Below are 53,178 nucleotides of genomic sequence, written 5' to 3'. Positions count from 1 at the left end.
TAGCCCGCCAAAACCAAAAATGCCAAAAGGATGATGCCCAGCCCGGCATTAAAAAAGCCGCCATAAAAGCAAATTGCAGTGAGCAACACTGCCGTGCCGATGGCTCCCGCGCGGGCTGCACGCTTGCTGCCACTGCTACGGGACACCAAATAGCTGTTCAACTGGCCACCAAAGCTAAAGGCAAGCACGGCGAACAACATCAACCACGGCACAATGGTGCTAAATTGCGCGTCGGACACGAGCAACAAAGCCTCGGCCCCGAGATAACCCGCCACCAGCGCGATGATGGAATAAAGCACAAGCCTTTGCCGATTGGCCATGATCGCATCATAAAAGCCGATGGCACCGCTGGCATAACCGGGTAAGCAGGCAAATGTGTTCGTAGCGTTGGCGGCCACGGGCGGCACGCCCACCAGCATTAGCGCCGGAAAAATCACGAATGAACCGCCGCCAGCCAAAGCATTTAGCGCGCCGGCGCCAAGCCCGGCAAAAAACAGAATGATCCAGTCCAAAATATTGTCCTTTTGATCCGACAATGCGCGCAATAATTATCCAAGGATTGGACAATATGAAACAAATTCGTGCTGTACACGTTTTTGTGTTTGATGTGGGCTTGATAGTCCATCGTAAAATTACGATAAACTACCCTTAACTTATTCAAACCAGTGGGGCGCTTTATGTCAACGGTACAAAATAAACCAATCGAACTTTACTATTGGACCACGCCGAACGGATGGAAAATTTCCGTTCTGCTGGAAGAACTTGGCGTGCCCTACAATGTGCACATGATCAATATTGGCGCTGGCGACCAATTTAAAGACGAGTTTTTGGAAATCTCACCAAACAACAAAATCCCAGCCATTGTGGACCCGGAAGGGCCGGGCGGAGAGCCAATCTCCGTTTTCGAATCTGCAGCCATCATGAAATATTTGGCCAAAAAGTTCGATAAATTCTACCCAAGCGACGAGCGCGCACAAGTGAAGGTGGATGAATGGCTGTTTTGGCAAATGGGCGGCTTTGGCCCAATGCTGGGGCAAAACCACCACTTCAATAAATATGCGCCGGAAAAACTGCCATACGCCATGAAGCGCTATACCGATGAAACCCATCGTCTATACGGCGTGCTGAACAAGCGCTTGGCTGACCAGGACTATGTGGCAGGGGAATATTCCATCGCCGACATAGCCATTTACGGCTGGGCTACCCTTTGGGAAGGCCAAGGTATGGACATTGCAGAATTCCCCCATGTGAAAGCATGGCTGGACCGTTTGGGCGCCCGCGAAGCGGTGCAAAAAGGCATGGAAGTGGGCAAAGAAGAGCGCGAAAAGCTCAATCTGGCGACCGATAAGGACGCACAAAAAGTGCTGTTCAATCAGCGCTCAAAATAAGATTAGGATTGGGTCGAAATCAGGGTGCGATTTTGACCCAATTTTCTTTCAGACAAAGAATGCTGTAAAACAGGCAACCTTTAAGCTGGATCGTGTTTGAATTCGGCATCCGCGCGGTGCCTTCATACATTTTGCCATCCAGCGGATTATAAAGTTCCCCTTCAAAAACGCTCGGATCATTACTTTTTGAAAAAGTAATCAGCAATATGCCCTCAATCGGGCGATTGCGCATGGTTGGATCAGGGTTGCGCTTATCTGTAAGCCCTGGCTTTGCCGCCTTCGACACGCGGCCACAATATTTTTGCGCCCCACAGCGCTCAATACGAATCTCAGCTTCAAGTTTAGTGCGCCAGGTGCCCACCGGGTTAAAAGCAGAAGCGAAAGATTGTGTGCTCGGCAACATAAGCGCCAAGACGATAAGGAAACGGACGATTGTTTTTGTCGCTGTTACAAGCATTTTGGGTCCAAAATAATCTAAAATTGCTACTCGGCTCATCCTGCATCCTGATTTAAACACAGGCACTTTTTAAAAATCAGTTTTGCAAACGGGTGTTGATCAACACTTAATCCAACACGGAATCATCACCAAGATTCGCACCGTTCTTCATTATAGTCATTAAATTATGAACCGGTGAGACAAGTTTCAAGTTGAGGACAACACAAGACATTGTCAAAATTTTGAAAAAATGGCTTGCATCCATCACATCGTTAAGGTTATTCACTGCCTCGGAGAGGTGGCCGAGTGGTCGAAGGCGCTCCCCTGCTAAAGATGTAGCTTGCTTCTCTATCTCTTTGTTTTTGATTTGTTATTTTGCACCGCTATGTGCGGTTGTGTCAATTTTGTGCCAAACGTGTTTTGAACAGCCTCTTTTGTGTCGCTTGGTTGCGCGTACACTTCAAGCACCATCCGCTTGCTTTTCCACCCACCAGCTTTAGCGACCGTCACAGGGTCAATCCCGTTTTGCATTAGCGCTGTTGCAAAGTACCTTCTGCCCATGTCGTGCGGTGGAATATGCTCAATTTCGGCGTTCTTTTCAGCAGTTGCCCATGCCGTTTGAATAGAGTTTCGAGACTTGTACCGGAACACACGATCTTGGGTGCGCTCCAAATTTGCCAGCTTGATGATCAAAGGCTGGGGCATGGTGCAAACGAGCGGGTCTGTTTTGGTCTTTCTTAGCACCGCGACTTGGTTGTCAAAATCAACATCTTTCCATTCAAGCCGAACCGCTTCGCTTATTCGTGCGCCTGTGTACGCCATAAACATGGCAAGAGCGCCCAGATGGGGGCTGGCATGGGCAATGAAAGATTCAAGCCATTGCTGGTTGCCTACGCGGGGTATTTTCTTCTCGACCTTAAAGCGCTCAACTTTTATGGGGTTGCATAGCCCGCGCTTTGCAGCGTGATTTATAATCGCCTGAACGGGCGTTATCACTTGTCTGTTGTGTGTGGCGGGGCCGCTATTCGGGTACAGCTTAAGGCAAAGGTCATGCACATTGCCCGGCTTTATTTCGCTGACTTTCTTGTGACCCCATTCTGCAAAGATTGGTGCTAGAAAGCGTTCCGATTTGTCAGCGTTTAGATATATCTCCATTGCGGCGGCAAAGGTGACTACGCTTTCTTGGCCGTGGATTTCGGCCTTGTGGACTTCGAGTGTCCTCTTAGCTTTGTACTGCTCCGCAATTGACTTTTCAGCCGTTCCTGTACTCTCCCGTATGCGGAATCCATTGATGGTGCCACGGACCCACCAGATTTCGCCACGTTTGAAGAGTTTGAGACTTCCCATTTTTCGATCAACTGCTCTATGTGTGAGTTTGTGAATAATACTGTACGGCCAACTTTGAAGCAAAGGCCATGTTTTTTTGCGCTTTCAACCAAGGTCCGTTGCGAAACATGCAACTGCTTGGCTACATCGGCGGCGGTATATGCCTCTATCATTCATCACCTCCATGCCTTGCCAGCGGAATAGGCGCGTCTATGTCAATGGTGTTCATTGGTTGGCCTCTCTTGATGCATGTTCCAATTTAGCGACCGTTAGAATTGTCGGCTTCAACTCTGCCGGGGCTTGATCGTAATTGATGCCCTTCTTTGCACCGCTCAAACGTGGTAGCAGGGCGCGGGGTATTGCCTCCCAATTGCTTGGGTCACAATTCGTTTTATCCCCATCCAAACATTTTAGCGCATGTCCTTCTGGCACTGGGCCGTTTGCCTTTTCCCACATCCATCTATGTTTCAGCACATAGCGGCGTTCATATCCGGTATGCGGGTTCACTTCGTCCACACTGATTTCGATATAGCCGTTCTTTGTTTGCCGCTCATGGCCAAGGTAATTTGTGTTGTGTGGAGTGTTGCCCTTCTTGAATTGCGTTTCTTTGGCACGTCCTTTGGGCGGGTGCGGCTTGCCTTTGTTGTGCGGTGTAATGCCCTTCTTGAATTGGCCTGTCCGGCCTGTTTTCCAACCCATGCGAGTGCATTTCGCTTTGAAATTAGCGAGCGTAATATCATCGCGACCGAACGTCTGGACAAATTCAGTATGCAGCTGGCGGCGAGGCTTTGTCTTACGCGCCTCAAGCCATACCAATTCTTCTTTGCTGTATGGAATTGATCTGCCCTTCATTCTTTTTCATGCTCCACTGTTACAGGTTTGCCGATCAGACCAGATAAGGCGGGGCGGTATCGGTCGCCATGTGTGGCAACAAAGGTTGCGGCTTTAAATGTCAGGTCGGCGTTGCGAATAATTTGATCAGCAACCGAAACCATTGAATCTGCGCGTTTGGATTCTTGTTCAATTTGCTCCGCGCTCATGCCTTCTTCTGAAAGGCGTTCCATTTGGGCGAATAGGTGATCATTCAAGTCCTGGAGTTTGTTCTTCATCACACTTGCCTTTCGTAAAATCTTTCGTAGCTGTTTCGTAGCCTTTCGTACGGCTATCCATCTCACTGATCCTTGGTGGGGAGGTTTCCAGCCAGCCCAACAGTCGCGTAAACCACGGCTGGCGCGTCTTCATAGCTGATATAGAAGCCATGCTCACGAATTGCTCTGCTTAAGACCATGTAACACCCCGGAGGGCCGCCCCTAGCTGGATGGTTCCATGCGTTGGGATATTTATCTTTTGGGAAAACCAACTTCGCCAGTTCATGATAAACCAGAAAGCCGCCATTCCCATGCTGGGTTAACGCATCAACAATGCGGTCTTTGATCTTCCTAGGCATTGTCCTGCTCCTTGGTGGGGAGGGTTGTAACAAATGGCAGATCGTCAATTGTTGCGTGGCGAAATTCGCGGGGCCGCCAAAGGGTGCTTTCCACCTTGTCACCAACCATCAGGTTAGTGTTGTTGGCGACCCAACAGACTTGACCATCTGACTTGCGCACCACAATAGCCCCCGGTTTTGCTTCTGACATTCTCATTCGCTCTCACCTTCTGGCGCATTGGTGGGGAGATTGCGGATTTCTGGCTGGGGTGAGATTGGCCCTACTGCGCCAATGATTTCCACGACCGCTTGTTTATTCCATCCTTTGCCATCGCAAGATTTGCAAACCCACGAGTTGAAAGAAATGTCACCAGCTTCGGCGTCATTCCGTTCACCTTGCCCACTGCAATCATCACACTTGGCGCGGCTCAAAACATCAAGCAACGCACAGGCATCAGCACCTAAAACAAAATCATAGGCGCTGATTTTCTCCCTCCGCCCTTCCTCTCGCGCTGCCTTTATACGTGCAAGAATTTCAGTGGCGTGTTCCCAAGCCGCAGCGCCTGTTTCCACATCGGCGGCACATTCTTTCTCCGTCACGCCCATGATTTTCTCAACAAGCCGCATAAGGACATCGCTGGGGTATTCTTGGCCGTCGATTTCATTAGTTTCCGAGAGCTTTTCTTTTGGTGTGGTCATGATTGGTCCTTTGGAGTTAGCCCGCTGCCGCGGCGATATGAAAGACAAGCGATACGTGTATGGCCCGCCGCGTCATCCGCTTCTTTTCTGGATGCAAAGCCAGCCGTTGAATTTCGTGGGTATATGTTCACCCAACATTTTTTGGGCTGCTTGTCCTTGGCGGCTATGCGATATTCATCAGCAAAAAAACGAATTTTATCGATATTGCTGGCATCTACAGCAACGAATATTCCTTGGCCTTTTGCCTCAACGACCATTCCTATTTTTACGTTCTTTGCCTTCATCACATTTCATCCAGTTGCTTTACGTTGGGTTATGGGCGTTTGAAGTTTATCTGATACCAAGTGTCTCCAGGTTCGGAGCAACCGTACAAGTCCTCGTGCTTCTTAGGGTCATAGCCGCCGTCAACCTCATAGATCAGTCCGTGCTTTATGGCCTTTTCTTGCAACTCAAAACCTTCAAGATCACCTTCCGGCCAAGCCTCCATCACGTCTTTTGCAAATGCTTCAAAGTCTGGTTTCTTGATCATGATTTCCTCAATCGTTTACGTCTCTAGAGTTGTCGAAAAACGGATCGTTCATCTTGCGTTTCGCCTTGGGAAAGCCCCGCGATTGTATCGGCTTGCCTGATCTGACCTTCTTGCCGCTCTTGCGCTTCTTTGGGTCGGCAGGCACAAACAAAATGCCTTGCGCGAAACGGTTCTCTAAGGTGCGCTGAATGCCGCGCAGCGCATAGAATAGCCATTCATCACGGCTTAGCGGTTCGCCTAACTGCCCATCAAATTTTGCATGGCATGAGTGGCAGGCGTCGAGAATTGAAATGTCGCTGGCCTTGTTGCCGGTCCCCTTAAATTCATCGCGAATGTGGGCCGCAACGGTTGTTGACCAATCGCCGTTACATATTCCGGGGATCTGCAAAGTGCAGGGCTGGCCTCTAGCCGCGTCTGTGTATTTCTTGGAGTGGATCATGCGACATTCCACTTCTTGAACCATTCTCTGTGCTTAGGGTTCATTACGAGCTTGCCGCGCCTGCTTGGCTGTATATGCTTACCATCAACCCACGAACCGTTATAATAGTGCGACACATAATCGAGCGGTGTTTCGTTCGGTTTTTTGTTTATCGCCGCTTCAAAATATGGTGCACCATCAAATCCCGCGCTAAACACGTCACCACAGGTTCCGCACTTAAATTCAGGTTTCAAATAACCGACTTGAACGCTGATCCGTCCGCGCTTGCACGATTTGCAAAGGCTGTCTTTGTGGTAACCCATATTGCTCTCCTATGCTGCTTGGCCCATCACAAGGGCTTCTAAGAAGTCCAGAACGGCTTGCTTGCTGGCCTGAAATTCACGCTTCCCCATTGCTTTCAAAGATTGAGATTTGGCGGTGAATACCTGCACGACACACTCATTCACCGTGACAATTGCAAAATCGTCCGAGGGCTTTACAAATGACGCAATTCGCAACGCTTCAGCCTTGCTGGATGCAACCATTGACCGCTCGTCATAATATCCGCACTTGATCAAAGCCCATTTCCGCAAATGCTCGTCGGTTGGGAAGTTATCTTCGATCAATTCCGGCAGGTTTACCCAATATTCACGGACTGCTGCGAAATACTGCTTGTGGCTGTTTGCAGATCGATCTTCTTTGATTTCGAGATTGTAAAGCTCACCGACAACAAACTGATCATCGCACTTTTGTTGAAACCGTGGCATTGGCACCATAGCCAAGCCATCCCATTGATAGATCATTGGTATGCCTCCGGGTTGCCGCGATCTGCCATGTCAATTTTTTCGGCCATCGCCTCAAGTTCTTCACGGCGCGTTTCAATGCGTTCCATAAACTGCCCAATCCAGTTTTCTGGCATGAATGCGAGGCGGCCTTGAAGCTCGGCCTCCAGGTTCTTGAGCTTCTTGAATTGACCTTCATCAATCTCTTTCAAGATCGCATGGAAGTTGATGATCTCTTTTGCGCGATGCGGTGTGAGGCGCTCGAACTTAGGCGGGTTCTCACTTGCCCGTTGCGCATCATCATCTTCACCAGTGATAGACAAGTTGAAGATTGCAGTTGTCAGGTATCGACGTGCATAGGTGACAGACGAGCCAAAAGCCTGTGTTGCGTTCTTGTTTTTCCCGCCCTGTGCGCCAGCACCATCGGATGGCACATCCATAAATTCTGTTTCAGAATGGCCGGAAACATGCCGGATCGTCGCTTGCACTCGATAGTGATTATTCTTTTGAGTCTCGCCTTCCCCGAAAGTGATCGAAAACCCATGCGCATAGATGATAGGCTGAATTTCCCGGTTGATTGCCTCAAGCGTGGCATACTTGGACCCTGTGAAATTGTTCTCTGCATTCTTCACAATGGGCTTCATTGCGTTCTGCGCCTCTGACATGGCGGCATAGAACTCTTTCTTTGCCTGATCTTTTTCCATGTCGCGCTGCAAAGCTATGAGGCGCTCAAACTTATCAATGTCCATATCGGCATTGCTGGCAGCCTGCATAATCCGGTCCAGCATCGCGCTGCCTTGGCTTTGCGTTTGCACTTCGTGGTGTTCGTCTTGTTTTGCTAGTGCGCTCATATCGAAGCCACTCCATCTGTTTTCTGGTTGTATTCGGTTTGAGGGTAGGGAACGGCCCCGGGGATTTGCGCCAGCACGTTCTTTAACTGGTGTTCATTGACCAGCCGCGCCCGGCGCTTGTCTGTTGTTGGGCTTGCCCCCGCCATCATGTGTAGATAGCCGTTGCCGATTTTGACGTACCAGTGAGGGCGGGTTTCAACGCGGGTGATGTTCATGATCTTCCCTCCGCTTTGGCGATTATCGTCTTGGCATGTGGGATATTGCCGCCTGATACGCCGAAATTATCGCAAGCATCTGTTAGGTCTTTCAGCGCCTCTACTAGCTCTTGCTCAAGAGGGCGGGTGTTCCAGCGGTTTACGTTCGCGCCGCCTCCACAATCTCGACATGCCACAACACGACCATTACCGATTTTGTATGTGTCAAGAATTGAAGACCCACAAAACGGACAGGGCTTTAGCTTCTCACTCATATTCACACTCCTTGCAGACAGGCGATTGCAGTGCCGATGAACCAAGCCGCAATCCAAATGGCGCAAGCTATCGGCGTGTCGTATTTCGAGATGAATTTGATCGTGCGGGTCATGATTGCGCTTCCCAACCAAAAACTAGGGCGCGCATTGTGACCACTTCCCACTGTCCATCATCAGCGCCACATCCACCGCATGGCTTCGTGTTGTGCTTATACTCTGTGTGGTACCCGCATGTATGACGATATCTCTTGTGCCAATGTCCGTTGGTGGTAAGACGACCGGCGGTCACTCCTATCCATCCGGCTATGGCGAACAGAATGATGATAAATACTAAAAGAAATAGATCACCCATTGTCTTTCTCCTTGGCCTTATCGGCGGTTAGATTGGCTATGGATGATTTCCCATCCTTGTTGCGCTTTGCATCAGCAGCGATTGCCCATTGGCTCACATCGTTTGAAGTGGTTTGGCTGTCACCCATCGCTCTCGCTCCGGGCTTGGAGCATGGCATCGGCGTATTGATATGCAGCCTTTGAAACGTTCTTGGGATCAAAGGCATCACCAGCGTGAAAACTTGCCATGTTGGCCAGCGCTTGCCCTGCGAAATCGTTCCGCAAAGACTGCTCGATCATTTCATCCAGCCATTCAGTGCCGCTATTAGGCACCTTTAGCTGAATGGCGGCGTATTCTTGGGCGGTGAGGCCTGATTGGTGCCCATTGTCGCTTGCAGCCGCAAAGGCAGCTTCGTCTTGTTCGGCCATCATTCATCTCCCTGTGTGGGGTGGGCTTTGGAAAGGGCGCTCGCTAATTGCTCTGCTTTTTTTTCCAGATTTTCTGTAACTTCCACAGCCCGTCGTGTACGGTTGAATTTTGAGCATTGGCTTGCACGGCGATCACCAGAAGATGGGCCTTTAGACATGCCGTTAATATTGTGTTCTAATGGGCAATCATTGGATTTCATCCACCAATGACACCTCCCGCAGGTGCGCTGTTTGCTATCCCAAACCGCCCACTCGAATAACCTTGCTTCCCGAACTAATTGGTTGCGAGCGTCCCAATCCATGATGGCGTCAAAAACCTCTATAGCCATTCCAGCCTCCTATAGTGCGTGTGGGGTGAGGGCGGAGACCGTGCAACACTCGCTGATCAACCACGCGGCTGCATCCATCTTGTGCTCGTGCTTTGGCTCAAATGAAGCGAGATATGCTTTCAAAGCGCCGTGAAACAGACCGCTGTCCACGCCCGGATTGAGAATGGCGCCAAAATCGCTTAGTGTGCCGCCCTCATAAAACAAGCCGTTCGCAACATCGTGATATTCACGGCCAACTTTTGGGATTGAGTTATGCGGCGGGTATTGGTTTAGCTTTGCGCCAGCGAAAACACTAAACTCCGTTGGCACTTCAAAATTACCAAGTTTGATTGGGTCTTTTGCCATCTCTCCGCTCCTTAAATAGCGTGTTGTTGGTAGTAGGCGCGGTCTGGTGCCTACAGAAATTCTGGTTGTGGTTGTTCGTCGTGATCAAATTGGTAGCGATAACGCTCAATGCATGTTCCGATGATGTAATCGTCCATCTCGCGGATATCGTCGCAGTGGCGCATGACGGGTTCGATTTGCTCTGAGAACTGCAATGATGAACCGTCATGCCAGCAAGGCGCATTCAATAGCCAGCAATCATCATGAGATGCTTGGCAATCTCCATAAAGCGGCTTAGGCGAGTGAATTTCGATACCACCTAGGAAGCGTTCGCCCCACCTGTCACGCCAATCCTTGTCTTGCTCTATCGCCCAAATGTGGACGCCGCCTAACTCACTCTTGGCAAACCAAATGTGGCGGTTGCCTTCCTTTTGGTATCCGGTTTCGACCTTCGACATTACGCTGCTCCTTTGTATGCTGCTGGCCAGCTACGCGGGAAGGTTGGCTGACCGCCGCGATGCTCAATCCGCGCTTCTTCAATTGCTGTATCGAGATAGTCTTGAGCGTGGGCGCTGATGAACTCACAGGCGCTTTCTGACCAATCATCAGACTGCAAGTCGTGGTATTGATCTTCCACGTATGCATCGGCCATTGCCTCAGCGATTTGCACGGTGATGGTGTCGCCTTGCGTTGCACCTTCATTCACGCCCAAGATCACCCATTCCAAGCCATATTCTGACGCTTGATCAATCACATCGGCCAGCTTGTCGAAGGTGTGCGTTTCCAGCACTTCACCGCCTTCAATCATCACCGCTACAAATGTTTTGTATTGCTCTAGCTTGGTCATTTCCATCTCCGCTGTTGAGATAAATATAGGATAATCCTATAATGCATGTCAACATAAAAAATAGGAAAACCTTATAATTTAGTTGTAACGGAAAATGCGCCCTGCTATAAAGAGGGTGTACAGACTTGATGTGAGAGGAAAATCACTCGCAACCCGGGAGGCTACCATGTAACCGCAATCGAGTTTTCAGCGTTTAGATCAGGACATATATATCGTGAGCGAGGGTTGGTGTTTCGGCACCGGCCCTTTTTGTTACAACGCATTATAAAGAAAAACCCCGCCGAAAGGGGCGGGGCTGATTCTTGATTTATTTGTATCGTGAGCGCTTATAATTAATTAGCTGCGGCTTCTAGACGATATGAGGTATCTTGCTTGTACCCTTTTTTATCGTTTCGCCGAAGGGCGCTTTTTACGGTGTCCCTGAAACCTTCATCCGCAAAGCGTTTCTTGACCAATTCGTCATAACGCTTTTTCGGGTTCTCCATCATTTTCAGCTGCAACTCACGACTAATTGGTGGTTTTTGCATAGCTGTTCTCCTGTTAGCAAGACTACCAGATCACACATTCGCCGGTTGATCAATTCTTTTCGCAATCCAGATATGTGTGCCTAATTGCTGGTTCCCGCGCCGCGCGTCATATCCCAGATGCGGCAATACGTCAAACACATAGTCGTACTTCATTAACGCTTTGCGGGGCAAATTGGTTTCGCATGTCATCATATTTATGACCGAAGGTTGTAAATTTTCGGCTAAAATCTGCAGCGAAAACCGAACCGCGTCCAAAACTTCTGTTCTTTGTTCCGGTTCTGTTAGTAGACCCTTTGTTTCTAGGCCGCTCATCATGTGACTTACATAGGTACCATCTGGCTTCGTTTCAATAATCATGAATACGAACTCAAGGGTCGATTGGTTTTCGCCGATTGCGATACTCAATGAGCAATTCAAAGAATATTCTACATTTCTGGCGATATCGTGACCAATTTTTAGGATGATCACATTGTCTTCATTCGAAGATGCGCTTTCGGCAAAGTCACCTTTCTCCAGGGTAAATTCAAAAGCCATATATCTCTCAACAATCAATAACAGAGCGCCGGACGCGGCCTATGACCTTCGCAGCGCCTTTTATGCATGGTGGCCCAACCTCATGATAAGATGCGGGCTGAAATGGCGGGGATTCGCTTGGCCTATACCGCTTATAGGTGGCGTGACCTTCTTCATCTGAAATGACGTAAAGCGCGTTCGGCACCAAATTACGATCATCCAGATCAACAAAGATAATGCTGTCCGGTGGGCTTATCTTATTCATGCTGTCGCCAGTCACCCTTAAGGCGATCCAGTTGCCTTTATGTAAGCCAGCAGTTTCTATCGGTGGGTATTCATCAAAATTAACAACGGGGCTTTGCTCGGACATTTGCCCGGCGCTGACCCATGAAACGAGCGGCACAAACTGACTGGAGTTTGAGTCGCTGTTTGGATGATATTCGGCATTAAACAATTGCTCTAAAATAGGAATTTCATCCGCTTTTAATTTGCGGTCGCCAAGCACAAGTGCGCGTGCCTGTGGCTGGCTAATGCCAAGCGCCACTCCTAGCTTGGATTGGGTTAGGCCACGCTCACGCTTCGCACGAGCAAAATTTTCGGCCACCCACTTCTGTTGATAAGTATCGGGTTCTTTAAACATGCCCACTTATCTCACTTTGTCAAAAATTTGGGCACTTATAAAAATCCTATATTTTCTGATTGACATAATATAGGAAAAACCTATAAATATAGGATATGAGCAAGCCAAAGATTATACGAAAGCACCTATTTGCCATGACGCAGCAAGAGTTTGCAGACGCTTTGCAGCGCACGCAGCCTTCTGTTTGCGAATGGGAGCAACGGGGTGAGTTCCCTCGGGGAGTTCTCCCCAGCCTTCGGGAGCTTGGAAAAGAGAAATTCGGCCGGAAGTGGCAGGACGCATGGTTGTTCGAGCCGCCCAAGGGCGCAGCATAGGAGGGGGTGACGTGTACTACTTCAAAGAACATCGCTTCAATCTTTGGCTTTTGATGAAGTCAAACGGCATCCCAATGTATCTGAACGGTAAACGCATCAGCGACGAGAAAATAGTGATGTGGTTTCCGCTCAATTGGCTGGTGCTGCTGGTGATGGTCATGATCCTGCCATTTTGCATGATTTGGGACGATGTGATTGACCCTTTGATCAAGCGAGGTTTGGGCAAATGACCTTCCTCCTTACCCATAAAGGCCCGATAGCATTTTTGCTTTTATGCATTGCACTTCGCATTGCCTTTAACGATGCAAGCGCGGGGTGGGTCTAATGGATGATTGGCAACCAATTGAAATCGCGCCGAAAGACGAGTCACAAATTCTCTGCTTCGGTTCCATCGCTGCGGGCGGGCGGACACATTCATACATCGCCATCTGCCACTATGAACATGGTGCCAGTACATTTGTTGTGTCTCATGACTTCGAATATTGGGAGTCTGTCGGATATACGCCTACCCACTGGATGCCTTTGCCAGAAGCGCCAAAGGTGGCCAAATGATCCCCAAGCAAACCATATCGCATAGAGAAGGGGCATTGTCTCTTAGGGGGCATGCGATACGGCTTGCTTGGAAAGAGCAAGACGCGAAACCTCGCGTTCCTGTTAAACTCGCGCGGCGGGCTGCACATAACGGATATTCACAGCCTAGCCGTGCGCTTTTTCTTCCACTGAGCAAAATCAATAACGTTGGCCGTGGTTTCCCCTCCACATACGCGGCTGCAAACTGGGCGGTGGCCGTAGGCTTCCTCCTCCCGGCCTACCTCCAAGGTCGCCGCCCTTTTTTCTTGTTCCTCTCGGATCGTTGTGAACAGGCGTTGCAGCGCCACATCCATCGGTTTGAAATTATTCGTCACTGTGCGTTCTCCAATGCACTTTCGTGTTCCCACGTCCTGCAATCAATAAACACGATGCAGGAGCCAAAAAGTTGTCTCAGAGAGCCAAATTTAAGAGGGGGCCGAAAGTGACATACATTTCAGCCGCCGACAGTAAGCCAGACATCATCAAGTACGTGAAGCGCACTTGGCCAGCGGACAACCTCAAGTCTGTTCGCCCAAAGCTGCGCCGCCGACTGAATACTATCGTGAGCAAGTTCCAGCGAAATGAATCTGAGTGTCTTCATTTCTCGGATCGCCGCGTCAGATCAATTTTAAAAGGTGAACCCTCAGCCAAGTTTGATGGCTACGAGGTTGCCGCAATTCGGGAACTTTTGGAAGGGGCTACCGATGAAGAAAAAGAGATTTTTGGCCAGATCGAAAAGCTATCTGCTGAGATTGAGCGCCAAGGTCAAATTATTGAGAGCCTCAAAAAACAAATGGCTGGCCAAGGTTCTTAACAGCTGGGCAACGGCGCTGATGCTTCGCGCCATTGAATTACGCAAGCAAGCGGAAAGGATTATGAACGATGAAAATACCAAATAGTGTTTTGATAATCGCATCAATCCTATCGGCCGCGGTGTTGGTCCTAGTCGCCCTTTCTGACTTTGGGGTGCTGTCATGATCCACTTGACCTGCAAACACATGCCGCCAAGCGTCAATGATTGCTTTGCTAATAACCGCAAGACAGGTGGCCGGCACCGGACAAAACGCTATGCCACATGGGCCAATGCTGCTGGTTATGATCTCAAAGCCCAAAAGCGCAATGCCTTCATTGCTGGCGCGTTCACAATCGCCATTGTTTTGGACCGTAAGAGCATGCGTTCAAACAGCGACATTGATAACCGCGTAAAGCCGATTTTGGATTTGCTGCAAACGCTGGACTTCATCAAAGACGACAAATTTTGCGAACGCTTAACCGTTGAAAAAGGAACGGTTGAGGGTGGCGGCTTTGAGATTTTCCTAGACGAAATCACCGTGAAGGAGGCCGCATAATGAACGCCATAGGACCGATTGAGCGCGACTATAGAGCAAAGCGGGTTGAAGTGCGTGAGCGCCTTTATCCAACTCCAAAAGCAGTTGCCCGCATCAAACCAATGAAGGCCATGCTTCGAGTTACTGACCCAGAAATCAAAGAGTTGGTTTCTCAGTACAAGGCGATTGACATTGTGCCTTGGGAAAATGCAACCCGCGCCGAACGCATCAAAGCGATCAAGAAGCAGGTTTCTAGCAAGCATCATGTTTCCATTGCACTTCTTGAGGGTACGTGCCGCAACCGCAAATATGTTCAAGCTCGTGATGAGTGCGCCTACCGGATCCACAATGAGGTCGAAAATCTATCATTGGCGCAGATCGGCAGGGCAATGGGTGGGCGTGATCACTCGACCATTTGGCACAGCATTGATCGGCATATGAACCGCATCAAGCGAGGTGATGTTCAATGAGCAATCATCTTGAATTAGTGGTCGACAATAGCGGCAATGAGGCTTTGGCCGAACAAGCTTACGCTGAATATACCGCATTGCGCGAAAAGGCAGAACAGACCGGTTCAAAGAAAGATCACTTTGAGGCTGGCAGGGCGCTAGGGCGTTTCTACAAACTGTTTTTGCGGGGTGCATAATGCTGCCCGAACCAAGGCACACAAACACAGATCTGGAAATCAATATTTTGGGTACGTTTTTGGAATTTCCAAAGCTGTTGCCCGTGTTTTCTTCAAGGATCAAATCCGATTGGTTTAGCGACGATCTGTGCGCCCGCATCTTTGATATTATGGTCGCGACAACACAAGAGGGGCGTGAGCTTACATTCTTCGGGCTTCTCAACCAGTTGCCGGAAGATTTAGGCGGTATCAGCCGCAATGAGTTTATGGCTAGCTTGGCGGCGCAATCTATGCCTTCCACAACGCTATCTGATCTTATCCATACTTTGCGCGACCTTTGGGCCAGACGCAAAATGAGAGATGACGCGCTTCAGGTGATCGAAATTGCAGATGACCCAAACGTTGATCCTTTCGGCGTTGCAACAACAGCGGTTGCTGAATTTGGTTCGATCGCAGCGTCACAAGGCACACAAGAAAGCGGCACATTAGAGCAGGGCTTTGATGCGCTTCTATATTCGATCGACCATCAAGACGAAATGCGTGGTGCTACTACAGGCATTCGCGCCCTAGACGAAAAGCTAAACGGCTATAAACGCGGTAGCTTCTATGTGATCGCTGGTCGCCCCGGCATGGGCAAGAGTGCCTTTGTGCTTTCATCATTGCGTAGAACCGCTTTAGCAGGGCATGGCGTGGCGTTCTTTTCTTTGGAGATGTCAAGGCAAGAGATTGCAGCCCGCATCGCCTCAGACGCGCTTTATGACCGTTTTAGCAATCCGATCGCACCAAACTACAGCCGGATTTTAAACGGCAAACTAAGCAACGGGCAAGCCAATGAGATATTGGCGGCGCGTGATAGCGTGATGGGTATGCCGTTCTTTTGGGATTCTAGCCCAAGCCTATCAATGGCAGAAATTGGCGGTCATGCGCGGGAAATTAAGGCGCAGTTTGAAGCTGCTGGCCGTGATTTGGAAGTGCTTTGCATTGACCATTTGGGGCTTGTAAAGCCAACAGGCCATTACCGCGGCAATAAGGTGGCAGAAGCAAGCGAAATTTCTGGTGCGGCTAGGGCATTAGCCAAAGAGCTAGATTGTTGCGTGGTGATGCTCTCACAGCTTTCCAGACAGGTTGAAAGCCGTGACGATAAACGGCCCACAATGAGCGATCTACGCTGGTCAGGTGAGATTGAGCAAGATGCTCACGTGGTCGCGTTCCTATACCGCGAATATTACTACCTTCAGCAAAAGCAAGACGTAGCGCCAGAAGACCTAAATGACGCGCTCAATTCACTTGAATTTCTAATTCGCAAAAACCGGAACGGTGAGAACGGTGACGTTCAACTGTTCTGTTCAATTCAACACAACGCCGTGAGGGATGCATCATGAATTTACTTGAGACGATCAGCGCAATGAGAGCGGCGGGCGTGAGCGCTGAAACAATTCTGGAAGTTGTCGAGCGCGTGGAGAATGAACGCCTTGCAAAACAACGCGCCAGAAAAGCTAAGTGCTTGAATAATAAGAAAAGTGGTAACGTTCCAGACGTTACGGAACGTGCAGAACGTGAAAAACATTCTGCTGACGAATGCGAAAATGCTAAGCCATTGAAAAATATGGATAGTGGTAACGTTCCGAACGTTCCAGTTGTGACGGTTGAGCAAAAAGAAAAAGAAAACTCCCCCCACACCCCCCAAAAGAAAAATAAAAATATATTATATAACCCCCCTAAATCCCCCCGAAAGTCGATAGCCGATCGATATGGGGATGAAGGAGATCCAATTTTCTCAAACTTCCTCAATACCGTCTGGTCACACCGTTGGCGCGATGGGGATAATCGGAAAAATGCATTCAAGGCTTTTGCCAAACTGAAAGACGCGGACAAGCAAGCCTGCCGTGATGCATTGCCGAAAGCCAAGGCCAAGGCGGTGCAAACCGACAACCAGTTCCGGCCCATGATGGCAAGCTGGATTAACCGCAACGGCTGGGAGGAAATCTCCTCACAAGCAACAACCCAAGCCACCGAAACCGATTGGCAAGGTCGGATTGAGTATTTCAACAAAACCGGAGTTTGGGCGCAATCATGGGGCCCTAAGCCCGGCGAACACGGCTGCAAAGCCCCCTCCCACCTCACAGCACCAAAAGGGGAGGCAGCATAGATGACCGACCAAAGCAAATACCAAATAGCCATAGAGGCGATACGGACGAAAGCCAAGTTGATGGCAGAAGCCGCGATGCCAGTGTGCGTTCACTGCAATGGAAAATCCGAAGGTTGCATGATGTGCGATGAGTTTGGCCGCATTCCACTCACTGTTTTTGACCTAGAAGATGTTTTATTCGCGGCCTTAGAGGAAATGGATAAGCGGGGTGAAGCGTGATGGCTTTCATTATCGGTTGCATTAGCGTTTAGGCGTGTTGGTTTCTAATGATTGCTGGAATAGCAACTGAAAGCTTTTTGTTTGTTGGCGCTGGTGTCGGATGCGCCCTCTTAGCCACGTATATTTTTACACCAAAGGATCGATCATGACCCCACGAGACCGCGCAGAAAAGATAGTAGAGCGCTTTCTAAGCACACCCGAGGGCTTTGCACCAGACGACAAGCAAGCGCTTATTGCGGCCATAGAGCAGGGCATGAATGAGGTGCTGGAAGATGCGGCACATGTTTGTGAGAGAAAGGCGAGATTTTTATCTCAGGATGCAGCAAACACCAAAAGTCCAGTGAACAGGCGTGAAAAATCGATGGTGTCTGATTGGATACAAGAAACAGGCTACCAAATCCGCGCCCTGAAATCCCCTGACACTCCCCGAAATACGATTACAGACAACCAAAAGGACTGAAAAACGATGACAGAACGATTAGATGCGCTGATGGTGCGAGGCTATACCGACCGCGAGGGCAATCAAAAAAACAATTATACCAAGATCGGCGTTGCATTTCCAATGCCAAACGGCGGCTATCGGCTTAAGCTGGAAGCCATACCAGTACCAACGATTTATGATGGCAAAGTTGAGTGTTCAATGATCCTGGTGCCGCCACGCCAACAGGATGGCCAGCAAAGCAACCAACGCGCAGACGGTCGGCCCGGTGATAGCCGCTTTGACCCGAAAGTGCCGGACTTTGGCGATCAGTCTGATGACGACGATTTGCCATTCTAACCCCACCCACACAGAAAGGATAGAGGATGAATAACGGCATGGATTGGTTAGCAACCATTGGCTATCTCGAAGAGATGCACACATGGGAGAGAGTTGATAAAGCCTCATTGGCCGATGCGATAAAGTTTTGCAAAATACTGCAAGAGTTTGGCGTTGAGAGCGCACCATTCACGCGCCCTGAATATGATGATGGAACCATCCTATTTTATTGGACCGACAAGTTACGCAGTGTTCAATTGGGCTTGGACGGTGGCGGTAAATACAGCTTTTACGGTGAACTGGGGCAAGTCAAAAGAGAAGGCGATGGATTGAGCATTGACGATCCAATACCTGAATCCTTGCAGATCGTCTTGCCAGTCATGCGGCCAAGCCAAATGCACTATAAAAAAGATTGGACAAGTGGCATAGGCAGTGACACCACCACCCAAATCACCTAACATGCCAATTGGCACATTAAAGGACAGAACATGCCAAAAGAAATGAAACCACTTGAAACGTTCGATGGGCGACTGGCCTTGTATATTGCGCATTATCAGGCTGATGGAAACGTTTACCCTCATTTTTTTGAAGAGATCACAATCGCCTCAATCAAAGACCTGCGGCTAAAGGAAGTCGCGCCCCGCCAAGAGGCCCCGTCTGTGTCATTTTCAGATGTAAGCGCAGATTGCGCAGAGGAGATGGGCGTAACCTTCAAAACATTGGAGCGAAAGCCCATCACGAGAGGCGGCCGTTTAGAAAGACAAGAAAGAGCAAGAGACTGGTTTCACGACTATATAGACGGCGTTAGCCGATAAAATCCCGGCACATAAAAGGGGTATATGTGCCATAACTTTCAACCCATAGGGAGGGTCGGAAGTATGATAAATGAAAAGACACAACGTCGAGATTACACGTGCGAAGCGAGTAGCTAACGGGCTGCGGCCTCGTTCCATTGGTGCAAAGAAGCGGTTTATATCGCGCCACCTGAATGATGACGAGATCAAGAGCCTTCATTGGTTTGCGGTGTGTACGCCAGCACAAAAAGAGTTTGCAGCTTGGCTCATACTGAATCAGCGCGGCTATAACGTCTATCTGCCCACACTGCGCAAGTTCCGGCGCGTCAATCGGTACACCAAAGAGAAGCGCAAAATCTCTTATCCAGTGGTTCCACGCTATCTGTATTTGGGCTTTGATACGCCCACGCCAGATTGGTTCGCTCTATACCGCTTTGTATTGGTTCAAAGCATTGTTGGTATCAATGGGGTGCCAGCACAGATCGACCCGCGATGGATTGTTGAAAATATGCAGACCTATCACGATTATCAGCCGGACGGATCAGAACGTTATATGCGGACAGGGCGCGAGTTTAAGGTAGGCGACAAGGTGGAAGTGCTGGACGGGCCATTTGATGGTCATAAGATCGTTGTTGAAGAAATTTCCGGTAAATTGGCAAAATCACGCATAAAATTCCTGAATATCGATCTAGATGTTGAATTTCCTATTGAAAATTTGGCTAAAATAGCGTAAGTATTTGTTAAGTGATTTGCGCCGATCCGTAGTCAGCCAATCGAGCCGAGACACGGGCGTAACTCCAAAGGTCTAAATGGCTGATGGGGTTATTGTGTGCAAAGTGACCCCTAAAAGGGTCAAAAGTGATTTGGGGTGAGTTTCCTAGTCTGCGCCTATATGGTCAGATTGAGCCTTAAGTGATTTTGGCTTCTCGCCCCAAATGTTTATTCGAAGGTACTGACCATAAATTGCCCGGTCAGCTAAGAGAATGGATGTTCGACTGCCTTCACATAGTTACTGGCGTACTGTCTAAATGCGGCAAATAAATTAAGCCTTGTTGGTGGCTGTGACGGTCGAGGCCGTTATGCCAGCAAGGAAGTAGAAACAGGACTGTTTAGCGCAATTCAGGACTGGTTTCTGCCGCCAGTAAATACATAGCCCTCGCTTCGGCGGGGGTTTTTTATTGCGAACACCCGCAAGGACGGTGCGGTGGGGTGGTAAACATTCTAAATGGCCGTCCACCAATTCCCCGCCTCAATAAAGGAGGCCAGCATGACAGACAGCCTCCAAGCAGAACAAGACGCATATGAGCGAGACGCAATCATATTTTGCGAACGCGCTGTCATAAGCGATTTCATATCTGACCGGATTGCAATTGTAGGCCGCACCAAGGCACTTGAGTTAATTAAGGACGAGCTTGAGCGGTTTGAATTGGGGATGGAGTAATTGGCTTGGCCTTACACCTACCAATGGCAGAAGGAAAGCAAGGCCTTTCTATCTGACAATCCTCTATGCGTTATGTGTTTGGCAGAAGGCCGAACCACAGCAGCCCAAGTCGTTGACCACATCAAAGAACACAAGGGCGATATGGAATTATTCTGGGATCGCGATAACTGGCAACCTCTATGCTTTACGCACCACAACAGCACCAAGCAGCAGATAGAGCGCAACGGTTATCACAATGAGATCGGGGCAGATGGCTGGCCGATAGACCCAATGCATCCAGCGAATAGGTGAGATGATGAATTGGATTGACATCACGATGGTTGGCAGTCTTTACGAAGAACAGGTTCGCAAGGATGAACATATCTTTCGCCATCGATTGATTAATGATGGACATAGCGGTCAATGGCATGATGGCAGAGCGCCTTACAATCCACAGCATCACTATCATCAGCACTTGCCAGAAATCACCACACAGAGCAACAAACACTCATAGGCTGTCACCCCAGCCCAGCACTCCACCACGCGCCCACAGGGTAGGGGAGGGTCAAAAGATTAGGGGTTTTGGAGCTAGACCGGCGGTGTATCAAGAAAAAAGACGCCGCAGGTTTTGAGTTCTTTTTTTAACAAGCAGAAAGTTATCAAATGGGACTTCGTGGACCTAAACCGGAGTTGCCCGAAGTTCAACGGCTTAAGGGCGATCCGGGCAAGCGCAAGGCGCGGCCAAGTGGGCCTAAGCCAAAAGGTGAGCCGTTCGTACCTGATCACATTCAGGATGACGCAAAGGCTTGCATTGAATTAATCCGGCAATCGATGCCGCCAGCAGTTTATTCAAAATTGGACAGTTTTGCCCTCACGGCTTTTTCCGTTGCTTGGGCGTGGCACAAGGCCGCGACTGAGGAAATGCAGAAAGACGAGTTCAAGGCCGTGACTTTGGGATCGACTGGACAGGAGACGGTTAGCCCTTGGTTCAAGATTCTAAACGAACAGAGCCGACTGATGCAAAGTTGGGGCGACAGGTTGGGGCTGGACCCAAAAGCGCGGATGGCGCTGAACGTTCTGGACGAGGAAAAGCCGCAAAGCAAGTTCGGAGATTTGACCGGGCTCAACGGGTAATCCGTTTCATAGAATTGCTCACGGTGCCAAGCGGCACTGGCGCGGGCAAGCCGTTTAAACTTGATAGGTTTCAAAAGCGGTTCATTCTCGCAACCTATGCGGAACACGGGGTTACAAATAATCGATTGGTGCGCCGGGCGATTTTGTCCATTGCGCGTAAGAACGGGAAAACGGCGCTGATCGCGGCGCTGGTGCTGGTGCATCTGGTCGGGCCTGAATCCATTCAGAACGGAGAGATTTACAGCGCGGCCAATGATCGCGAACAGGCGGCGCAGGTGTTCAAGGTTGCAGCCCAAATCGTGCGGGCTGATCCTGAATTAAACGCGATGCTTCGCATTGTGGACAGCACAAAGACAATCGCTTGTCTGGGCAATGGGAGTTTTTACAAAGCACTGAGCGCGGAGGCCGGAACAAAGCACGGCTTAAACCCTAGCGTTTTCATCTATGACGAGTTGGCGCAATCGAAAAATCGTGAGCTGTATGACGTTCTCGATACGGCGCAGGGCGCACGGCATGAACCGCTTGGTATTGTGATTTCCACACAGTCAAACGATCCGGCTCACCCGTTGAGTGAATTGATTGATGATGGCTTGGCCGCAAATGACAACACGATTGTTTGTCACCTCTATGCGGTGCCGGATGAGTGTGAAGATATTTTCGACCCGAAAGAGTGGCGCAAGGCTAACCCGGCGCTTGGCACGTTTCGGCGCTTGGATGATTTCCAGGCGATGGCTGATCGGGCCAAGCGGCTAAAGTCTTTTGAGAACACGTTCCGCAATCTTTATCTTAATCAGCGGGTTTCGGTCATGACGACACTGTTTTCAAAGTCTGATTGGGAAGGCTGCATTGGTGAAGTTGAGTTCGAGGAAAACGAGGAAGTAATTCTGGCGCTCGACTTTGCTGGCACAACTGACCTTGCATGTTTGGGCATGATGAGCGTGGACGGGGCGCGGTTTAAGCCGTGGTTCTGGAAGCCGCTCGATATGATCGACGAGCATGGCAAAGCTGACCGGGTGCCATATCGCACTTGGATGGATCAAGGCCACCTGAACGCCTCACATGGCCGGATTATTGATTCAGAAGATATTGCAATCAAGATCGGTGAACTTGCGGCAACCTACAACGTTTTGGGCTTGGTCTATGACCGTTGGCGCATTGAGTATTTGAAAAAAGAGCTTGAGCGCCAAGATTTGGATGCGCGTGAAGCTGATGATGCTGACATTCAATTGATGCCTTGGGGGCAGGGCTTCAAAGATATGTCACCAGCGATTGAGGCGCTTGAAAATCTGGTGTTGGCCAATGAGCTGCGCCACCCAAGCAACCCAATTCTAAACTGGAACGTTGCCAACGCGGTTGTCTCGACTGACCCGGCGGGCAACAGAAAATTCGATAAAGACAAATCACGGATGCGGATTGACGGGGCGCAAGTCCTGGCAATGGCGGCGGGCAAGCGTGCGCAACTGCTCGATGAAAATGGACCAAGCATCTATGAGGCGCGTGGCGCTTTGGTGATCTGAGAGGCATTTAATGAAGCTAATTGATACCATCAAGGCGGCGTTCCAAGGTGCGGACGGCGGGCAACAGATCACGACCTCCGACGATTTGGAAGCGGCTATCCGTGCCGCCAATGTTGGCAGCGCGGCGGGTATGCCCGTAAATGCAAATACCGCAATGCGGGTTTCAACAGTTTTTGCTTGCGTTCGATTGATTTCCGGTGCCGTGGCAAACCTACCGCTCCATATCAAAGAGCGGGTGGATTCAGAAACCCGGATCGATCGGACTGATCACCAACTATGGACGGTGTTGCGCCGTAGGCCGAACGCTTGGCAGACACCCTCACAGTTTCGCCGCATGATGCAAGCGCATTTGCTGCTTCGTGGCAATGCCTTTGCGATGATCGCGCGGTCTGGCAGCAAGGTTTTGGGGCTTATCCCGCTCGATCCTGACCGCATGAAGGTCACGCAACTCGATAATTTGCGCTTGTCGTATGAATATACCCGGCGCGATGGTGGCGTTACACGCCTCACACAAGACGAAGTAATGCACCTTGTGGGCCTCACACTGGACGGTGTGAACGGTGTTTCAGTGATCACCTATGCACGTGAAAGCCTAGGCTTGAGCATGGCGCAGGAACAGCACGGCTCTAACACCTTTAAAAATGCGGCGCGGCCTAGCATGGTCCTGTTGCACCCCAAAAAACTCGGCAAAGAGGGGCAAGAGAACCTTCGCGCCAGCTTGGACGCTTACAGACAAGGCGGGGATCAAGAGGGCAAAGCCCTGATTCTGGAAGAGGGTATGGAATCCAAGCCGCTTTCGATGACTGCTGAAGATGCGCAATGGATTGAGGGCCGCAAGTTCTCACGGACTGACATTGCCATGTTCTTTGGCGTGCCGCCTCACATGATCGGTGACACCGAGAAAAGCACCAGCTGGGGATCTGGCATTGAGCAGCAATCTATCGGGTTTGTGACCTACACGCTCGAAGATCACCTCACGACTTGGGAAGAAACGATCAATCGCGATCTGATCCCAGAGGAAAACGTTTATTCGCGGTTCAACCGCAAGGCACTTGTGCGCGGCGACATTAAGACCCGCCAAGGCTTTTATGTGTCCATGCTGCAATGGGGCGTCCTAAGCCCGAACGAAGTCCGCAAGCTGGAAGATGAAAACCCGCGTGATGGCGGTGATGTTTATTACGATCCACCAAACACAGCAGGTGGGCAAGGAGAAAGCAATGACGATCAAGAGCCTACCCGAGATTAAGGCTTCGCGTCTGCCTGACACTTTTGCGTTTGAGGCTGATAGTGAAGCGGTGGAACGTTGGCACGCCGGAATTAAAGCCAAGCAATCGCCTGACAACACAATTAACATTCTTGATGTGATCGGCGAAGATATGTTTGGCGATGGTATTACATCGCGCCGGGTATCGGCTGCGCTGCGCCGGATCGGTGATCAAGAGGTTTATGTCGATATTAACTCACCGGGCGGCGACTTCTTTGAAGGCGTGGCGATCTACAATTTGCTGCGCCAGCACAGTCAAAAAGTGCATGTGCGGGTTTTGGGGCTCGCAGCTTCTGCTGCATCTGTCATTGCCATGGCTGGTGATGAAATTGAAATCGGCAAAGCTGGTTTCCTTATGGTCCACAATGCATGGGTGGTTGCAATGGGCAACCGCCACGACATGCAAGAGGCTGCAAAGGTACTTGAGCCGTTCGATGATGCAATGGCCGGGCTTTATGCCAAGCAAGCGGGTGTTGAAAAATCACAAGCTGCTGAATGGATGGATAATGAAACTTGGTTCAATGGTGAGCAAGCTGTTGAATTGGGTTTGGCCAGCGGGTTTTTACCTGCTGATACGATCACAGATGACGGGCCGCAAAGCAATGCTGGTCCACGAAATGCCACTCGTGAAGTGGATAGGCTCTTGGCTAAGGCCGGGGTCACACGCTCACAGCGCCGTTCGCTGATGGGTGAAATGAAAGGCGGCACGCAAGACGCTGCTGCCACCGTCACGCAAGACGCTGACGACGACATCGTTGCTGACATTCAGCAATTCATTGAAAAAATGCGGTCATAAGGAGATAACAATGACCAAACATATCAACCCGCGCAAAGCTCGCGGGATTGTCGCCGTGCGTGCAGATGCTGGCGATGCGAAAACTGTTTTGGCTAACCTTCAAAAGACATTTGAAGAATTTAAGGCTGAACACGATGCTCAATTGGCAGACCTGAAAAAAGGTCAAGAAGATGTGGTGCAATCTGAAAAGGTTGACCGGATCAATGCCGAAATCACAGCCCAACAAAAGACGCTGGACCAAATCAATGAGACCTTGGCCGCGCTTCGCGTTGGTGGTGCTGGTTCTGATGAAAACCCTGCTGCAAAAGAACATGCCCAGGCGTTTGAGAAATGGTTCCGCAAAGGCGACCGTAATGGCGTTGAGTCTGATTTGGCAGAGTTGCAGGTTAAAGCTGCGCTTTCAACAGACAGTGACCCTGATGGCGGCTTTGTTGTGCCGGAAGAAACTTCCAACACAATCGACCGCGTTGTCGGCACAGTTTCCGCAATGCGTGGTTTGGCCACGGTTCTGCCCGTTGGCACTGACACCTACAAGAAACTTGTAAGCCAAGGCGGCGCAAGTTCTGGTTGGGTTGGTGAGCGTGAGTCTCGCTCTGAGACCGATACGCCAACACTTCGCGAATTGGTGTTCAACACTCAAGAGCTTTATGCAAACCCTGCCACAACTCAAAAGGCATTGGACGATGCCCGCATGAACATCGAGCAGTGGTTGGCCAATGAGGTTTCTACTGAGTTCGCCGAACAAGAAGGCGCGGCCTTTATTTCTGGCGATGGCGTGAACAAGCCGCGTGGTATTTTGTCTTATGACAAGGTTGCAAATTCCTCTTATGCATGGGGCAAAACTGGTTTTGTTAAAACTGGTGTGGCGGGTGATCTGACTGATGCGTCTAACAACGGCTCTGATGCGATGATCGACCTTTATTACTCACTCAAGCAACAGTACCGCAATGGTGCAACTTGGTTGATGAGCGATGCCACAATGGCGTCAGTTCGCAAGTTCAAAGATGGCGATGACAACTATTTGTGGTCACCAGCAACAGCGGTTGGCGAAGTGCCTTCGTTCTTGGGCAAGCCAGTCAACACAGATGACAATATGGATGCGGTTTCTGCAAATGCTTTCCCGATTGCGTTCGCAAACTTCAATCGCGCCTATTTGATCATTGATCGCTTCGGCACCCGCGTTCTGCGCGACCCATTTACCAACAAGCCTTACGTGCATTTCTACACAACCAAGCGCGTTGGTGGCGGCATTCAGAACTTTGAAGCAATCAAGCTGATGAAGGTTGCAGCATAACCCATTTGAGGGCGGTTCTTTTGAGCCGCCTTTTTCAATTCTAAAAGGATGAGATCATGAAAGACCTCCACTCAAAATTGGCGTTTGTGCAATCGCTGGCACCAGCGGTGCAATCCGCCACTGATACAGGCTCCGCAATAGACTTGCAGGGCTTTGAAAGCGCTGTTGTCGAAATCGCCACAGGCGCAATCGCTGGTTCAGGCGATTTCAGCTATAAGCTGCAAGAGTCTGACACAACCACAAGCGGCGACTTTTCCGATGTTGCGGCTGCTGACTTGCAAGGCACCGTGCCCGACACATTGGAAGCCAATAGCGTTTATAATCAGGGCTATATCGGCTCAAAGCGTTATATTCGCCACGTCTTGACCAAAAACAGCGGCACTTCCATTGCTGCTGGCATTACCGTGGTCAAAGGTCACGGCGACGATAACCCACAGGCTTAACATGCTGAAGCCCGTTCTTGACACAGCGCCAGCCGTAAAGCTGGTGAGCGTTGCTGAGGCGAAAGCCAACAGCCGCGTTGATCATTCTGATGAAGATGATTTGATTGGAGACCTGATCGACGCTGCAATCGCTCATATGGACGGGTATGCGGGCGTTTTAGGCCGTTGCATGGTCAATCAGACTTGGCAACAAAAATTCACCACTTGGGGAGGGCGGCGCTGCTTGCGACTGCCCTTTCCAGACGTTTCGAGCGTCACCATCACATATTTTGATGAAAGCAATGTAGAGCAGACCGTTTCAAGTAGTCTCCACGAGATTATTGACGATGAAAAAAGCTCCATTGTTTATTTCAAAGACAGCTTCACCAAGCCTTCGCTTTATAGCGACATGGCCGCGCCGATCACGGTTGAGTTTGTAGCCGGGTATGGGGCGGCGGCCAGCGATGTGCCTTTGGCGCTCAAGCGGGCTTGTTTGTTGCTTGTGTCGCATTGGTACGATCACAGGGCAGCAGTTTCAGAATTGAATTTAAACGAGGTGCCAGCGGCGTTTGATGCGCTGATTGCACCATATCGCCGGATAGGCGTTTAAGGGGGATGAAATGCAAGTTATTCTGCGCGTAAACCGCTATATTGGCAAGAAAACACAGAACCCCGGCGACAAGATTGAAGTGACAAAAGAGGTTGGCGAATTGCTGATCGCACGCAATCAAGCTGATCGAGCGCCAACAAAGCGCATGCCAAAGGCTAAATCTGAATGAGTAAGCTGGCCGGAAAGCGTGATCGGCGCATAAAAATTCAGCGATACACCACTGAACAAAACGGGTTGGGTGAAGAAGTCAAAAACTGGTCCGCGCTGGCGACTGTGTGGGCGAACGTAACGCCTATTTCGGACGGTGAGCGGATCGAGGCGCAACAGGTCAATGCGAGTATTTCAACACGGTTTACTATTTTGCATTCAAGCACTGTTGCTGATGTAAACGCCAAGGACCGCATTGAATATCCAGTTGATAGCGGCACCTATTACGACATTTACGGTGTGAAAGAGTTGGGGCGGCGCGAAGGGTTGGAGATTACCGCCACCGCGCCAGCAGACTAATGGCAGACGAGTTTGTTTCGATTGAAGGGCTGCGCGAACTCGAACAGGCCATGGAAGAATTGACGCGGGCCACGGCAAAGAACCAAGCCCGCAAATCTTTGAAGTCAGGCGGTCAGGTATTCGCCGATGATTGGAAATCCAACGTACCGCGTGATCAAAACCACTATTATGAGAGCATTGAAGTCGGCACAAAGCTGAACAAAAGCCAGCGCCGCAAGCATCGCAAGCAGGATGATGTTGAAATGTTCGTTGGTTCAGACGATCCAGCGGCCATTCAGCAGGAATTTGGCAATATTAATCATCCACCACAGCCTTCGGCGCGTGAGTCATGGGAACGGACGCGCACAAAGGTTTTGCGCAAGATCACAGACGATTTGCAAGAGAACATTGGCAAGGCCGTACAGCGGGCAAGGCGAAAGGCTTTGAAAAATGCAAACTGATTTACGCTCGTTGCTTGCCGCACAAAGCTCGATCACTGATTTGGTCGGTACGCGCATCTATTGGAGTGAAGCGGCGCAAGGCAAGCAGCGCCCATTGATTGTGCTACACCTTATTTCTGAAATCTCGGAATACACCGTTGCTGGCACAGTTGATTTGGAAAGCTCGCTTGTTCAAATCGATTGTTGGGGCAATACGCTGACAGATGCACTCGCCGTTTCTGAGGCCGTCAAGGCCGTTTTAAGCGGGTACAAAGGCACCGTTGGCGATACCACATTTCAAGGCGTTTTCAAAGAAAGCGAACGTCAAGACTTTTCCAAGCCGGGCAATGGTGAGGAAAAATTCCACCGTGTTTCATCTGACTATCAGGTGTGGCACGCCTAGCCTAACCGCGCCATAGGCAAGCGCTTTTTCAAAATTGAAGGACTGAGACAATGGCAGCAAGCAGCGCTATTATCGGCTATAACTCCACCTTTGCTATTGGCGATGGCGGCGATCCTACGGAAACGTTTACGGCGGTTGCAGAAGTGACCAATATCACGCCACCCGGCTATTCACGCGATGCAATCGACGTAACCCACATGAAAAGCGACGATCAGTTCCGTGAATATATTGCGGGCTTGATGGACGCGGGAGAAGTGCAGATTGAATTGAACTATGTGCCTAGTGCATCTGATGTGCTGATTGCAGCTTTGACAGGCGGCAAGGGCAACTTCCAAATCACGTTGCCCAATAGCATCACATTTACATTCGCGGCCATTTGCACAGCGTACACGCCAGCGGTGCCAAACGATGACAAGCTTTCTGCTTCGGCCACCTTCAAAGTTTCTGGCAAACCAACACTGGCATAGGTGATTTATGGCGAACAAGAAACGCGGTGAAGTAGAAATCAAGGCGTTGGGAAAGACCTATGTCTTGCACATGGGTGCCAATGAGATCGTTTCAATGGAAGATGTCCTTGATATGGGGATCAACCAGATCGGCGAGAAGATGAACGATCCATCCCAGTTGCGCCTTGGATTTTTGCGTAAGGTAATGCACGAGGCGTTGGGCGGTGCAAAAGCATTGCCAATTGATGAGGTTGGCGAGATCATGGATGAGATCGGGTTTCAGGCCGTTGGCGAGAAACTTGGCGCGGCGTTTGTTGCTGCTTTCCCTGATGGTGAGGAGAACAGCGACAGCCCCCCAGCGAACGCGGGGTAAAATGGGATTGGGAAGGGCTTCACCGACAGTTTGTAAGCTGCGGTTATGATCCAACCCTTTTCTGGTCACTGACCCCGCGCGAAATATCAAACCTTTTCAAAGCGGTAAATGAAAAGCGCCGCTATGAACACAATGAAAGAGCTTGGGCGGTTTGGCATATTGCCGCATTGACCCGCATGGACCCTAAGAAGTTTCCAAAATTGGAAGCCTTGCTAGATACCGGGCCTAAAAAGCCTCAAACCCCCGAACAGATGGAATCTATCATCAGGGCGCTTAACGCGGCCTTGGGCGGTGATGATTTGACCAAAGAAACTTGACTCTTAGCCAATAGGATTCTGAAATCGAGCTTTTACTTTGGGGGAAGCATGATTTTCGGATTCGGCAAAAAGGAAATTAGACGCGGACCAGATCATTTTGTCGCCGTTGATGTTGAAACAGCCAACTCGGAACGAGGCAGTATTTGTCAGATCGGAATTGCTGAATTTGACAACTGGCAGCTTGTCGATAAGTGGGTAACACTCGTCAACCCGCAATGTGAATTTGATGAAGCAAATATAGGTGTTCACAGTATAACGCCAGATGCTGTGCGGAACGCGCCGAGCTTCGGCCATGTGTACAAACAAATTAAAAGACGCATGGAAAACCGCTTGGTGGTTTCACATACGTTGTTTGATCAAGAAGCTATTTCAGAGGCGATAATCTATGCCGCCAAGGTGGGCTTCGCTTGTGATTGGATAGACTCAAGCCGTGTTGTCCGGCATTTGTGGCCTGAATATCGAAAAAAGGGGTTTGGGCTGGGTAACTTAAAGCAAGAGTTTGGAATGACTTTCCAGCACCATGACGCATTGGAAGATGCTATTGCTGCCGGGGAAATTTTATGCATGGCTGCAAAAAAATCAAATTTGGGGGCACGAGAACTTGGCGAAATGTCGCTGAAAAAAATCTCTATTTCCTATCCGCCACGTGCAGAAAAACTCGAAGGTAAGAAGGATGGACCTTTATCTGGTCATGTCTGTGTGCTGAGTGGCGACTTTCCGAGCGATAAAGCTAACGTGTCAAAGTTGCTGAATGAGCTTGGAGCGGCAGTGCACCCCAATGTCACGAAGAAGACGAGCTTACTGGTGGTCGGTGGTCTCGAAGACACTCCGACTGGCAAGGTCAAGAAGGCTTTGGAATATGCAGAGCGAGGCCAGTCAATTGAAATTGTTGACCTCAAGACTTTAGTTGGCCGACTGAAACGTCACTAGCTTTTTTGTTCTTCGTTAATGTATTTCTCAAGGGCTTTGATCAACATTTAGCTGCAGGGGAACGCCATTATAAAAGCTGAATAATAAAGCAACCTAGCACCCTCATGGCGCACACTAGGGTACTGTTTCAGATATGAAACAAAAATGTCCTTTTGTTGTTCGTATGTTACACCGTCGGGTACGCAGTATCCGAGCAGTTCTTCGCCAAACTTTTGAATCTGTTCCGGACTGGCATCAGGCCCCAACGAACGTATTGCTGGTATGGAGATGCTGAGATGGATTCCTTCATTTAGGCCAATCAGGTATCCCATACACATGGTGATTTCTGTAGTTTTTTCGGATGTGCAGTATTTGTAGATTTCGTTGCCGTTTACATTACTTGATATTGGGGTTTCTTGAGCGAAAACAACTGCTGGAAAGCTAACTAAAATCAGCATCATCCTCAAAAGGGGTTTTGCCAGTCGAAATAAAATAGTCATTGAGTATACGCCTTATGGCTTCGGAACGTGAAGGAAGGTCATCCTGATCCCGCCGAAACTCGTCAATCAACAGTATGAGATCGTTCGGGAGACGAATTGAATAGACTTTGTTGTCATCGTTTGTTGACACTCAGAAAAACCTCTTGTAGTTTTGTAATACAGCCCAAGGAGGTGCAGCAACACCTCTATGGGCCTAACCACAGCAACAAAAGGTACTTGTTACAATGGCTTCTTTACATATAACGCCCGCTACGAAGGCTGGCAACGGTTTAACCTACAACACTACAGAAATTGAGACTTTGACACTAGACGGCGATCTTTGGATGACCGCTGTAGGGTTGTCAGCAGCTTTGGGCTGCAAGGATCGCGCAGCAGTCACAAGGATTTTTGCTCGTTACCGGGATGAATTCCCACCCGAAATGTCTCAGGTGGTCAAATTGACCGCCTCAGGGAATTATCTTAGAAAAGTCAGGATTTTCAGCCTTCGCGGCTCATACTTGATTGCAATGCTGGCGCGGACAAAGAAAGCAAAAGCCTTTCGGCGGTGGATACTCGATCTAATCGAAAAAGAAGAAGCCGAGCGGTCTAACCAAAGCCCGTATATCATAGAAATGGCCCAAAAGAGCATTTCAGAGACGAGTAGCGGAATTGAAATCCTGAATGAAGTTTGGGGGCGAAAGGGTGTAGCAACAAGTGACCATTTGCGTTCACTTGAAAAACTGCTGCACGGTTCACTCGCCGCCAACCAAGAAATCTGCCTTTCAATGAGGGCATAACTTCAACCGTGCACATATCTGCACACTTGAACCCCGTCATTTTGGCGGGGTTTTTCTATGGAGAATGCAATGGCCAGAGCAGTAATTGGCGCTTTGCGCGTGAACCTGGGCATGAACAGCGCCCAATTCCATCGCGGTTTGAAGAATGCGCAGACAGGTTCAGAAAAATTCGCCTTCGCCGCTAAGCGTGCCTTTAAGGTTGTGGCCATTGGCGCGGCAGCGGCGGCGGCTGGTATTGCCGTAGCATCAAAGAGCTTTTTGTCTGCATCAATTGCGCAAGAAAAATCGGTAAAGCAGCTTGAAGCGGTTCTGAAATCCACCAAGCAGGTTGCCGGGCTTACCTCAAAAGAGCTTCAAAAGATGGCTTCTGCCATGCAAAGCGTGACCACATACGGCGATGAAACCGTGATTGAGGCTCAATCGCTACTTTTGACCTTTACCAAAATTGGCAGGGATGCGTTTCCACAAGCACTGGAAGCGACCCTGAACGTTGCTACCGCGATGGGAACTGACCTTAAATCAGCGGCTTTGCAAGTTGGTAAGGCGCTGAACGATCCTGTGTTGGGCATGACAGCACTTTCCCGCTCCGGCATTCAGTTCACTGAGCAGCAAAAGAAGGTTGTCAAAGAGCTGGTTGAGACTGGGCGTGTTGCTGAAGCGCAAAAGATTATTCTGCGTGAGCTTGAAACACAATTCGGCGGTTCTGCGCGCGCGGCACGTGATACAATGGGCGGCGCACTCACTGGGTTGAGCAACGCATTTGGTGATCTATTTGAGGTTTCCGGCCCCGGCATGGAAAACCTGCGCAAGTCGATTGAAAATTTGGCGGCAAAAATTAGTTCACCTGAGTTTCAACAAGCGGTGCAGAATTTTGGCGCTATGCTATTTGACGCAATTGCGAAAGCAACCGAAGCCTTTATCGCTTTCATGGATCAGGTCAATCGCTTTCAAAATTGGGTCAGCTACAACAGCACAATCAAGCCGATTGAGAAAAAACAAACACCGCAAGAGGAATTGGCCGCGAAACTTGGCGCAATTCAGAGCGGGCAGATGTTGCCTGATGTGCCTAATTTTTACGCTTCGTTCAACTGGCCAACAGAGCCTAAATCTGGTGCATCGTCTATTTCAGCACCAATCGAAAAAGCTGCAAGCGGGTTTAAGAAGGCCGCGAACGATTTGGCAGAAGCAGGGCGGCGCGTATTTGAAGCGACACGCACACCGCAAGAGCAATTCAATGCCAAAATGGACGAGCTAAACAAGTTGCTTGAGGCTGGCGCGATTGATTGGGATACATATCAACGTGCTGTCAAAATGGCTCAAGATGAGTTTGACGAAATGGATGGCAAGGTTGACAGCTTGGGCGACAAGTTCGCAGACATGTTCAAGTCTGTTGGCGCATCGCTTCGGGGCGTTATCGACGGGTCCAAAAACTGGCTCGATGTTCTCTCCGATATTATGATGAATCTTGCCCAGATGGCCTTTTCCAACATTAATTTTGGCGGCGGGTTTGGCGGTATTATTGGCAGCTTGTTTAGCGGCCTATTTGGCTTTGCCAAGGGCGGCACGATTATGCCGGGTGGCACAGGCGGGATTGATAGCCAGCTGGTTGCTTTCCGCAAGTCACCAAATGAACGGGTGGACATTACCAAGCCGGGGCAACAGCTAACTTCTGGCGCTGGCAATGTGCAGATCGATCAAACCTTTGTTTTGGATGGTGCGATTGATGGGCAGCGCATCCAGCAGATGATCCAGCAAGGCACAGCACAATCGGTTGAGGCTGTAAAACGTGCCTTGCCTGATTGGCAGGTCCAGCAGCAGACACGCGGGGCAATTGCATGACCATTACCCCAACCATTCATCATTGGCCCATTTCCGTTGTGCCTCAAAACCAAGTGTTCTATGCGCCGGGGCAGGGGATTTCTGGCGCATATACCGTTGGCGGTGCAAATGCTCTTTCACCAGAGCCGGGCGGCGTGGCGTTTTTAGAGATGGATTTCAACTATGCCAACACCACAGGCAATGCGCGGATTATCTCTTGGCTGATGTCACAAATTGCAAACGGATCAGTTTTTCGCATTCCGATTGTTAAATCTGTGCAGGTTTTGCAAGCCTCTGACATTGGCGTGACAGTGCCAGACTCATATGAAACGGTTGGGGTGCCTTGGGAGCAGGACGGTTCTGATCTGCTATGGGATCAAAACATTGGTTGGGCGTATGAATTGAACGTGAAGGCAACAGCCCATTATTTGGCTGGTGTGACCTCAATTACGCTCGATATGGCCAATTATAACCAAAAACTATTGCCGGGCCATGTGATCGGCCACCAAGGCCGTGCCTATGCGGTTATGAGAATTTCCTACGATGATAGTGATGCGGCAACGTTGACAATCAGCCCGCCACTCCGCGCTGAAATGAAGCCCAACGATGATGTGACCCTTTCGCCAACAATGATTGGCAAGGTCAAAGACCCTGCAAGTTTCCGCTCAAAATATGAATATGGGCAATACATCAAGCCGGGGCCGATCACCTTTATTGAGGCGCTTGTATGAGTGCGTTTGAAGATAAGCTCAACGAATATCTTTCAGAAGCAACCGACCCGACCGATTTGCGGATTATGGTGCGCCGCTTTTGGAAATATGATTTTCTTGCGGGTGCCGTGCGCGTTTGGGATGGAATGGGCAAGGCTTACAGTGAAGATGGCCAGGAGTGGCTTGGTACGGTTTCGCCGGAAGGCATGAATTTTCACCAAACGCCAAAGATTGGCGATGGCCGCGACCTATCAAGCCCGCGCTATCAATTCTCTTTGGGTTATATCGACAGCACAACCTACAACGCCTTGAAGGCTTCACAAGATCAGGTGGCCGAACGCACCATCACTTGTTATTTGGGCATATTTGAAGAGGGTGAAGGGCTTCGGCCTCAAACCGCCTTGGATTATTTCGATCAGTTCACCATGCAGTCGGCAATCTTTGAAGAGAAGCTAACAATGGGCGAAAGCGGGGCGCTTCAAAAGCAATATGTGGCTTCTGTTGTGGCGGTAAACGCTAACGCAGGTCGATCACGAGCGCCGGGCGGCACATACACAGACACAAGCCAGAAAAACCGGGCTTCCATTTTGGGCGTTGATGGGGATCGCGGCTGTGAGTTTGTGGCCGGGCTGGCAAACAAGACGTTTATCATTCCATGATTTCAAAAAAAGACGCGGTTAAAAAGCACCTCAAGATTTGGCGATCAGATCCGTTTTCTTGGGGCGATGGCGATTGCCTTACGCGATGCGCAAGTTATGTCGCTGATATTCACGATATTGACCCCGCTATGGGTCTCCGAGGCACCTACAGCAGCCGCGAAGGGGCGCAAGAGCATATTGACCGCGCAGGGGGCGTGGCGGCGCTTGTAGGGCAACAATTAGAGGGCTTGGGCTTTGAAAAGGCTGATCCTGAATTTGGCGACATTGTGGTTGTGCAGTTCGGTGAAATCGAATTGGGCGGCATTTGCTTAGGCGACAAGGTGGCAATGAGTGCCGAAACCCATTTGATCGAGATTCCCACCCGGTTTGTGAAGGTGATTGCGGCATGGCGTATTTAAGAGCGGCATTGATCGCGCTTTTGGTGTTTTCTGCGACACCCGCAAAGGCTGATCCGATCAGCATTGCCGCATTTGTGCAGGGTATTGGCGCGGCTTTTGGCGTTGCAGCAATTCCTTTGACAACGGCAGCGGGCGCGGCTGGTTTGTCGGTTGGCTTGTTTTTGGCGACACCAATCGGCGGGCTGTTGTTGGCTGGTGCCTTGGCTGGCGGTGCAGCCGTTATTCAAGCGCTCAATCGGCCACAACGCACACCGCCAGAAGCATCTCGCGTGAATGTGCGGATTGAGGCAGCTCCGCGTTGGTTGCGGGCTGGCAAGCTGCGTGCAGGTGGCGCGGTCATCTTTGCTGAGTTCGATGATAATGGTGCGTTTTGGTATCTGGTTGCACACGCTGACAGCGAGTTGGTTTCATTTAGCCATTATATGCTGGACGAATTGCAAGTTGAATTGAACGGCTCCGACAAGGTTTTGACCAAAGATTTTTGCCTGACCACGGAAGGCGGCAGCGGGTCAACACTTAGCAACCCAACGCCTAGCGAACTGGTGCCATATTACACGATCAAGCGCACCACATTTTCACCAAGTGACCCAACGCCGCCAGCTATTTCGTCGTTCACTTCAAAGTTTTCAGAGTGGACTTCGGCGCACAAGTTGGCGGGCGTGACCTATTCGGTGGTCAAAGTTGACCCGGTAAAGCAAGAGGATCGGCACAAGATCTTCAGATGGCGCGGCCCGGTGAGTGTTGGTGAGCCCGCTATTTCAATCGTTGGCTACTTCTCACGCATCTATGACCCGCGCGAAGTCTCGCACGACATTGAAGATGAAAGCACGTGGACGCATTCATCTAACGCCGCGCTGATCTGGGCATGGTTCCGCACGCATCCTTATGGCATGAACAAGCCAATGTCCGCGATCAACTGGGATAAAGTCGCGGACGCAGCAGACAAGTGCGATGTGACCATCACAGACAAAAACAGCGGCACACAGCCGCGCTATGAGTGCGGCATCTCCATCCCGGATGATATGGAACGCCATATCGCGGAAAAACAAATCTTAGCCACATGTGATGGCGTTCTGTTGTTCGACAGTGAGGGCAAGGCTTACATTGATGTTGGTGTTTGGCAGGAGCCAAGCCTGACCTTTTCGGCACAGCGCGACATTATCACAATGTCAAGTCGTGAAGCACAGGACGGTGAAAGCGAAACTGATGGTGTTGTGATTGTCTACACTGAGCCAGACTATGGCTATATCAAACAACCCTGCGCACCGTGGATCAATAATGATTACTATGAAGAAGGCCGCACGCCTAACTTCGCAGAATTTCAGATTTTGGGTTGCCACAACCATAACCAAGCGGTTCGGCTGGCAAAAGCTATCGGCAAGCGGTTGCAGCCGCGCCATAAGCTCGGGCCGTTGCTTGGGCCAAAAGCACTGTTGGCACGCCGAGAGCGCATCGTCGCATTGGACTATGACGATACCTTTACAGGCAATTATGAGATCGCTTCGCCCGTTGAATTGGATGAAAGCGGCAAGATCAGTTCAACCGGGCTGGTGCCGATTGATCAATACCGCTGGACATTGTTGCCGGGTGAAGAAGGCGACAAGCCAGCACCATTGGTGGACACAACGCAGACGAATGATTTGGCAGCGCCAAGCAACCTTTCATTGTCTGCGGCTCCGGTGCCGGGTTCAACTGGTTCATCTGTGCGGCTTGAGGCAACATTTGATGCGCCACCGCGCTTGGATCACCGTTATGAGTTTGAATATCGCAAGCAGGGCGAAACTGCTTGGCGGTTGTTTATCGTCAATATGGATGAGCGCTTAGGCTATACCGATACGGTTGAAGATGGCGCGACCTATGAAATTCGCTATCGGACAGTTTCAACGGCTGGTGGCGCGTCCGAATGGGTGGACCCATATCCAACAGTTGTTGCAACGGCTGACACCACTGCGCCTGATCCGGTGACGGGTGTTGTTGCCACACCGGGTAGTGGTGAGGTTCAAATTGATTGGACTGCGCCAAACTCATCTAACTATGTCGGCGCACGCATCTATCGCTATACGTCAAATGACTTCGCAAGCTCAACACTGGTTCGTACCGAATATGGCGCACCAAATAGCGCGGATACTTGGACAGATAGCGGCCTTGCTCCTGGCGATTATTACTATTGGGTCGTTTCAATCAATGGCTCAGGTGTTGAAGGCACAGAAGTCGCCACCGGATCGCAAACAGTAACCTAACAAAACCTAACATTTCAATCGAACGTGACCGTCCTTTTTTAGGGCGGTTTTTTTATGGGGGCTTTTATGGTCGATACCATTGATAGCGCATTGCGTGACAACAACACTTTAGGCGATCCCGGCAGTGGTGACTACAAGGTCAAAAAAGGACCGTTGCGCACTGTTCTAAAGCGGATTGAGGCCAGCGCGGGCATTGGTGCGGTTGCCGTCGCCACAAAAACCGAATTGGACGCGATCACAGACAAAGCGGACAATGCACCGGGGTTTGTGGTTGGCGATAGCACTGCATCAAACAACGGCCAATATACATGGGATGATAGCGGTTCTGCTTGGGTGAAGGTGCGTGATCTGCCTGATACAGCGACCATCCTTGAAAGCGTTGCTGGCACCAATGACGTGACCGCCAATGTTGCGACAGGTGTTAATCCTGCTGCCGTTTCGCTATTTGTTCTTACACCCACCAATACCAACACTGGCGCGATGACTTTGACCATTGAGGGCGAAACGGCGCAAGATTTCAAAACCTATGCGGGCGATGATTTTGCATCAGGTGCAATCGTGGCGGGCCGGGCTTATCTCGTCTTTGACACCGGATCAGAATATCGCGCACTTAATGATGACCGCATCTTGCCATTCCGAGGCGCTTATGCTGCGCCGACAACATACTCGCTCGGTGATCTAGCGGAAAATGGTGGTTCGATTTGGTATTCCCTGCAAGATGACAATACTGGCAACACTCCAAGCGAGGGAGCTTATTGGACTGAGTTTTTGCCGGGGGTTACCGTTGCTGATGGCTCAGTTACCACCGCAAAGCTCGCAGACAACAGCGTAACAAATGCCAAGCTGACAGCGGCTCATTCTCTCGCTCTTTCCCATACGGTTGCAGACCGCACAGCACTAAAGGCGCTTGATACAGCGCGTTATAATGTAGCTTTTGTGCAGGGAGTAAGCGGTGGGCTGTTTGTTTGGGATAGCTCCGATCTATCAACAGAAGTCACAGCAGACACCGAAGAAGGTGTTTATGTTGCACCAACGGCTGATGCGACTGGCGCAAGTGGTGCTTGGGTCCGCGTGATCGAAAATGCCATTAACGTTAAATGGTTTGGTGCGGTTGGTGATGGCGTTACAGATGACACTAACGCCATTCAGGCCGCTTTAGACACTGGCTTAAATATTTACATTCCTGAAACTGAAAACGGTTTTCTGGTCTCAACCCTTGATCTGCTGAACAATCAAGAAATTCGCGGTGCAGGTAAATGGAAAAAGGGTCTTGTGGGTGACGGCACTGGGCCTGTCTTGCAGATCGGTGACGGCACTGGCTCGATCCGATCTAATGTTATTAGCAGATTAAAGATTGAGAATACAGGTGCTGAATGCATCAACGGTGATTTCGCGCCAAACCTGACAATTGAGGGTTGTGAAATCCGGTGTAGTGGCGCTCATGCAATCAACTTAAAGCTATGTTATCGCTTAATTGTGCAGGATAACTACATCCTTACAAGTGGAGCTTACACAGCCCTACGTGCATTAAACAACTGCAATGGCGGGGTGTTCTTTAAAAATACGATCACTGGCGGTTCAGCAGGTCGTGCAATACAAATTGGCCAAAGCCAAGGGGTCCGTGTCGATAATAACATTATTGAAACGTCGCTTGACGGGATATGGATTGCTTCAACAAGTGACACTGGTGATGGCAATTGTAACGGCGTCACGCTCACAAATAACTATATTGAGCAATGTTCAACACCATTTGTCCTGTCCAAGGTCTACACCATCTTTGGCCTAACCATGAAATCCAACTATGTTGGCAACGCTGCAACGACGACCATTGCAACACGCGTGGCTTGTGTGCAGCACGGTCGAATTAAAGGCGGATCAATTACTGATAACGCTTTTTATCTCGATAGTGGCGGTTCAGAAGATTTGCTGCATGTCTATTTGCCTTTAACGAGCGCTAATATTGTAGATATGGAATGGCAGCGTAATTATGTCGAAAACGCAGCAACAAACCTTACGAAACTTGGCACTTACGCGTCAAATGGCGGTGCAAACAACGATGTTGGCGCAAACTCATATTATGACTTTGGCGATGGTGAATTGCCTAACAAACGTGTGTTTATTTCGCCAGCGTTAAAAGCTGATGTGAGCACTGGTGATATTGAGTGGACTGAGATCGGCGAATACAATTGGGGTGGTGAGATTGAAAGCGTCGAAATCATAGATGCGGTTGGCTCACTTACTGGGTGCAATGTGGCCTTGGGCGATAGTGCTAATTTCCAAGTTAATGTGTCGCAGGTCGATATTAGCACTTTGACTTTTACACGCGGCAAAACAGATTTGACTGTTGCTGGCAACTCGATTGACACACGCGCCAGCGGCTATAACCGATATAAAGTGATTGCTGGCACTGGCACTGGCAGCTTCAGAATTAAGATCACGTATCGGGCCAACTAAAGCCTTTCAAACATTGGAGCATAACATGCAAAGCAATTGGCCGCAGGTCATTGCTTGGATTGGCTTGTCGGAAGGCGGTTACGTCAACCACAAGAACGATCCGGGCGGACCTACCAATCATGGCATCACAAAGCGGGTGCTTGAGCAATGGCGTGGAAAGAAAGTTTCCATTGCCCAAATGAAGGCGCTGACCAAAAAAGAGGCTGAAGACATTCTCAAGGCTCGTTATTGGGATGTTGTGCGCGGTGATGACCTACCAAGTGGTCTTGATTATGCGGTGCCCGATTACGCGACCAATTCCGGCCCCGGTAAGGCGATCAAAGACTTGCAACGTAGCCTAAATGATATGGGCGCTGGTATCAAGGTTGATAGCGTTATAGGGCCCGAAACGATGGGTGCGATCAACAAACTCGACGAGCAGCAAATCAAAGAGCTGATCCAGCTGTATTGTGAGCGCCGTATGCGGTTCTTGCGCAGCCTCAAGACATTCAAGACTTTTGGTCGCGGCTGGACCAAGCGCGTGATGGGTAATCGCACAGGCGTTCAAACGGATGACATTGGCGTAATCGACCGGGCAACTATGCTTGCGTCTAAATATCCTGTGCCAAATATCCCGGCGCCGCAAAATCATGGCACCGCCAAAGGTGAGCCCGAGAAGCCCAATGTTATCGATGCACTACAACAGCCCGAAGCATGGGGGCCGCTTGGCGGGCTACTCACAAGCCTTGGAGCAATGACACAGGGCAATGGGCCGTTTCAATGGGCCTTGGCCGCTCTTGTGGTCGCTTTTATCGCTGTGGGCGTATTCTATGCGATCCGCACCATTCAAAACGCTGATCCGACATAGGTGGTGATATGATTGCAAGCATTTTCGCATGGATTGCTACAAAACTTGGCGGCAGATTTGTCGAGAACGTTCTCAGCAGCTTTGAGAAACACGCCAATAACGAAACGGAACGATTGCGGATTCGTTCGGCGCGTGAGCAAAACGCATCCAACAACGCAACCAAAATCGCAATCAACCATCAAGATAATTCGGCCAAGGTCATTATGAAGGCCATGAATTTCAAGGTGTTCTGGATTGCTTGGGGCATGTGCGCAATTTCGCTTGCCGCTTGGTTTAGTTGGGGCATGTTGGACAGCCTTTTCAACGGCGCGTTGCCAGATGTGGCCAAACTGCCCGATCAGCTTTTGCGCTATGCCGACATCGTGTTCGCAAACATTTTTTACTCAGGCGCGGGCTTGGGTGCTGCGCAAATACTGGCCTCTCAAATCGGGGGGCGCAAATGACTAATACGGGGCATTTCACAATGAAAGAGGCAGGGCAAGCCATTGTCGGCGTTTTCGGCATATCAGCAACGGCATGGCTTGACCTGCTTACTGGCGCAAATCAAATCTTGCTAGGTCTCGGCGGTCTGCTGGTGGTCTGGTTCACGGTCTACAATCTTTATCTGCGCAATCAAAAGCTGCGCAAAGACCTTAACGATCCCAAGAAATAGGGGGCTTTTATGGCCGATAATACCCTTAGCGATGAAACGCTACGTGCATCACTGCAAGCAATCGACACATTTTCGAGCTTGCGCCAAGCCTCCATTAAAACGGGGATATCAAGATCAACCTTGCGGCGGCATAAAGAATTGGCAGCCGCACGAGGCGTCACACTTCAAGGTCCAAAGCCTGAATTTGATGAATTGCCGCCTCTATCGGAAGACGCTGCCGAGCTTATCCAAACACTGGCCAAGCGATCACGCAAGCGCAAAGCCCATTGGCAAGCCCATAAGTGGCGGCGCGTGCGCGTGAAAACCAATGAGCCTTTTGCAATCACGTGGTTTACAGATGTTCACCTAGGCGACAATGGGTGTGACTATGACACCTTGGTTAAACACCTAGAAATGACCGCTCAAACGCCTTATGCCTATTCGGCATTTATGGGCGATGCATCCAACAACTGGCCCACAAATGGGCGCTTGGCCAAGAAATGGGCCGATCAGGAAACCAGCCGCGAACAAGAACGGCAACTTGTTGATTGGTTTCTTCATCACAGCAGCCAAGACTGGCTCTTTTGGGTATTGGGCAATCATGATGTTTGGGAGGGCGGCGAGTCCATCCTGCGGCGTATCAATGCCGGGTTTGTGCCTATGCACGATTGGCGGGCGCAATTCATTCTTGAGTGTGGCAATAAGCGTGAAGTGAAGCTGGACGTTTCCCACAATTTCAAGGGCCATTCACAATGGAACACCCTTCACGCTGAAACCAAAGAGGCAAAGATGGGCGAGGGCGCGCACTTCTATTTCTCAGGCCATAAGCACGAGGCTGCTTTGCACTTTGAAGAATTTGCACAACGCGGCACATCATCTTGGCTTATGCGGTGCCGTGGGTACAAAGAATGTGACGAATATGCGCACCGGGGCCAGTTCCCAGAACAGACAGGCGGCAACGCTGGCATCACAATTATTGATCCCAATACCGCAAACACAAACCCGATTGTTCATGCAACGCTCGACCTTGAGCAGGGCTTGGATTATTTGACATTCTTGCGCCGTAAAGCAGCATGAAACAAGAGGTTTCACAAGACACCAAGCGCCTAATCAATCGGCTGGCCAATTCATGGCAAAGCTGCATGGCTATTCAGCCGCCAAAGCCTAACCATTAGCACTGCCATTTGGTGGCGATGGCACTGACCCAGACATAACCGTAAATGCAAGGTTCTTTGCCCGGCGACCAGCCTTTTTGCACTCAGGGCATGAGTGCAGCCTTGTTAAAAGCGGTGCAAGCAATTCTGTATCCATTGGCAAACGCCTTGTGAGCGCAACCAGATTCACAAATCCCCGGTGCATACAATTGTTGCATGTGATCATAATCCGATCATTGTTTTCTATTTTGGCCTGCAATGTGCTTTGGTTTATGTCGATCATTATTGCCACCACTGATTCATAGTAAGAACATATCATGAATCTCACTGTGTCAATTTTGTGCCAATTTTCCAGCGTGTTCTTGCATCGTTCTGCAATTACCTGCAATTTGGGGAAATTACACCGGATTGTCACTTTTTTATAAAAAGCGCTTGCAATCAGGGGGGTTATGGGGTTATTCACGGCCTCGGAGAGGTGGCCGAGTGGTCGAAGGCGCTCCCCTGCTAAGGGAGTAGGCGGTGTAGAGCTGTCTCGAGGGTTCGAATCCCTTCCTCTCCGCCATTCCCTTTGAAAATTTCAACTAGAAATCGTTGTTGGTTTTAAGGCGATTTGAAAAGATTGTTGTCTCAAAGAGAGTTCGGTCAAGCGTTTCGGTTGTCCAGGCGACATTCTTATGCGTGGCGGATTAAACTATTTAAAATGATAAAGATAAATTGGCTGAGCCATATATATTGAGAATCTGGACTGATCTGAGTCCTTGCCATTTCGAATATATCGATCGCTAACCGCTTGTTACCGGGGATTCTGCGCGTCGATATGTTATAAAAAGTTCATATTGGATTTTGCGTAAAACCTAAAGTTATGTAATCACTTGCATTATTAACCAATCGGATAAATTTTATATAACTGGGCTTGTAAATTATCACTTCCTTATATAAAAAGTATGCTGCATATTAAGATTTTGTTAGGTTCTTAAATGTGTTCGGCGACTTATGGGGGAGATAAGGGCGTGCCAAAAATAAATGCACTATTAGTGACCTTGGTGATGTCGCTTTTTGCTTCGAGTGTATATGCAGCGGACCCGCTTGCAGGCAATGCAAGGGCAGGGACGTGCCTTTATTCTGGTCAATCCTCCATCATGGATTTGGCAGATTCTGAAATTCAATCTCTTGTAGAAGAGTATTATGCCGCAGCGAAAGCTGCGCTTGTAGATCCTGCTGTAAAGGATTCAAAAAGCGCGGCTTATGAGTGGGCAGGGGAAACCAAAATCGCTTGCCAAACATCTATTGGCTATATGCAAACCGGACATCTTGATGCGCAGTCGACAAAGAAGTGCGACTGTTTTTATCGCCGTATGGTGAATGCGCGTTAGCACTGAAATCGTGACACTGGATAGTAGCAAATGAAACCGATCACGGGCATGAAAATTATAAAAGGTTTAGCGGCAAGCGCTTTTATAGCGTTGAACCTCAGCGTATCGGCATATGCCTTGTCGCTAAGAGATGCCGTGGTGATTGCAGTTGATTCAAACCCAGAAATCGGCCAGTCCATGGCAAACAGAGAAGCTGTGGAATTTGAGCTGAGACAAGCACTCGGCTTGTATATGCCACGCGTTGATTTGGAAATTTCAACTGGTGTGCAGCGTTTGGACAATCCCAGCCGGCGCTTTTCAGGCATTCAAGATGACCCGCTTTACCCTTCACAAGTGGATGTGATTGTTTCTCACGATATTTGGGATGGCGGTTTCCGCCGTGCTGAAGCAAATCGACAAGCAGCTCGGGTGGATGGTGCATCATTCCGAGTGCTTGAGCGCAGTGAGTTTATTGGCCTTGAAGTGGCGCGTGAATATTTCCAGGTGCTTTTGCAGCAGCGTGTTGTGAATATTGCGCGGCAAAATGTGGCGTTTCATGAGCAAACACGGAACGATGTGCGCGCCGCCGTTGAAAACGGCCAGCTAACTGCGGCCGAAACCCAGCAGGTTGATGAGCGTTTGAGCCAAGCGCGTGCGCGGCTAACAGAAGCGCGCGAAGCGCTAGATCTTGCGCAAATTGGCTTCTACAAATTGGTATATGTGTCATTAGACGCAGGGCAAATGCCTTCTCGCGTCTCGCGCGCCTTTATGCCGAATTCATTGTCACAAGCAATCAGCAAGGCCCGTGCGAACAATCCACGTCTTCTGATGGCAAATGCAGATATTGATGCGGCGGCAGCTGTTGTTGAGCAATCGCGCAGTGGTTTGAACCCAACGATCAACCTTCAGGGCCGTGCGTCAGCTGGCTATGACGTGAATGGCGTTGATGGTGCAACAAATGATCTGCAAGTTAAGCTGAGCTTGAAATGGAACCTTTACGACGGTGGCATCAAGCGAGCTGAAATTCAGGAAAATGCGCGGCGTGAAACTGAGGTTGCTCTAGGGCAACAGCAAGTATTGCGGGAAGTTGAAGAAGCTGTGCGCATTTCATGGACACGTATGGGGCGCCAAGGCTCATTGTCAGCGCAATATGGATCGCAACTAAAAGCATCAAGCGATTTGGTGGATTCATATCGCAGCCAGTTCAGCGTCAATCAGCGGTCATTGTTGGACGTGCTGGATGCGCAAAACACCAAATTTAATGTGCAAGTTTTGTATGAGACTGCGCAATATAGCCAGCGCTTCGCAGAATATCGTTTGTTGGCAGCAACCGGACAGTTGCTGAAATATCTGGGCCTAGAAGCGCCTAGCCAATCCAACGCATATGCGCGTGAAAAGTTGAATACCCCTTCCGCAGATAGCTATCAGCCAAGAGAGTTGGAGCCTGTAAACTTCGAGGAACCAATCGACCTTACTTCTTTCGTTAATTAATTTTTTGTTAATATTTTCCATTTGTAGCAATTGACATGCTTCGGTATGCCTCCGCTGGCGTCTATTAGAGCGTCTCGGCAGCAGCAATTTTAGTGCTGCCGCGAATGGTTGTGTTTGCAAATCAAGATGTTAGTACGAGGTTAGAATCTTGGGTGATGTAAGCGCGGATAGTATCCAAGAGGTGCGCGTTGAACGCCATGCGCGTGACGTAGAACAAATTGCATTGTTCATATCGCGGCACTTTGACCGTGCGTCCACGCCCGAGCAGTTGGTTGCGGGGCTTCCACTTGACAACAATGTTCTTGATTTCGCGTCTTTGCCTCGAGCGCTGCAGCGATTGGACTTGCTGTGCACGCCAATATCTTCTCCCGTTGGGAAAATCGCTGACTATGACATGCCTGCGATTTTAAAACGAGCCGATGACACAATTTTCCTGCTGATCGAACGACGTGAAGATGGAAACTATCTCACATATGATCCGCATATTGATGGCAAACAGACACTAACGCCTGAGGAGTTGGGGACGGATACCAAAGTCGGCCTTAGCGTGCGGCCGACCAATGTTTCTGACAAGCAAAAGCAACAAAAACATTGGCTAACCCACGCACTGGCCAACCAAAAGCGTGCAATATTTCACATCATTTTGGGCACCATCTTCATCAATATATTTGCGATTGCCATGTCGCTCTTCACCCTAAATGTTTATGACCGTGTGTTGCCAAACAAGGCACTTTCAACCCTTTGGGTTTTGGCAATCGGCTTAGGCATTGTGTTCATCTTCGACCTGTTGTTGAAGATCGCGCGTGGGGCGCTGATTGATGAAGCAAGCCGGACAATAGATTTCAGACTGTCGTCTGTTTTGTTCGACCGGGTGATGAACTCGCAGATTTCAGATCGGCCAAGTTCTACAGGCGCATTCGCTGCCAAAATCAGCCAATATGAAGTTCTGCGCGAGTTCTTTGCATCGAGCACAATTGTAATGTTCATCGATGTGCTGTTTCTTGGTTTCTTTGCCTTCATTGTTTCGCTTTTGGTCGGCTGGGTCGTGATTTTCCCGCTTATTGCTTCGGCGCTTGCCATTTTGGTCACTATCATCATCGGTTTGCGTGCCGGAAAATATGTACGGGCGGCAATGGCTGAAATTTCCAGCAAGAATGCCGTGTTGTTCGAGACCTTGGGCGCAGTGCAAACAGTGAAAGCTGCGCGCGCTGAAGGCCACTTTTTGCGCAAATGGGAAAACACAGTTTTGATCTCGTCCCAAACGCAAAACAAAGTACGCGCTTTGCAATCCACAGCGATTTATTTCACGGCGCTGATGGGGCAGGTGGCACTGGTGAGCATTATCATCGCTGGCACTTATCGGTTCGCCGCTGCCGAAGTGAGCATGGGGGCAATTATTGCGTCCATGATGCTTTCAAACCGCATCATCGCGCCTGTGTCCCAAATTTCCACAGCCATATTGAAAACACGCGGCGCATTTGAAGCGTTTAAAAGCTTGGGCGAGCTGATGAGCCTGAAGGACGAGCGGCACCAGGATCATCGCTTCATTCAGCGCACTGTGGGGCAGGGGCGGATTGAATTCGATAAGGTGCGCTTTGCCTACCCGCAATCAAATCGGTTCGTGCTTGATCAGGTCAGTTTTAAGATTGCCGAAGGCGAGAAAGTTGGCGTTATCGGGCGCATCGGTGCCGGTAAGTCAACGCTTGGTCGGCTCCTGCTGAAATTCTACGAGCCGACGGAAGGCAGCATTTTGGTCGATGGGATCTCGATCAGCCAATATCACCCAGCGCATTTGCGGAAAAATATTGGCTTGGTGTTGCAAGATCCAGAGTTGTTCGATGGCACCGTGCGCGAGAACATTATGCTGGGTGCGCCTGAGGCGACAGATGAGGAATTACTCGAGGCGGCCCGCAAATCTGGCGTTGAGAGATTTGTTGCTTTGCATCCATTGGGGTTCGATATGCCAGTGGGTGAGCGTGGCTCCCTTATCTCCGGCGGTCAACGCCAAGCAATCGCTTTGGCCCGAACATTGTTGGCAAATCCGAAAGTGCTATTCCTCGATGAACCGTCTAGTTCCATGGATATGGTGACGGAACGGGAGCTGGTGCAACATTTGCGGGAAAGTCTAAAACCCGACCATACAGTGATCATTGCAACGCACCGACAAAGCCTACTGAGCCTTGTCGACCGTTTGCTGGTTATCGACAATGGTCGGCTTGTGGCGGATGGCCCGCGTGACAAAGTATTGGCGCAGCTCAAATCGAACGGAGCGTCGACATGAGTTTGGATCAGATGCAAATGCGCCAAAGATTTGAAGGTGTTGCCGCGACTGCGCCAAACCGCGGTGCGCTGGTAATTTTGCTGATTGCATTGTTCAGTACCTTTGCCTTGCTTTGGGCTTCATTCGCAAAAGTAGATGAAATTTCGCGCGCTGAGGGACGTATCATCCCAACAGGCAAAACCCAGATTGTGCAAAGTGGTGTTTCAGGCGTGGTGGCCGAGATATTTGTGCGCACGGGCCAAAATGTGAAACGCGGCCAAATCCTTGTGCGGTTAGACGACACAACCACGGCCTCATCAGCAGGTGAGGTGGAAGCCAAAGTGCGCGCGCTGGAAGTGCAAATTGAACGCCTTCGCCACGAAGCAGGACTTCGCCCAAATCAAGCCTTCAATTGCCCGGAAAGCGTTTTCAATGTTGAACCTGAGATTTGCGAAAACGAGCAACGATTGATGGATGCGCGGGCGGAAAATCTGGCGAATTCAAAGCAGGTTTTTGTATCGCGAGTGGAGCAACGCCAAAGGGAACTCAACGAAGCGACGCAGAATTTGACGCGGCTGACCAACAGCTTGGCTCTGGCACAAAAACAGTTGGCACTGGTGGAGCCATTGGCCGCCAAAAATCTTGTTGCGCAAACTGAGTTGCTGGCAACGCAGCGTGATGTATCTGAGCTAACGGGGCAGATCGATGCCTTAAATGAGACTAGAGCGCGTTTGACCGCTGCGGTGCAGGAATCTCAATTGCAAGCGACATTGACCGAGGCTCAATTTAAAGAAGAGGCGCTGGGGGAGCTGACTTCGCGGTTGGCTGAATATGCGTCCACCAGCGAAACCTTGCGCGGCGCGACCGACCAATTGTCGCGAACCGAAATTCGCTCACCTGTCGATGGGATCGTCAACAATTTAGACATCAACACCATTGGTGCTGTGGTGCGCGCGGGTGATCGCATCTTGGATATTGTGCCGCTAACTGAGCAATTGCTGGTAGAGGCCAAGCTCAAACCATCTGATGTTGCGTTTGTTTTGCCGGGTCAGGAGGCAAATATCAAGCTTACTGCTTATGACTTTTCAATTTATGGCGGGTTGAAGGGCACGGTGCAAAATGTGTCAGCGGACTCTATTGTCGATCAAAATACCCGCGAAACATACTACATCGTATTGCTTTCCACGCCATCATCAGAGCTGAAGTTTGGCGATCAATCTCTGCCGATTTTCCCAGGCATGGTGACCAATGTGGAAATTCTAACCGGCCGCAAAACTGTGCTCCAATATCTATCGAAACCCATAACAAAAGCCCGTGACGAGGCTTTGAGGGAGCGATGATGGACAACGAAAACCTCACCAGACATGGTGTTATAGATTTCGACCATTTGCACGCCGAGTTGGAGCAAGAGTTTCACGCGATCGCCAATGGCGACACACGCAAAGGCATAAGGCTGGAAAAAGTATTTTGGCGTTCCATTGAGATGCTGGCGGCGGAAAAGGGGATGAAACCCAACGAATTTGTGCGAGAACTGGTGGCTGAAAGCCAGCGCATCAATGGCAACACTGCCAGTGTAGTGCGCACATTTGTAACCAGTACATTGCGCAATGAACTTGAAGCTTTGCGTGCAAATGGTACAGAAACGATAAAGCGCATCCAAAAAGCTCCAGTTCCATCCTTCGCAATTGATCGGCAAAAGCGGCTAAAGCAAGTCAATCATGAGTTTTTGCATGTTGTGCGCGTACTCACCGGGCAAATGACCATGCAAGTCGATGCAGAACGGATACAACTTATTTTAGAAACACCCATTGAAGAGTTGTTTGCAAAACTGGAAACGCAAGAAAGCTCAGTTGATTGTGGTTATTTATTGCGTGTTGGCGAGCAACAAAGACGCGGACAAGCGCGTGTTATTTGCTTGCCAGTTTTTCCAGAACATTGTTTGATTGGTTTTATTAAATCTTAGATTGGAATGGCGGCCATGACCAAAATAGTTTTCAACGATCTCCGTGTGATTGGCCGGTTTATTGCGATTTTTGCTTGCCTATTTAGCTTAGCGGCTTGCACGGTGAACGGGACGAATGATGGCAATCGACCTACCGCTAGCCAAACGCCAAATGCCGAACGCGTTGGGTCTGGAACCGTCACCGTCGGCCTTTTGGTCAGCGATGATTATGGCGCATTGAGCGATGGCGCAACAAATGCTCCTTATCTCGCAGGCAAGCTTGCAACTCAAAAACTAACAAAAACACCCATCACACTTGTGGTGCGCCGCGCCGGAAACGATGGTTCTTCGTTGCGGAACAATGCGGCTTCATTGCGCAGTGCAAATGTTGATATTGTTATTACCGATGTTGATGCGGCACAAAGTGCCCAGCTTGCCGCCGAGCTGTCTGGCAATTTAATCCCAGTCATCACACTGGCACCTGCCGCAAATGTTGATAGGATGCTTTATTCAGCCGATACGGATATTGCTGGTGAAGCAAAAATCATGGCTGAGAAAGCCCGGGCGCTTAAGTTGAAGAAGGTGTTTATCGTTCGAACGCCTTCTGCGCGCTCTGGAGAGTTGACAGCACAACTTGAGGGGCAGGCTGCTAAAAATGGCTTACAAGCGGCCGTGGTGAGCATCGGCTCAGCGGAGGCGATCAATCTTCAGCAAACAGGTGCAGGGGCGCAGGCAGCGATAATATTCGCAACATCGCCAAATCTGGCTTCCGCCTTTTTGGCTGGTCAGGCAAATCCGGCTGCAAGTCCTACTATTTTCGGCAACGCAGATTGGGTGCTGGACCTCACAGCATATGCCAATTTGAGCGGTGCCCATATCCCCACGCCCACAGAGAACAAGCTGTCTGGCTTTGCTCAGTTGTTTAAATCCACATATGGACAAAACGCTTCAGTACGCGGTGCCGCCATATATGATTTGGTTGTTCTAACCGCTGCATTGCCTCAAATTGCAGGAGCAGAAGCATATACGCCACGTATCCTGACAAATGACAAAGGCTTTAAAGGGCAGCTTGGTTGGTTCCGCATCAACGAGCAGGGAAGAAGTATTCGAAAATGGATACTTTCCCAACGGCAGTAAGTTAAGAAAGCGTCTGAATGCATATTATATTATGCAAATCCATTAAGGTTAACGAATAATTAAACTGAAATGTATAACCTGTTATGCATTTGCCATTGTGATCTATTGCGCGATATTCGGCGCTCAGCTTTAGTTGTTAACAAATAGTTAATATGAAGCTGGGTGGAGCGGTCTCATGGCCAACGACGTCAATAAAGATCAAGCACAAAATCAAGACATCAATCCAATTGAGCTGGACGACACAATCTTGCTTGCGCAAGCTGAAGATGTTGTTGAGAGCGAAGAAGAGCAACCTGTTGAAGAAAATCAGGAGCCGACCGAGGAAGAGGGCGGTGAAGGCACAAATGCTGGTGCCGAAAATGCAAATCTCCGTGTTGAAATCCCTTTAGGTGAGAACAATGTCGCGCAATTGCCTGAAGGAGCTGACCTTACCCAGCCAAGAGTTGTTGACGGTGAATTAGAGTTTTTGCAGCCAGACGGCACGATTATTTTCGTCCCAAATGGTGCCGTGGAGGGCATGACAGTCTTTGTTGGTGATGTCGAGTTTCCGAGCGAAGCACTACAGGCACTTTTTGACGCGAATAATATTCAACCAGCTGCAGGGCCTTCTGTAACCGGCGAGGCAGATACGCCTCAACCCGTGCAGGATTCTCATGGGGCTTATCAAGACAGTTCTCAAGGTTCGATTGGCGACGGTCTAGGCATTTCGCCGCTATTGCCACCCACCGCGCTGGCATTTGCAACGCCGGAACAAGAAGAGATTTATGAAGGGCCGGAAACCAACGTCGATCCCATTGGGCTAGATGACACCAATTGGGTGCAAGAAGATGGTGAATATTCCGATAGCGCGCGGGCATCATTCCAAGGAGAAGCGACGGGCAATGTATTGGAAAACATCAATCACCCAGGTGCACCTGCCGGCGATTTTGCTGACCAAGCAGATACAGATGAAAATCCAACAGATACATTGACGGTGACCAACGCGGGTACCTATTTTGGCCAATATGGCACCTTGGTTCTGAATGATGATGGAAGCTACACCTATAGCCTTAATTCCCAAGATTTGGTCATTCAGAGTCTTTCGGAAGGCGAAACTCTGACCGAGAGTTTCCCTTATTCCATTTCTGATGGCAACGGCGGCACCGGTAGCGCTACGCTAACAATCACGATTTTTGGCAGTGACGATGGCGTTTTCATTAACGGGCTAACTGTGGAAGGTCCGGATGAAATTGTCTACGAAGCCAATCTTTCAGATGGTACGGCACCAGATAATGCCGCACTCACTCAATCAGGAACGTTTAGCTTCAATGCGTTAGATGGCACGCAAACCATCACCATCGAAGGCGTAACCATTTTTGAGAATGGCGCATTTGTTGGTGGTACGCCCACAGTCGGCACCAGCATTGGCACGCTTACAATCACCTCATTTACCCCCATCACTTCATCAACCGGAGAAGTGGTCGGTGGTACAATTGGATATAGCTATACGCTCGACGCAAATTCCGAAGATCATAACAATGCGGGCAACGACACTATAGTTGAGGCATTTGATGTAGAAGTCACCGACGAAGACGGATCTTCCGACATTGCGACGATCCATATTGAAGTTGTGGACGATGTACCAGATGCGATTGATGATGGGGCACAATCTGTTGCGGAAGATGCAGTTGGCACGATCTCTGGGAATGTGTTGAGCAATGATGAGCTTGGCGCAGACGGGGCGAGCTTGACCCATATTGATGTTGGGTCCGGAATGGTTGCGTTGACCAGCGGTACGGATCTTGGTGGCGGCGTTTATCAGTTTGTCACAGCGAACGGAACCTATACGTTCACCAGTGCAGGGGCGTGGACGTTTGATCCGAACGCCAATCTTGATAATGCGGCTGGTGTTGATGCCTCGTTTGATTACACCTTGACCGATGGTGATAATGATGCGGACACCGCGACACAACCGATCAC

At 49.8% G+C, this 53,178-nt stretch carries 77 protein-coding genes, 1 tRNA gene and 1 pseudogene (1 of these 79 only partly in view); 50 read left to right on the top strand and 29 right to left on the bottom strand.

All coding sequences use genetic code 11. From position 1 onward, the window contains the following. Positions 1-536 carry the 5' portion of a sulfite exporter TauE/SafE family protein gene (locus ATL17_RS08040; protein ID WP_246028666.1) on the bottom strand. It extends 253 nt beyond the left edge of the window, so only the first 536 of its 789 coding nucleotides appear in the window; it begins with the start codon at positions 534-536; its stop codon lies beyond the left edge, outside the window. A 141-nt stretch (positions 537-677) separates the two neighbouring features. Here ATL17_RS08040 and ATL17_RS08035 point away from each other — a divergent pair, with 141 nt between their 5' ends. Next, positions 678-1,388 (top strand): glutathione S-transferase N-terminal domain-containing protein, encoded by a 711-nt coding sequence (locus ATL17_RS08035; protein WP_133572297.1) that lies wholly within the window; start codon positions 678-680, stop codon positions 1,386-1,388. Between the two features lie 19 nt (positions 1,389-1,407). Here ATL17_RS08035 and ATL17_RS08030 read toward each other — a convergent pair whose 3' ends face one another. The 25 genes and pseudogenes from ATL17_RS08030 to ATL17_RS07920 form a co-directional block, all read right to left on the bottom strand. Then, positions 1,408-1,905 carry a DUF2147 domain-containing protein gene (locus ATL17_RS08030; RefSeq protein ID WP_133572296.1) on the bottom strand — a complete coding sequence of 166 codons (498 nt, stop codon included), beginning with the start codon at positions 1,903-1,905 and terminating at the stop codon, positions 1,408-1,410. Positions 1,906-2,172: 267 nt separating this feature from the next. Continuing rightward, positions 2,173-3,171 carry a tyrosine-type recombinase/integrase gene (locus ATL17_RS08025; protein WP_133572295.1) on the bottom strand — a complete coding sequence of 333 codons (999 nt, stop codon included), beginning with the start codon at positions 3,169-3,171 and terminating at the stop codon, positions 2,173-2,175. Between the two features lie 59 nt (positions 3,172-3,230). Further along, positions 3,231-3,323, bottom strand: a pseudogene (locus tag ATL17_RS17215) (hypothetical protein); the annotation flags it as partial. 52 nt (positions 3,324-3,375) lie between these two features. Next, positions 3,376-4,002: an HNH endonuclease signature motif containing protein gene (locus ATL17_RS08020; protein WP_133572294.1), complete on the bottom strand. Its 627-nt coding sequence runs from the start codon at positions 4,000-4,002 to the stop codon at positions 3,376-3,378. Beyond that, positions 3,999-4,259 (bottom strand): hypothetical protein, encoded by a 261-nt coding sequence (locus ATL17_RS08015; RefSeq protein WP_133572293.1) that lies wholly within the window; start codon positions 4,257-4,259, stop codon positions 3,999-4,001. The genes ATL17_RS08020 and ATL17_RS08015 overlap by 4 nt, the downstream gene beginning before the upstream one ends. A gap of 62 nt (positions 4,260-4,321) precedes the next feature. Then, on the bottom strand, positions 4,322-4,597 hold the full coding sequence (locus ATL17_RS08010; RefSeq protein WP_133572292.1) for a hypothetical protein: 276 nt from the start codon (positions 4,595-4,597) through the stop codon (positions 4,322-4,324). Next, the gene (locus tag ATL17_RS08005) at positions 4,590-4,787 is read right to left on the bottom strand and encodes a hypothetical protein (protein ID WP_133572291.1); all 198 of its coding nucleotides are present in this window, start codon (positions 4,785-4,787) and stop codon (positions 4,590-4,592) included. The genes ATL17_RS08010 and ATL17_RS08005 overlap by 8 nt, the downstream gene beginning before the upstream one ends. Positions 4,788-4,789: 2 nt before the next feature. Next, a complete protein-coding gene (locus ATL17_RS08000) occupies positions 4,790-5,275 on the bottom strand; it encodes a hypothetical protein (RefSeq protein ID WP_133572290.1) in 486 nt (161 codons plus the stop codon). Continuing rightward, the gene (locus ATL17_RS07995) at positions 5,272-5,559 is read right to left on the bottom strand and encodes a hypothetical protein (RefSeq protein ID WP_133572289.1); all 288 of its coding nucleotides are present in this window, start codon (positions 5,557-5,559) and stop codon (positions 5,272-5,274) included. Before ATL17_RS07995 ends, ATL17_RS08000 begins: the two co-directional genes overlap by 4 nt. 29 nt (positions 5,560-5,588) lie before the next feature. Continuing rightward, positions 5,589-5,804 (bottom strand): hypothetical protein, encoded by a 216-nt coding sequence (locus tag ATL17_RS07990; RefSeq protein WP_133572288.1) that lies wholly within the window; start codon positions 5,802-5,804, stop codon positions 5,589-5,591. Positions 5,805-5,811: 7 nt separating this feature from the next. Further along, positions 5,812-6,243 (bottom strand): nuclease domain-containing protein, encoded by a 432-nt coding sequence (locus ATL17_RS07985; RefSeq protein WP_133573133.1) that lies wholly within the window; start codon positions 6,241-6,243, stop codon positions 5,812-5,814. Continuing rightward, positions 6,240-6,545, bottom strand: a complete 306-nt coding sequence (locus ATL17_RS07980; protein WP_133572287.1) for a hypothetical protein — start codon at positions 6,543-6,545, stop codon at positions 6,240-6,242. Before ATL17_RS07980 ends, ATL17_RS07985 begins: the two co-directional genes overlap by 4 nt. A gap of 9 nt (positions 6,546-6,554) precedes the next feature. Next, complete coding sequence (locus ATL17_RS07975; protein WP_133572286.1) at positions 6,555-7,025, bottom strand: hypothetical protein; 471 nt, start codon at positions 7,023-7,025, stop codon at positions 6,555-6,557. Next, a complete protein-coding gene (locus ATL17_RS07970) occupies positions 7,022-7,777 on the bottom strand; it encodes an ERF family protein (RefSeq protein WP_166638949.1) in 756 nt (251 codons plus the stop codon). The genes ATL17_RS07975 and ATL17_RS07970 overlap by 4 nt, the downstream gene beginning before the upstream one ends. 74 nt (positions 7,778-7,851) lie before the next feature. After that, complete coding sequence (locus ATL17_RS07965) at positions 7,852-8,070, bottom strand: hypothetical protein (RefSeq protein WP_133572284.1); 219 nt, start codon at positions 8,068-8,070, stop codon at positions 7,852-7,854. Continuing rightward, positions 8,067-8,324 (bottom strand): Lar family restriction alleviation protein, encoded by a 258-nt coding sequence (locus tag ATL17_RS07960; RefSeq protein WP_133572283.1) that lies wholly within the window; start codon positions 8,322-8,324, stop codon positions 8,067-8,069. Before ATL17_RS07960 ends, ATL17_RS07965 begins: the two co-directional genes overlap by 4 nt. A 344-nt stretch (positions 8,325-8,668) precedes the next feature. Continuing rightward, positions 8,669-8,803, bottom strand: coding sequence for a hypothetical protein (locus ATL17_RS17160; protein ID WP_281275878.1), 135 nt, complete (start codon positions 8,801-8,803; stop codon positions 8,669-8,671). Next, complete coding sequence (locus ATL17_RS07955; protein WP_133572282.1) at positions 8,796-9,086, bottom strand: hypothetical protein; 291 nt, start codon at positions 9,084-9,086, stop codon at positions 8,796-8,798. The genes ATL17_RS17160 and ATL17_RS07955 overlap by 8 nt, the downstream gene beginning before the upstream one ends. Beyond that, positions 9,083-9,412 carry a hypothetical protein gene (locus ATL17_RS07950; protein WP_133572281.1) on the bottom strand — a complete coding sequence of 110 codons (330 nt, stop codon included), beginning with the start codon at positions 9,410-9,412 and terminating at the stop codon, positions 9,083-9,085. Before ATL17_RS07950 ends, ATL17_RS07955 begins: the two co-directional genes overlap by 4 nt. Before the next feature lie 9 nt (positions 9,413-9,421). Beyond that, a complete protein-coding gene (locus tag ATL17_RS07945; RefSeq protein ID WP_133572280.1) occupies positions 9,422-9,757 on the bottom strand; it encodes a hypothetical protein in 336 nt (111 codons plus the stop codon). 50 nt (positions 9,758-9,807) lie between these two features. After that, a complete protein-coding gene (locus tag ATL17_RS07940) occupies positions 9,808-10,194 on the bottom strand; it encodes a hypothetical protein (protein ID WP_133572279.1) in 387 nt (128 codons plus the stop codon). Further along, positions 10,194-10,583, bottom strand: coding sequence for a hypothetical protein (locus tag ATL17_RS07935; RefSeq protein ID WP_133572278.1), 390 nt, complete (start codon positions 10,581-10,583; stop codon positions 10,194-10,196). Before ATL17_RS07935 ends, ATL17_RS07940 begins: the two co-directional genes overlap by 1 nt. Positions 10,584-10,915: 332 nt before the next feature. Continuing rightward, complete coding sequence (locus ATL17_RS07930; RefSeq protein WP_133572277.1) at positions 10,916-11,110, bottom strand: hypothetical protein; 195 nt, start codon at positions 11,108-11,110, stop codon at positions 10,916-10,918. A 30-nt stretch (positions 11,111-11,140) separates the two neighbouring features. Further along, positions 11,141-11,644 carry a hypothetical protein gene (locus tag ATL17_RS07925; protein ID WP_133572276.1) on the bottom strand — a complete coding sequence of 168 codons (504 nt, stop codon included), beginning with the start codon at positions 11,642-11,644 and terminating at the stop codon, positions 11,141-11,143. A 7-nt stretch (positions 11,645-11,651) separates the two neighbouring features. After that, entirely contained in the window at positions 11,652-12,269 is a 618-nt protein-coding gene (locus ATL17_RS07920) for a LexA family transcriptional regulator (RefSeq protein WP_133572275.1), read from the bottom strand. 319 nt (positions 12,270-12,588) lie between these two features. Between ATL17_RS07920 and ATL17_RS07915 the strand changes: the two genes are divergently transcribed. Next, on the top strand, positions 12,589-12,807 hold the full coding sequence (locus ATL17_RS07915; protein ID WP_133572274.1) for a hypothetical protein: 219 nt from the start codon (positions 12,589-12,591) through the stop codon (positions 12,805-12,807). A gap of 94 nt (positions 12,808-12,901) precedes the next feature. Continuing rightward, positions 12,902-13,129: a DUF551 domain-containing protein gene (locus ATL17_RS07910; protein ID WP_133572273.1), complete on the top strand. Its 228-nt coding sequence runs from the start codon at positions 12,902-12,904 to the stop codon at positions 13,127-13,129. 137 nt (positions 13,130-13,266) lie between these two features. On the opposite strand, the gene ATL17_RS07905 is transcribed toward ATL17_RS07910, so the two are convergent. Further along, entirely contained in the window at positions 13,267-13,482 is a 216-nt protein-coding gene (locus ATL17_RS07905; protein ID WP_133572272.1) for a hypothetical protein, read from the bottom strand. 107 nt (positions 13,483-13,589) lie between these two features. Between ATL17_RS07905 and ATL17_RS07900 the strand changes: the two genes are divergently transcribed. The 14 genes from ATL17_RS07900 (at position 13,590) to ATL17_RS07840 (ending at position 20,751) form a co-directional block, all read left to right on the top strand. Next, on the top strand, positions 13,590-13,961 hold the full coding sequence (locus tag ATL17_RS07900; protein WP_133572271.1) for a hypothetical protein: 372 nt from the start codon (positions 13,590-13,592) through the stop codon (positions 13,959-13,961). Between the two features lie 160 nt (positions 13,962-14,121). Beyond that, the gene (locus ATL17_RS07895) at positions 14,122-14,496 is read left to right on the top strand and encodes a RusA family crossover junction endodeoxyribonuclease (protein WP_133572270.1); all 375 of its coding nucleotides are present in this window, start codon (positions 14,122-14,124) and stop codon (positions 14,494-14,496) included. Beyond that, the gene (locus ATL17_RS07890) at positions 14,496-14,945 is read left to right on the top strand and encodes a helix-turn-helix domain-containing protein (protein WP_133572269.1); all 450 of its coding nucleotides are present in this window, start codon (positions 14,496-14,498) and stop codon (positions 14,943-14,945) included. Before ATL17_RS07895 ends, ATL17_RS07890 begins: the two co-directional genes overlap by 1 nt. Continuing rightward, the gene (locus ATL17_RS07885) at positions 14,942-15,121 is read left to right on the top strand and encodes a hypothetical protein (RefSeq protein WP_133572268.1); all 180 of its coding nucleotides are present in this window, start codon (positions 14,942-14,944) and stop codon (positions 15,119-15,121) included. The genes ATL17_RS07890 and ATL17_RS07885 overlap by 4 nt, the downstream gene beginning before the upstream one ends. Then, positions 15,121-16,482, top strand: a complete 1,362-nt coding sequence (locus tag ATL17_RS07880; RefSeq protein ID WP_133572267.1) for a replicative DNA helicase — start codon at positions 15,121-15,123, stop codon at positions 16,480-16,482. The genes ATL17_RS07885 and ATL17_RS07880 overlap by 1 nt, the downstream gene beginning before the upstream one ends. Next, positions 16,479-17,249, top strand: coding sequence for a hypothetical protein (locus tag ATL17_RS07875; protein ID WP_133572266.1), 771 nt, complete (start codon positions 16,479-16,481; stop codon positions 17,247-17,249). Before ATL17_RS07880 ends, ATL17_RS07875 begins: the two co-directional genes overlap by 4 nt. Next, complete coding sequence (locus ATL17_RS07870; RefSeq protein ID WP_133572265.1) at positions 17,250-17,468, top strand: hypothetical protein; 219 nt, start codon at positions 17,250-17,252, stop codon at positions 17,466-17,468. Between the two features lie 145 nt (positions 17,469-17,613). Beyond that, complete coding sequence (locus tag ATL17_RS07865) at positions 17,614-17,928, top strand: hypothetical protein (protein ID WP_133572264.1); 315 nt, start codon at positions 17,614-17,616, stop codon at positions 17,926-17,928. A gap of 6 nt (positions 17,929-17,934) precedes the next feature. Further along, a complete protein-coding gene (locus ATL17_RS07860; protein ID WP_133572263.1) occupies positions 17,935-18,246 on the top strand; it encodes a hypothetical protein in 312 nt (103 codons plus the stop codon). A 38-nt stretch (positions 18,247-18,284) separates the two neighbouring features. Beyond that, positions 18,285-18,683, top strand: a complete 399-nt coding sequence (locus tag ATL17_RS07855; protein ID WP_133572262.1) for a hypothetical protein — start codon at positions 18,285-18,287, stop codon at positions 18,681-18,683. A 30-nt stretch (positions 18,684-18,713) separates the two neighbouring features. Continuing rightward, positions 18,714-19,040 (top strand): hypothetical protein, encoded by a 327-nt coding sequence (locus ATL17_RS07850; RefSeq protein ID WP_133572261.1) that lies wholly within the window; start codon positions 18,714-18,716, stop codon positions 19,038-19,040. A gap of 70 nt (positions 19,041-19,110) precedes the next feature. Next, positions 19,111-19,752 carry a transcription termination/antitermination protein NusG gene (gene nusG, locus ATL17_RS07845; protein WP_133572260.1) on the top strand — a complete coding sequence of 214 codons (642 nt, stop codon included), beginning with the start codon at positions 19,111-19,113 and terminating at the stop codon, positions 19,750-19,752. 534 nt (positions 19,753-20,286) lie between these two features. Further along, entirely contained in the window at positions 20,287-20,460 is a 174-nt protein-coding gene (locus ATL17_RS16900) for a hypothetical protein (protein ID WP_166638948.1), read from the top strand. Between the two features lie 72 nt (positions 20,461-20,532). Then, entirely contained in the window at positions 20,533-20,751 is a 219-nt protein-coding gene (locus ATL17_RS07840) for an HNH endonuclease (protein ID WP_133573132.1), read from the top strand. On the opposite strand, the gene ATL17_RS16895 is transcribed toward ATL17_RS07840, so the two are convergent. After that, positions 20,645-20,947 (bottom strand): hypothetical protein, encoded by a 303-nt coding sequence (locus ATL17_RS16895; protein ID WP_166638940.1) that lies wholly within the window; start codon positions 20,945-20,947, stop codon positions 20,645-20,647. The two genes, ATL17_RS07840 and ATL17_RS16895, sit on opposite strands and share 107 nt — an antisense overlap. A 155-nt stretch (positions 20,948-21,102) precedes the next feature. Here ATL17_RS16895 and ATL17_RS07835 point away from each other — a divergent pair, with 155 nt between their 5' ends. The 14 genes from ATL17_RS07835 (at position 21,103) to ATL17_RS07775 (ending at position 30,871) form a co-directional block, all read left to right on the top strand. Continuing rightward, on the top strand, positions 21,103-21,573 hold the full coding sequence (locus ATL17_RS07835) for a P27 family phage terminase small subunit (RefSeq protein WP_133572259.1): 471 nt from the start codon (positions 21,103-21,105) through the stop codon (positions 21,571-21,573). 23 nt (positions 21,574-21,596) lie between these two features. Beyond that, positions 21,597-23,090, top strand: a complete 1,494-nt coding sequence (locus tag ATL17_RS07830) for a terminase large subunit (RefSeq protein ID WP_281275886.1) — start codon at positions 21,597-21,599, stop codon at positions 23,088-23,090. Between the two features lie 10 nt (positions 23,091-23,100). Beyond that, entirely contained in the window at positions 23,101-24,336 is a 1,236-nt protein-coding gene (locus tag ATL17_RS07825) for a phage portal protein (RefSeq protein ID WP_133572257.1), read from the top strand. After that, the gene (locus ATL17_RS07820; protein ID WP_133572256.1) at positions 24,308-25,150 is read left to right on the top strand and encodes a head maturation protease, ClpP-related; all 843 of its coding nucleotides are present in this window, start codon (positions 24,308-24,310) and stop codon (positions 25,148-25,150) included. Before ATL17_RS07825 ends, ATL17_RS07820 begins: the two co-directional genes overlap by 29 nt. A 10-nt stretch (positions 25,151-25,160) precedes the next feature. After that, positions 25,161-26,444 (top strand): phage major capsid protein, encoded by a 1,284-nt coding sequence (locus ATL17_RS07815; RefSeq protein ID WP_133572255.1) that lies wholly within the window; start codon positions 25,161-25,163, stop codon positions 26,442-26,444. A 56-nt stretch (positions 26,445-26,500) separates the two neighbouring features. Further along, complete coding sequence (locus tag ATL17_RS07810) at positions 26,501-26,887, top strand: hypothetical protein (protein ID WP_133572254.1); 387 nt, start codon at positions 26,501-26,503, stop codon at positions 26,885-26,887. A 1-nt stretch (position 26,888) separates the two neighbouring features. Beyond that, positions 26,889-27,476 (top strand): head-tail connector protein, encoded by a 588-nt coding sequence (locus tag ATL17_RS07805; protein ID WP_133572253.1) that lies wholly within the window; start codon positions 26,889-26,891, stop codon positions 27,474-27,476. A 10-nt stretch (positions 27,477-27,486) separates the two neighbouring features. Further along, positions 27,487-27,645, top strand: coding sequence for a hypothetical protein (locus tag ATL17_RS16890; protein ID WP_166638946.1), 159 nt, complete (start codon positions 27,487-27,489; stop codon positions 27,643-27,645). Next, positions 27,642-27,983 carry a phage head closure protein gene (locus tag ATL17_RS07800; protein ID WP_133572252.1) on the top strand — a complete coding sequence of 114 codons (342 nt, stop codon included), beginning with the start codon at positions 27,642-27,644 and terminating at the stop codon, positions 27,981-27,983. Before ATL17_RS16890 ends, ATL17_RS07800 begins: the two co-directional genes overlap by 4 nt. Then, positions 27,983-28,423 (top strand): HK97-gp10 family putative phage morphogenesis protein, encoded by a 441-nt coding sequence (locus ATL17_RS07795; protein WP_133572251.1) that lies wholly within the window; start codon positions 27,983-27,985, stop codon positions 28,421-28,423. The genes ATL17_RS07800 and ATL17_RS07795 overlap by 1 nt, the downstream gene beginning before the upstream one ends. After that, positions 28,413-28,805 (top strand): tail completion protein gp17, encoded by a 393-nt coding sequence (gene gp17, locus ATL17_RS07790; RefSeq protein WP_133572250.1) that lies wholly within the window; start codon positions 28,413-28,415, stop codon positions 28,803-28,805. The genes ATL17_RS07795 and gp17 overlap by 11 nt, the downstream gene beginning before the upstream one ends. Before the next feature lie 50 nt (positions 28,806-28,855). Then, the gene (locus ATL17_RS07785) at positions 28,856-29,272 is read left to right on the top strand and encodes a phage tail tube protein (protein WP_133572249.1); all 417 of its coding nucleotides are present in this window, start codon (positions 28,856-28,858) and stop codon (positions 29,270-29,272) included. 7 nt (positions 29,273-29,279) lie between these two features. After that, a complete protein-coding gene (locus ATL17_RS07780; protein ID WP_133572248.1) occupies positions 29,280-29,624 on the top strand; it encodes a hypothetical protein in 345 nt (114 codons plus the stop codon). Between the two features lie 365 nt (positions 29,625-29,989). Beyond that, a complete protein-coding gene (locus ATL17_RS07775) occupies positions 29,990-30,871 on the top strand; it encodes an exonuclease domain-containing protein (RefSeq protein WP_133572247.1) in 882 nt (293 codons plus the stop codon). A gap of 47 nt (positions 30,872-30,918) precedes the next feature. Here ATL17_RS07775 and ATL17_RS07770 read toward each other — a convergent pair whose 3' ends face one another. Further along, positions 30,919-31,350: a Rap1a/Tai family immunity protein gene (locus ATL17_RS07770; RefSeq protein WP_133572246.1), complete on the bottom strand. Its 432-nt coding sequence runs from the start codon at positions 31,348-31,350 to the stop codon at positions 30,919-30,921. A 224-nt stretch (positions 31,351-31,574) separates the two neighbouring features. On the opposite strand from ATL17_RS07770, the gene ATL17_RS07760 reads away from it, so the two are divergent. The 19 genes from ATL17_RS07760 to ATL17_RS07670 all read left to right on the top strand — a co-directional run. After that, positions 31,575-32,126 (top strand): BRO-N domain-containing protein, encoded by a 552-nt coding sequence (locus ATL17_RS07760; protein ID WP_133572244.1) that lies wholly within the window; start codon positions 31,575-31,577, stop codon positions 32,124-32,126. Positions 32,127-32,195: 69 nt separating this feature from the next. Then, the gene (locus ATL17_RS07755) at positions 32,196-33,965 is read left to right on the top strand and encodes a phage tail length tape measure family protein (RefSeq protein WP_166638945.1); all 1,770 of its coding nucleotides are present in this window, start codon (positions 32,196-32,198) and stop codon (positions 33,963-33,965) included. Beyond that, positions 33,962-34,675: a hypothetical protein gene (locus tag ATL17_RS07750; protein ID WP_133572242.1), complete on the top strand. Its 714-nt coding sequence runs from the start codon at positions 33,962-33,964 to the stop codon at positions 34,673-34,675. The genes ATL17_RS07755 and ATL17_RS07750 overlap by 4 nt, the downstream gene beginning before the upstream one ends. After that, on the top strand, positions 34,672-35,313 hold the full coding sequence (locus ATL17_RS07745; RefSeq protein WP_133572241.1) for a hypothetical protein: 642 nt from the start codon (positions 34,672-34,674) through the stop codon (positions 35,311-35,313). Before ATL17_RS07750 ends, ATL17_RS07745 begins: the two co-directional genes overlap by 4 nt. Then, entirely contained in the window at positions 35,310-35,711 is a 402-nt protein-coding gene (locus tag ATL17_RS07740; RefSeq protein WP_133572240.1) for a DUF6950 family protein, read from the top strand. Before ATL17_RS07745 ends, ATL17_RS07740 begins: the two co-directional genes overlap by 4 nt. Beyond that, complete coding sequence (locus ATL17_RS07735) at positions 35,699-37,951, top strand: phage tail protein (protein ID WP_133572239.1); 2,253 nt, start codon at positions 35,699-35,701, stop codon at positions 37,949-37,951. The genes ATL17_RS07740 and ATL17_RS07735 overlap by 13 nt, the downstream gene beginning before the upstream one ends. 66 nt (positions 37,952-38,017) lie before the next feature. Next, entirely contained in the window at positions 38,018-40,405 is a 2,388-nt protein-coding gene (locus tag ATL17_RS07730) for a right-handed parallel beta-helix repeat-containing protein (RefSeq protein ID WP_166638944.1), read from the top strand. Between the two features lie 25 nt (positions 40,406-40,430). After that, complete coding sequence (locus ATL17_RS07725) at positions 40,431-41,252, top strand: glycoside hydrolase family 108 protein (RefSeq protein WP_133572237.1); 822 nt, start codon at positions 40,431-40,433, stop codon at positions 41,250-41,252. A gap of 8 nt (positions 41,253-41,260) precedes the next feature. Next, a complete protein-coding gene (locus ATL17_RS07720; RefSeq protein ID WP_133572236.1) occupies positions 41,261-41,695 on the top strand; it encodes a hypothetical protein in 435 nt (144 codons plus the stop codon). Then, entirely contained in the window at positions 41,692-41,904 is a 213-nt protein-coding gene (locus tag ATL17_RS07715) for a hypothetical protein (RefSeq protein ID WP_133572235.1), read from the top strand. The genes ATL17_RS07720 and ATL17_RS07715 overlap by 4 nt, the downstream gene beginning before the upstream one ends. A 9-nt stretch (positions 41,905-41,913) precedes the next feature. Then, positions 41,914-42,960 (top strand): hypothetical protein, encoded by a 1,047-nt coding sequence (locus tag ATL17_RS07710; RefSeq protein ID WP_133572234.1) that lies wholly within the window; start codon positions 41,914-41,916, stop codon positions 42,958-42,960. A gap of 546 nt (positions 42,961-43,506) precedes the next feature. Next, positions 43,507-43,599: transfer RNA gene (locus tag ATL17_RS07705), tRNA-Ser, on the top strand. A gap of 448 nt (positions 43,600-44,047) precedes the next feature. Next, complete coding sequence (locus ATL17_RS07700) at positions 44,048-44,410, top strand: hypothetical protein (RefSeq protein WP_166638943.1); 363 nt, start codon at positions 44,048-44,050, stop codon at positions 44,408-44,410. A gap of 30 nt (positions 44,411-44,440) precedes the next feature. Then, positions 44,441-45,880: a TolC family protein gene (locus ATL17_RS07695; RefSeq protein ID WP_133572232.1), complete on the top strand. Its 1,440-nt coding sequence runs from the start codon at positions 44,441-44,443 to the stop codon at positions 45,878-45,880. Between the two features lie 148 nt (positions 45,881-46,028). After that, a complete protein-coding gene (locus tag ATL17_RS07690; protein WP_166638942.1) occupies positions 46,029-48,161 on the top strand; it encodes a type I secretion system permease/ATPase in 2,133 nt (710 codons plus the stop codon). Beyond that, positions 48,158-49,480, top strand: a complete 1,323-nt coding sequence (locus ATL17_RS07685) for an HlyD family type I secretion periplasmic adaptor subunit (RefSeq protein ID WP_246028665.1) — start codon at positions 48,158-48,160, stop codon at positions 49,478-49,480. The genes ATL17_RS07690 and ATL17_RS07685 overlap by 4 nt, the downstream gene beginning before the upstream one ends. Further along, entirely contained in the window at positions 49,477-50,103 is a 627-nt protein-coding gene (locus tag ATL17_RS07680; RefSeq protein ID WP_133572230.1) for a ribbon-helix-helix domain-containing protein, read from the top strand. Before ATL17_RS07685 ends, ATL17_RS07680 begins: the two co-directional genes overlap by 4 nt. A gap of 216 nt (positions 50,104-50,319) precedes the next feature. Continuing rightward, on the top strand, positions 50,320-51,219 hold the full coding sequence (locus ATL17_RS07675) for a type 1 periplasmic-binding domain-containing protein (RefSeq protein WP_133572229.1): 900 nt from the start codon (positions 50,320-50,322) through the stop codon (positions 51,217-51,219). 175 nt (positions 51,220-51,394) lie between these two features. Further along, positions 51,395-53,178, top strand: a 1,784-nt coding sequence (locus ATL17_RS07670; protein ID WP_208111168.1) for an Ig-like domain-containing protein, incomplete at its 3' end; no start/stop codon positions are given.

The sequence above is a fragment of the Maritalea mobilis genome, from assembly GCF_004363175.1.
Lineage (GTDB): Bacteria > Pseudomonadota > Alphaproteobacteria > Rhizobiales > Devosiaceae > Maritalea > Maritalea mobilis.
The sequence above is the reverse complement of the archived record's forward strand: the minus strand, read 5'-3'. Positions and strand labels throughout refer to the sequence as shown.

Bases quoted from the DNA above. Each gene is read 5' to 3' on its own strand.
- ATL17_RS08035 (WP_133572297.1), top strand. From the start codon at position 678: ATGTCAACGGTACAAAATAAACCAATCGAACTTTACTATTGGACCACG.
- ATL17_RS08025 (WP_133572295.1), bottom strand. From the start codon at position 3,171: ATGGGAAGTCTCAAACTCTTCAAACGTGGCGAAATCTGGTGGGTCCGT.
- ATL17_RS08020 (WP_133572294.1), bottom strand. From the start codon at position 4,002: ATGAAGGGCAGATCAATTCCATACAGCAAAGAAGAATTGGTATGGCTT.
- ATL17_RS08015 (WP_133572293.1), bottom strand. From the start codon at position 4,259: ATGAAGAACAAACTCCAGGACTTGAATGATCACCTATTCGCCCAAATG.
- ATL17_RS08010 (WP_133572292.1), bottom strand. From the start codon at position 4,597: ATGCCTAGGAAGATCAAAGACCGCATTGTTGATGCGTTAACCCAGCAT.
- ATL17_RS08005 (WP_133572291.1), bottom strand. From the start codon at position 4,787: ATGTCAGAAGCAAAACCGGGGGCTATTGTGGTGCGCAAGTCAGATGGT.
- ATL17_RS08000 (WP_133572290.1), bottom strand. From the start codon at position 5,275: ATGACCACACCAAAAGAAAAGCTCTCGGAAACTAATGAAATCGACGGC.
- ATL17_RS07995 (WP_133572289.1), bottom strand. From the start codon at position 5,559: ATGAAGGCAAAGAACGTAAAAATAGGAATGGTCGTTGAGGCAAAAGGC.
- ATL17_RS07990 (WP_133572288.1), bottom strand. From the start codon at position 5,804: ATGATCAAGAAACCAGACTTTGAAGCATTTGCAAAAGACGTGATGGAG.
- ATL17_RS07985 (WP_133573133.1), bottom strand. From the start codon at position 6,243: ATGATCCACTCCAAGAAATACACAGACGCGGCTAGAGGCCAGCCCTGC.
- ATL17_RS07980 (WP_133572287.1), bottom strand. From the start codon at position 6,545: ATGGGTTACCACAAAGACAGCCTTTGCAAATCGTGCAAGCGCGGACGG.
- ATL17_RS07975 (WP_133572286.1), bottom strand. From the start codon at position 7,025: ATGATCTATCAATGGGATGGCTTGGCTATGGTGCCAATGCCACGGTTT.
- ATL17_RS07970 (WP_166638949.1), bottom strand. From the start codon at position 7,777: ATGCAGGCTGCCAGCAATGCCGATATGGACATTGATAAGTTTGAGCGC.
- ATL17_RS07965 (WP_133572284.1), bottom strand. From the start codon at position 8,070: ATGAACATCACCCGCGTTGAAACCCGCCCTCACTGGTACGTCAAAATC.
- ATL17_RS07960 (WP_133572283.1), bottom strand. From the start codon at position 8,324: ATGAGTGAGAAGCTAAAGCCCTGTCCGTTTTGTGGGTCTTCAATTCTT.
- ATL17_RS17160 (WP_281275878.1), bottom strand. From the start codon at position 8,803: ATGGGTGACAGCCAAACCACTTCAAACGATGTGAGCCAATGGGCAATC.
- ATL17_RS07955 (WP_133572282.1), bottom strand. From the start codon at position 9,086: ATGATGGCCGAACAAGACGAAGCTGCCTTTGCGGCTGCAAGCGACAAT.
- ATL17_RS07950 (WP_133572281.1), bottom strand. From the start codon at position 9,412: ATGGCTATAGAGGTTTTTGACGCCATCATGGATTGGGACGCTCGCAAC.
- ATL17_RS07945 (WP_133572280.1), bottom strand. From the start codon at position 9,757: ATGGCAAAAGACCCAATCAAACTTGGTAATTTTGAAGTGCCAACGGAG.
- ATL17_RS07940 (WP_133572279.1), bottom strand. From the start codon at position 10,194: ATGTCGAAGGTCGAAACCGGATACCAAAAGGAAGGCAACCGCCACATT.
- ATL17_RS07935 (WP_133572278.1), bottom strand. From the start codon at position 10,583: ATGACCAAGCTAGAGCAATACAAAACATTTGTAGCGGTGATGATTGAA.
- ATL17_RS07930 (WP_133572277.1), bottom strand. From the start codon at position 11,110: ATGCAAAAACCACCAATTAGTCGTGAGTTGCAGCTGAAAATGATGGAG.
- ATL17_RS07925 (WP_133572276.1), bottom strand. From the start codon at position 11,644: ATGGCTTTTGAATTTACCCTGGAGAAAGGTGACTTTGCCGAAAGCGCA.
- ATL17_RS07910 (WP_133572273.1), top strand. From the start codon at position 12,902: ATGGATGATTGGCAACCAATTGAAATCGCGCCGAAAGACGAGTCACAA.
- ATL17_RS07895 (WP_133572270.1), top strand. From the start codon at position 14,122: ATGATCCACTTGACCTGCAAACACATGCCGCCAAGCGTCAATGATTGC.
- ATL17_RS07890 (WP_133572269.1), top strand. From the start codon at position 14,496: ATGAACGCCATAGGACCGATTGAGCGCGACTATAGAGCAAAGCGGGTT.
- ATL17_RS07885 (WP_133572268.1), top strand. From the start codon at position 14,942: ATGAGCAATCATCTTGAATTAGTGGTCGACAATAGCGGCAATGAGGCT.
- ATL17_RS07880 (WP_133572267.1), top strand. From the start codon at position 15,121: ATGCTGCCCGAACCAAGGCACACAAACACAGATCTGGAAATCAATATT.
- ATL17_RS07875 (WP_133572266.1), top strand. From the start codon at position 16,479: ATGAATTTACTTGAGACGATCAGCGCAATGAGAGCGGCGGGCGTGAGC.
- ATL17_RS07870 (WP_133572265.1), top strand. From the start codon at position 17,250: ATGACCGACCAAAGCAAATACCAAATAGCCATAGAGGCGATACGGACG.
- ATL17_RS07865 (WP_133572264.1), top strand. From the start codon at position 17,614: ATGACCCCACGAGACCGCGCAGAAAAGATAGTAGAGCGCTTTCTAAGC.
- ATL17_RS07860 (WP_133572263.1), top strand. From the start codon at position 17,935: ATGACAGAACGATTAGATGCGCTGATGGTGCGAGGCTATACCGACCGC.
- ATL17_RS07855 (WP_133572262.1), top strand. From the start codon at position 18,285: ATGGATTGGTTAGCAACCATTGGCTATCTCGAAGAGATGCACACATGG.
- ATL17_RS07850 (WP_133572261.1), top strand. From the start codon at position 18,714: ATGCCAAAAGAAATGAAACCACTTGAAACGTTCGATGGGCGACTGGCC.
- nusG (WP_133572260.1), top strand. From the start codon at position 19,111: ATGAAAAGACACAACGTCGAGATTACACGTGCGAAGCGAGTAGCTAAC.
- ATL17_RS16900 (WP_166638948.1), top strand. From the start codon at position 20,287: ATGACAGACAGCCTCCAAGCAGAACAAGACGCATATGAGCGAGACGCA.
- ATL17_RS07840 (WP_133573132.1), top strand. From the start codon at position 20,533: ATGTGTTTGGCAGAAGGCCGAACCACAGCAGCCCAAGTCGTTGACCAC.
- ATL17_RS07835 (WP_133572259.1), top strand. From the start codon at position 21,103: ATGGGACTTCGTGGACCTAAACCGGAGTTGCCCGAAGTTCAACGGCTT.
- ATL17_RS07825 (WP_133572257.1), top strand. From the start codon at position 23,101: ATGAAGCTAATTGATACCATCAAGGCGGCGTTCCAAGGTGCGGACGGC.
- ATL17_RS07820 (WP_133572256.1), top strand. From the start codon at position 24,308: ATGACGATCAAGAGCCTACCCGAGATTAAGGCTTCGCGTCTGCCTGAC.
- ATL17_RS07815 (WP_133572255.1), top strand. From the start codon at position 25,161: ATGACCAAACATATCAACCCGCGCAAAGCTCGCGGGATTGTCGCCGTG.
- ATL17_RS07810 (WP_133572254.1), top strand. From the start codon at position 26,501: ATGAAAGACCTCCACTCAAAATTGGCGTTTGTGCAATCGCTGGCACCA.
- ATL17_RS07805 (WP_133572253.1), top strand. From the start codon at position 26,889: ATGCTGAAGCCCGTTCTTGACACAGCGCCAGCCGTAAAGCTGGTGAGC.
- ATL17_RS16890 (WP_166638946.1), top strand. From the start codon at position 27,487: ATGCAAGTTATTCTGCGCGTAAACCGCTATATTGGCAAGAAAACACAG.
- ATL17_RS07800 (WP_133572252.1), top strand. From the start codon at position 27,642: ATGAGTAAGCTGGCCGGAAAGCGTGATCGGCGCATAAAAATTCAGCGA.
- ATL17_RS07795 (WP_133572251.1), top strand. From the start codon at position 27,983: ATGGCAGACGAGTTTGTTTCGATTGAAGGGCTGCGCGAACTCGAACAG.
- gp17 (WP_133572250.1), top strand. From the start codon at position 28,413: ATGCAAACTGATTTACGCTCGTTGCTTGCCGCACAAAGCTCGATCACT.
- ATL17_RS07785 (WP_133572249.1), top strand. From the start codon at position 28,856: ATGGCAGCAAGCAGCGCTATTATCGGCTATAACTCCACCTTTGCTATT.
- ATL17_RS07780 (WP_133572248.1), top strand. From the start codon at position 29,280: ATGGCGAACAAGAAACGCGGTGAAGTAGAAATCAAGGCGTTGGGAAAG.
- ATL17_RS07775 (WP_133572247.1), top strand. From the start codon at position 29,990: ATGATTTTCGGATTCGGCAAAAAGGAAATTAGACGCGGACCAGATCAT.
- ATL17_RS07770 (WP_133572246.1), bottom strand. From the start codon at position 31,350: ATGACTATTTTATTTCGACTGGCAAAACCCCTTTTGAGGATGATGCTG.
- ATL17_RS07760 (WP_133572244.1), top strand. From the start codon at position 31,575: ATGGCTTCTTTACATATAACGCCCGCTACGAAGGCTGGCAACGGTTTA.
- ATL17_RS07755 (WP_166638945.1), top strand. From the start codon at position 32,196: ATGGCCAGAGCAGTAATTGGCGCTTTGCGCGTGAACCTGGGCATGAAC.
- ATL17_RS07750 (WP_133572242.1), top strand. From the start codon at position 33,962: ATGACCATTACCCCAACCATTCATCATTGGCCCATTTCCGTTGTGCCT.
- ATL17_RS07745 (WP_133572241.1), top strand. From the start codon at position 34,672: ATGAGTGCGTTTGAAGATAAGCTCAACGAATATCTTTCAGAAGCAACC.
- ATL17_RS07740 (WP_133572240.1), top strand. From the start codon at position 35,310: ATGATTTCAAAAAAAGACGCGGTTAAAAAGCACCTCAAGATTTGGCGA.
- ATL17_RS07735 (WP_133572239.1), top strand. From the start codon at position 35,699: ATGGCGTATTTAAGAGCGGCATTGATCGCGCTTTTGGTGTTTTCTGCG.
- ATL17_RS07730 (WP_166638944.1), top strand. From the start codon at position 38,018: ATGGTCGATACCATTGATAGCGCATTGCGTGACAACAACACTTTAGGC.
- ATL17_RS07725 (WP_133572237.1), top strand. From the start codon at position 40,431: ATGCAAAGCAATTGGCCGCAGGTCATTGCTTGGATTGGCTTGTCGGAA.
- ATL17_RS07720 (WP_133572236.1), top strand. From the start codon at position 41,261: ATGATTGCAAGCATTTTCGCATGGATTGCTACAAAACTTGGCGGCAGA.
- ATL17_RS07715 (WP_133572235.1), top strand. From the start codon at position 41,692: ATGACTAATACGGGGCATTTCACAATGAAAGAGGCAGGGCAAGCCATT.
- ATL17_RS07710 (WP_133572234.1), top strand. From the start codon at position 41,914: ATGGCCGATAATACCCTTAGCGATGAAACGCTACGTGCATCACTGCAA.
- ATL17_RS07695 (WP_133572232.1), top strand. From the start codon at position 44,441: ATGAAACCGATCACGGGCATGAAAATTATAAAAGGTTTAGCGGCAAGC.
- ATL17_RS07685 (WP_246028665.1), top strand. From the start codon at position 48,158: ATGAGTTTGGATCAGATGCAAATGCGCCAAAGATTTGAAGGTGTTGCC.
- ATL17_RS07680 (WP_133572230.1), top strand. From the start codon at position 49,477: ATGATGGACAACGAAAACCTCACCAGACATGGTGTTATAGATTTCGAC.